Origin of the sequence: Cellulophaga sp. Hel_I_12, from assembly GCF_000799565.1 — a bacterium.
Taxonomy (GTDB): domain Bacteria; phylum Bacteroidota; class Bacteroidia; order Flavobacteriales; family Flavobacteriaceae; genus Cellulophaga.
On the sequence record NZ_JUHB01000001.1, the window covers coordinates 864,184 to 921,854 of the forward strand.

General features: G+C 34.5%; 44 protein-coding genes, 2 tRNA genes and 1 other RNA gene (1 of these 47 running past the window's edge). 16 read left to right on the forward strand and 31 right to left on the reverse strand.

Going from position 1 to position 57,671, the window contains the following annotated elements:
• The 15 genes from GQ45_RS04035 to GQ45_RS04105 form a co-directional block, all read right to left on the reverse strand.
• Window positions 1-555: the 5' portion of a glycosyltransferase family 2 protein gene (locus GQ45_RS04035; RefSeq protein WP_047415329.1), read on the reverse strand. 450 nt of this gene lie to the left of the window's left edge; the window shows 555 of its 1,005 coding nt (coding positions 1-555); its start codon is at window positions 553-555; its stop codon lies off the left edge, out of view.
• Between the two features lie 67 nt (window positions 556-622).
• Entirely contained in the window at window positions 623-1,435 is an 813-nt protein-coding gene (locus GQ45_RS04040; protein ID WP_047415331.1) for an enoyl-ACP reductase, read from the reverse strand.
• A gap of 96 nt (window positions 1,436-1,531) precedes the next feature.
• Window positions 1,532-3,184, reverse strand: coding sequence for a DNA repair protein RecN (recN, locus tag GQ45_RS04045; RefSeq protein ID WP_047415332.1), 1,653 nt, complete (start codon window positions 3,182-3,184; stop codon window positions 1,532-1,534).
• Between the two features lie 742 nt (window positions 3,185-3,926).
• Window positions 3,927-4,262, reverse strand: a complete 336-nt coding sequence (locus tag GQ45_RS04050; RefSeq protein ID WP_047415334.1) for a hypothetical protein — start codon at window positions 4,260-4,262, stop codon at window positions 3,927-3,929.
• Window positions 4,263-4,358: 96 nt separating this feature from the next.
• The gene (locus GQ45_RS04055) at window positions 4,359-5,459 is read right to left on the reverse strand and encodes an acyltransferase family protein (RefSeq protein ID WP_047415336.1); all 1,101 of its coding nucleotides are present in this window, start codon (window positions 5,457-5,459) and stop codon (window positions 4,359-4,361) included.
• 265 nt (window positions 5,460-5,724) lie between these two features.
• On the reverse strand, window positions 5,725-6,570 hold the full coding sequence (locus tag GQ45_RS17485) for a PKD domain-containing protein (RefSeq protein ID WP_052188114.1): 846 nt from the start codon (window positions 6,568-6,570) through the stop codon (window positions 5,725-5,727).
• 34 nt (window positions 6,571-6,604) lie between these two features.
• The gene (locus GQ45_RS04065) at window positions 6,605-7,963 is read right to left on the reverse strand and encodes a DUF4832 domain-containing protein (protein WP_047420012.1); all 1,359 of its coding nucleotides are present in this window, start codon (window positions 7,961-7,963) and stop codon (window positions 6,605-6,607) included.
• Window positions 7,964-7,977: 14 nt separating this feature from the next.
• Entirely contained in the window at window positions 7,978-9,351 is a 1,374-nt protein-coding gene (locus GQ45_RS04070) for a Gfo/Idh/MocA family protein (RefSeq protein WP_369798268.1), read from the reverse strand.
• A gap of 61 nt (window positions 9,352-9,412) precedes the next feature.
• Window positions 9,413-10,882 (reverse strand): RagB/SusD family nutrient uptake outer membrane protein, encoded by a 1,470-nt coding sequence (locus tag GQ45_RS04075; RefSeq protein ID WP_047415338.1) that lies wholly within the window; start codon window positions 10,880-10,882, stop codon window positions 9,413-9,415.
• A 15-nt stretch (window positions 10,883-10,897) separates the two neighbouring features.
• On the reverse strand, window positions 10,898-14,179 hold the full coding sequence (locus tag GQ45_RS04080; RefSeq protein WP_197056919.1) for a TonB-dependent receptor: 3,282 nt from the start codon (window positions 14,177-14,179) through the stop codon (window positions 10,898-10,900).
• A 524-nt stretch (window positions 14,180-14,703) separates the two neighbouring features.
• Window positions 14,704-16,632 carry a glucosamine-6-phosphate deaminase gene (nagB, locus tag GQ45_RS04085; RefSeq protein ID WP_047415340.1) on the reverse strand — a complete coding sequence of 643 codons (1,929 nt, stop codon included), beginning with the start codon at window positions 16,630-16,632 and terminating at the stop codon, window positions 14,704-14,706.
• Window positions 16,633-16,667: 35 nt separating this feature from the next.
• Window positions 16,668-17,984 (reverse strand): sugar MFS transporter, encoded by a 1,317-nt coding sequence (locus tag GQ45_RS04090; RefSeq protein WP_052188115.1) that lies wholly within the window; start codon window positions 17,982-17,984, stop codon window positions 16,668-16,670.
• Window positions 17,985-17,994: 10 nt separating this feature from the next.
• Window positions 17,995-18,930, reverse strand: a complete 936-nt coding sequence (locus tag GQ45_RS04095; RefSeq protein WP_047415343.1) for an NAD-dependent epimerase/dehydratase family protein — start codon at window positions 18,928-18,930, stop codon at window positions 17,995-17,997.
• Window positions 18,927-20,018 carry a phosphotransferase enzyme family protein gene (locus GQ45_RS04100; RefSeq protein WP_047415345.1) on the reverse strand — a complete coding sequence of 364 codons (1,092 nt, stop codon included), beginning with the start codon at window positions 20,016-20,018 and terminating at the stop codon, window positions 18,927-18,929. The genes GQ45_RS04095 and GQ45_RS04100 overlap by 4 nt, the downstream gene beginning before the upstream one ends.
• Window position 20,019: 1 nt before the next feature.
• A complete protein-coding gene (locus GQ45_RS04105) occupies window positions 20,020-20,919 on the reverse strand; it encodes a sugar phosphate nucleotidyltransferase (protein WP_047415347.1) in 900 nt (299 codons plus the stop codon).
• 193 nt (window positions 20,920-21,112) lie between these two features.
• Here GQ45_RS04105 and GQ45_RS04110 point away from each other — a divergent pair, with 193 nt between their 5' ends.
• On the forward strand, window positions 21,113-22,150 hold the full coding sequence (locus GQ45_RS04110; protein WP_047415349.1) for a substrate-binding domain-containing protein: 1,038 nt from the start codon (window positions 21,113-21,115) through the stop codon (window positions 22,148-22,150).
• Between the two features lies 1 nt (window position 22,151).
• Here GQ45_RS04110 and GQ45_RS04115 read toward each other — a convergent pair whose 3' ends face one another.
• The 5 genes from GQ45_RS04115 to GQ45_RS04135 form a co-directional block, all read right to left on the reverse strand.
• Window positions 22,152-22,793, reverse strand: coding sequence for a sugar-binding protein (locus tag GQ45_RS04115; RefSeq protein ID WP_047415351.1), 642 nt, complete (start codon window positions 22,791-22,793; stop codon window positions 22,152-22,154).
• A 1,051-nt stretch (window positions 22,794-23,844) separates the two neighbouring features.
• The gene (locus GQ45_RS04120; RefSeq protein ID WP_047415353.1) at window positions 23,845-25,104 is read right to left on the reverse strand and encodes a site-specific integrase; all 1,260 of its coding nucleotides are present in this window, start codon (window positions 25,102-25,104) and stop codon (window positions 23,845-23,847) included.
• 250 nt (window positions 25,105-25,354) lie between these two features.
• Window positions 25,355-25,429 (reverse strand) — tRNA-Pro (locus tag GQ45_RS04125).
• Between the two features lie 32 nt (window positions 25,430-25,461).
• A tRNA-Ser gene (locus GQ45_RS04130) sits at window positions 25,462-25,549 on the reverse strand.
• 100 nt (window positions 25,550-25,649) lie between these two features.
• Entirely contained in the window at window positions 25,650-27,701 is a 2,052-nt protein-coding gene (locus GQ45_RS04135) for an HD family phosphohydrolase (RefSeq protein WP_047415354.1), read from the reverse strand.
• A gap of 179 nt (window positions 27,702-27,880) precedes the next feature.
• On the opposite strand from GQ45_RS04135, the gene GQ45_RS04140 reads away from it, so the two are divergent.
• Together GQ45_RS04140 and GQ45_RS04145 are read left to right on the forward strand one after the other, a co-directional pair.
• Window positions 27,881-29,056, forward strand: coding sequence for an acetyl-CoA C-acyltransferase (locus GQ45_RS04140; protein WP_047415356.1), 1,176 nt, complete (start codon window positions 27,881-27,883; stop codon window positions 29,054-29,056).
• Between the two features lie 20 nt (window positions 29,057-29,076).
• Window positions 29,077-29,829: an NlpC/P60 family protein gene (locus tag GQ45_RS04145; RefSeq protein ID WP_047415358.1), complete on the forward strand. Its 753-nt coding sequence runs from the start codon at window positions 29,077-29,079 to the stop codon at window positions 29,827-29,829.
• A 52-nt stretch (window positions 29,830-29,881) separates the two neighbouring features.
• Here the strand turns inward: GQ45_RS04145 and GQ45_RS04150 are convergent, their stop codons facing one another.
• Entirely contained in the window at window positions 29,882-31,144 is a 1,263-nt protein-coding gene (locus GQ45_RS04150; RefSeq protein WP_047415360.1) for a tetratricopeptide repeat protein, read from the reverse strand.
• Between the two features lie 27 nt (window positions 31,145-31,171).
• A complete protein-coding gene (gene gyrA, locus GQ45_RS04155) occupies window positions 31,172-33,703 on the reverse strand; it encodes a DNA gyrase subunit A (RefSeq protein WP_047415362.1) in 2,532 nt (843 codons plus the stop codon).
• A gap of 256 nt (window positions 33,704-33,959) precedes the next feature.
• Here gyrA and GQ45_RS04160 point away from each other — a divergent pair, with 256 nt between their 5' ends.
• Together GQ45_RS04160 and GQ45_RS04165 are read left to right on the forward strand one after the other, a co-directional pair.
• Window positions 33,960-36,509, forward strand: a complete 2,550-nt coding sequence (locus GQ45_RS04160) for an ATP-dependent Clp protease ATP-binding subunit (RefSeq protein ID WP_047415363.1) — start codon at window positions 33,960-33,962, stop codon at window positions 36,507-36,509.
• A 283-nt stretch (window positions 36,510-36,792) separates the two neighbouring features.
• On the forward strand, window positions 36,793-37,194 hold the full coding sequence (locus GQ45_RS04165; protein WP_047415365.1) for a hypothetical protein: 402 nt from the start codon (window positions 36,793-36,795) through the stop codon (window positions 37,192-37,194).
• Between the two features lie 26 nt (window positions 37,195-37,220).
• Here the strand turns inward: GQ45_RS04165 and GQ45_RS04170 are convergent, their stop codons facing one another.
• Window positions 37,221-38,762 (reverse strand): bifunctional ADP-dependent NAD(P)H-hydrate dehydratase/NAD(P)H-hydrate epimerase, encoded by a 1,542-nt coding sequence (locus GQ45_RS04170; RefSeq protein WP_047420020.1) that lies wholly within the window; start codon window positions 38,760-38,762, stop codon window positions 37,221-37,223.
• 278 nt (window positions 38,763-39,040) lie between these two features.
• Between GQ45_RS04170 and thrA the strand changes: the two genes are divergently transcribed.
• From thrA to thrC, 3 genes are all read left to right on the forward strand, one after another.
• A complete protein-coding gene (gene thrA / locus GQ45_RS04175; RefSeq protein WP_047415367.1) occupies window positions 39,041-41,485 on the forward strand; it encodes a bifunctional aspartate kinase/homoserine dehydrogenase I in 2,445 nt (814 codons plus the stop codon).
• 9 nt (window positions 41,486-41,494) lie between these two features.
• Complete coding sequence (locus GQ45_RS04180; protein ID WP_047415368.1) at window positions 41,495-42,424, forward strand: homoserine kinase; 930 nt, start codon at window positions 41,495-41,497, stop codon at window positions 42,422-42,424.
• Between the two features lie 88 nt (window positions 42,425-42,512).
• A complete protein-coding gene (gene thrC / locus GQ45_RS04185; protein WP_047415370.1) occupies window positions 42,513-43,805 on the forward strand; it encodes a threonine synthase in 1,293 nt (430 codons plus the stop codon).
• A gap of 77 nt (window positions 43,806-43,882) precedes the next feature.
• On the opposite strand, the gene GQ45_RS04190 is transcribed toward thrC, so the two are convergent.
• Window positions 43,883-45,496 carry an aminopeptidase P family protein gene (locus GQ45_RS04190; protein WP_047415372.1) on the reverse strand — a complete coding sequence of 538 codons (1,614 nt, stop codon included), beginning with the start codon at window positions 45,494-45,496 and terminating at the stop codon, window positions 43,883-43,885.
• 281 nt (window positions 45,497-45,777) lie between these two features.
• Between GQ45_RS04190 and gcvT the strand changes: the two genes are divergently transcribed.
• From gcvT to GQ45_RS04210, 4 genes are all read left to right on the forward strand, one after another.
• Window positions 45,778-46,863: a glycine cleavage system aminomethyltransferase GcvT gene (gene gcvT, locus GQ45_RS04195; protein WP_047415374.1), complete on the forward strand. Its 1,086-nt coding sequence runs from the start codon at window positions 45,778-45,780 to the stop codon at window positions 46,861-46,863.
• Window positions 46,864-46,927: 64 nt separating this feature from the next.
• Complete coding sequence (locus tag GQ45_RS04200; RefSeq protein WP_047415376.1) at window positions 46,928-47,749, forward strand: sugar nucleotide-binding protein; 822 nt, start codon at window positions 46,928-46,930, stop codon at window positions 47,747-47,749.
• Window positions 47,750-47,796: 47 nt separating this feature from the next.
• Window positions 47,797-48,087 (forward strand): 4a-hydroxytetrahydrobiopterin dehydratase, encoded by a 291-nt coding sequence (locus GQ45_RS04205; RefSeq protein WP_047415378.1) that lies wholly within the window; start codon window positions 47,797-47,799, stop codon window positions 48,085-48,087.
• A gap of 62 nt (window positions 48,088-48,149) precedes the next feature.
• Entirely contained in the window at window positions 48,150-48,860 is a 711-nt protein-coding gene (locus tag GQ45_RS04210) for a YebC/PmpR family DNA-binding transcriptional regulator (RefSeq protein WP_047415380.1), read from the forward strand.
• A gap of 67 nt (window positions 48,861-48,927) precedes the next feature.
• Here the strand turns inward: GQ45_RS04210 and GQ45_RS04215 are convergent, their stop codons facing one another.
• The 6 genes from GQ45_RS04215 to GQ45_RS04240 form a co-directional block, all read right to left on the reverse strand.
• Window positions 48,928-49,440 (reverse strand): 1-acyl-sn-glycerol-3-phosphate acyltransferase, encoded by a 513-nt coding sequence (locus GQ45_RS04215; RefSeq protein ID WP_369798269.1) that lies wholly within the window; start codon window positions 49,438-49,440, stop codon window positions 48,928-48,930.
• Between the two features lie 177 nt (window positions 49,441-49,617).
• Entirely contained in the window at window positions 49,618-50,694 is a 1,077-nt protein-coding gene (locus GQ45_RS04220; protein WP_047415384.1) for an iron-containing alcohol dehydrogenase family protein, read from the reverse strand.
• 2 nt (window positions 50,695-50,696) lie between these two features.
• Window positions 50,697-51,398 (reverse strand): HAD family hydrolase, encoded by a 702-nt coding sequence (locus tag GQ45_RS04225; RefSeq protein ID WP_047415385.1) that lies wholly within the window; start codon window positions 51,396-51,398, stop codon window positions 50,697-50,699.
• Entirely contained in the window at window positions 51,389-52,117 is a 729-nt protein-coding gene (gene kdsB / locus GQ45_RS04230; RefSeq protein WP_047415387.1) for a 3-deoxy-manno-octulosonate cytidylyltransferase, read from the reverse strand. The genes GQ45_RS04225 and kdsB overlap by 10 nt, the downstream gene beginning before the upstream one ends.
• Window positions 52,118-52,135: 18 nt before the next feature.
• The gene (locus GQ45_RS04235) at window positions 52,136-52,708 is read right to left on the reverse strand and encodes a DUF4126 domain-containing protein (RefSeq protein ID WP_047415389.1); all 573 of its coding nucleotides are present in this window, start codon (window positions 52,706-52,708) and stop codon (window positions 52,136-52,138) included.
• A gap of 35 nt (window positions 52,709-52,743) precedes the next feature.
• A complete protein-coding gene (locus GQ45_RS04240; protein ID WP_047415390.1) occupies window positions 52,744-54,177 on the reverse strand; it encodes an ATP-dependent RecD-like DNA helicase in 1,434 nt (477 codons plus the stop codon).
• Window positions 54,178-54,281: 104 nt separating this feature from the next.
• Here GQ45_RS04240 and GQ45_RS04245 point away from each other — a divergent pair, with 104 nt between their 5' ends.
• From GQ45_RS04245 to GQ45_RS04260, 4 genes are read left to right on the forward strand one after another with little or no spacing between them, the layout of a single operon-like run.
• The gene (locus tag GQ45_RS04245) at window positions 54,282-54,932 is read left to right on the forward strand and encodes a hypothetical protein (protein ID WP_047415392.1); all 651 of its coding nucleotides are present in this window, start codon (window positions 54,282-54,284) and stop codon (window positions 54,930-54,932) included.
• Window positions 54,910-55,743, forward strand: a complete 834-nt coding sequence (locus tag GQ45_RS04250; protein ID WP_047415394.1) for a DUF3822 family protein — start codon at window positions 54,910-54,912, stop codon at window positions 55,741-55,743. The genes GQ45_RS04245 and GQ45_RS04250 overlap by 23 nt, the downstream gene beginning before the upstream one ends.
• Complete coding sequence (locus GQ45_RS04255) at window positions 55,743-56,282, forward strand: RsmD family RNA methyltransferase (protein ID WP_047415396.1); 540 nt, start codon at window positions 55,743-55,745, stop codon at window positions 56,280-56,282. Before GQ45_RS04250 ends, GQ45_RS04255 begins: the two co-directional genes overlap by 1 nt.
• 58 nt (window positions 56,283-56,340) lie before the next feature.
• Window positions 56,341-56,937: a hypothetical protein gene (locus GQ45_RS04260; protein ID WP_047415398.1), complete on the forward strand. Its 597-nt coding sequence runs from the start codon at window positions 56,341-56,343 to the stop codon at window positions 56,935-56,937.
• A 137-nt stretch (window positions 56,938-57,074) separates the two neighbouring features.
• Here the strand turns inward: GQ45_RS04260 and rnpB are convergent.
• Window positions 57,075-57,458, reverse strand: an RNA gene (gene rnpB / locus GQ45_RS17700) — RNase P RNA component class A.
• Between the last annotated feature and the right edge of the window lie 213 nt (window positions 57,459-57,671).

A 57,671-nucleotide genomic window follows, 5' to 3' on the forward strand; every position in this document is an offset into this window, starting at 1 on the left:
ATCTGGGTCTTCACCCGGATGAATACGACCATACCCCCCTGTAGTTTCAAAAGCATGCTTAGAAATCCCCATATTAAAACTTCTAGGTTGAAATTTATCAATAGAAGTTTTTCCACCTCGAATACCACCTGTTGTTAAAAAGGAAGTCATCGCATAATTAATGGCCTTTTGAACTAGGATAAATGATTCGTGCGCCGCATCAGGACCTCCATAACAGTCCACAAAATCTATTTCTAAGGCATTATGAACTTCTGAAAGGTATTGTGGTGGCAAAATACAGTCCGAATCTAGCACTATAAAATAATTACCCTTTGCCCTTTTCATTCCATAATTACGAGAATCTCCAGGACCACTATTGGCCTTTTTAAAGTAGGTGATCGCTAAAGAATCAGTATAGTCTAAGAGTATATTCTCTGAACTTAGGGTAGAACCATCTTCAATAATTACCACTTCGAAAGGCTGCTTATAGGTTTGTAATAACAAACTATCTAAAAGTTCTTTAATTTCGTTAGGCCGGTTGTAAACGGGAATAATAAAGGAAAAAAATAAATTCATTTGCTATAGCTATAAACATAAAAGCCACTCGAAGGTTCGAATGGCTTTTGGTTTGTATGTATACTTTTTAGTTTGTAAAATAATCTATAACCTCTTGACTTACCCCAGTGTTTGAAAAACCACCATCATGAAATAAATTCTGCATGGTTACTTTTTTCGTAAGGTCTGAAAACAAACTTACGGTGTAATCAGCACAATCTTGTGCAGACGCATTACCTAAAGGTGACATTTTTTCAGCATAACTGATAAAACCATCAAAACCTTTAACACCCTGGCCTGCCGTAGTTGGTGTGGGCGATTGAGAAATAGTATTTACGCGTACGTTTTTCTCTTTTCCGAAAAAGTACCCAAAACTACGTGCTACAGACTCTAAATAAGCTTTGTTATCTGCCATGTCATTGTAATCTGGAAAGGTACGTTGCGCCGCCATATAGGTTAAAGCCACAATACTACCCCACTCATTCATAGCATCAGCTTTGTACAAGGTCTGCATTACTTTATGAAATGAAAGTGCAGAAACATCCCAGCCTTTAGCCGTAAAATCATAATTTTCATCGGTATAATGTTTTCCTTTACGAACATTTACCGACATACCTATGGAGTGTAAAACAAAATCTAATTTACCTCCTAAAATTTCAGTGGCTTTTTCGACTAGGTTTTGTAGATCTTCTTGACTTGTAGCATCTGCAGGAATAATTTGAGAGCCTGTTTTTTTCGCAAGTTCATCTATTTGACCCATTCGCATCGCTATTGGTGCATTCGTTAACACAAAAGTGCCTCCCTCTGCGTGAACGCGTTCTGCTGTTTTCCAAGCGATAGAATTTTGATCTAAGGCGCCAAAGATGATCCCTTTTTTTCCTTTTAATAGGTTATATGCCATTTTTTATGTTTTTGTATTCTATTTTAATGCTGTAAAGATATTAAAATTTCAATACTATTTATTCTTCTGTGTATTTCTGATTGTATCTTGTATTTATTAGCCTAATAATTGTTTCGCGTGGGCTACTGCAGAATCTGAGATATTTTTACCTCCTAACATTTCTGCCAATTCTATAATACGCTCATCGCTACTCAGCTTTTTCATTTTGGTATTGGTTATCATCCCTTCCTCCTCTTTAAAAACTTTAAAGTGACTTGCCCCTTTTGCCGCCACCTGCGGTAAATGGGTAATTGAAAAAACTTGCATTGTAGTGCTCATGGCTTGCATAATGTCTCCCATTTTGTTGGAAATTTCTCCAGAAACTCCAGTATCAATTTCATCAAACATCATCGTAGGTAATTGCTCATACCGTGCTAATATGGCTTTAATCGTTAACATTATTCTTGATAATTCGCCACCTGAGGCTACTTTCTTTAAATCGCCATAACTTGAGCCTTTATTGGCCGCAAAAAGAAAAAGCAAGGCGTCTTTACCCTTGTTCGTAAATATTTCAGAAGGATGAATTTCTATTTTAAAGCTAGCGCTTGGCATTCCTAGTTGAGAAAGACTTTCCGTTAACTGTTTTTGTAATACTGGAATTATTTTTATGCGATTTTCTCTTATTTTTAAAGCAATAGCCTCCAAATCCTTTTCTTTAGTGACTAGCTCTTGTGTTGCTTTTTTAATATCTAAAGCTACATTTTCTGTTGCGCTCACTTTTTCTGACAAACTTTCTCGTATGGCAATGAGCTCCGCAATATCCGTGGCTCCATGCTTTTTTTGAAGATTATATAAAAGTTGGAGCTTGCTGTTTATTTCCTCTAAAAGCAAAGGATTAGCTTCTGTTTTTTCTTGTAAAACATCCAACTCCGAAGAAATATCATCCAATTCTAAAAATGCAGATAAAATTCGTTCATTTAAGGTTTCGAATTGGCTTCCAAAAGTGGCCAATTTGTTCGATGCTAGTTTCAATTCGGTCATCGCGGTTAGAACACCCACCTGTTCATCATTTAACAACTGGTGCCCTTTGGAGAGTTGCTCAACAATAGTTTCCACATTACTTAATTGCTCGTATTGTTCCTCTAATTCTTCAATAACCCCTTGCTTTAAAGGTGCCGTTTCTAATTCTTTTAAGAGGTGACTATTGTATTCATATTCTTTTGTGGCATTTTCTTGAAAAGCCAACAGCTTTTTTAAAGATTTTTCGGACTTCTGGTACGATACCAATTGATCGCCATAAACAAGTAACAATGCGCTATTATCTGCTAAAGCATCAATAACTTTTAGTTGAAAATCATTATCGGCTAATTGTAAGGTTTGATGTTGAGAATGTATGTCGATTAAACTGTCCCCTAATTGCGATAAAACATCAAGTGTAACAGGAGAATCATTGATAAAGGCTCTTGATTTACCACTTGGTAATATTTCTCTTCGAATAATAGTTTTAGGCTCGTAATCTAAATCGTTTTCCTCAAAAAAGGTTTTTAAGTCATATTTTTCAACGTCAAAATTTGCTTCAATGATACACTTTGTAGTTGCGTCACGCAAAGCGCCCAAATCAGCCCTATTTCCCAAAACCAAGCCAAGACCGCCCAATAAAATAGATTTTCCTGCGCCAGTTTCACCAGTAATAATAGTAAAACCGTTTGTAAAAGACACCTTGAGGTGGTCTATCAAAGCATAATTCTGTATGGAGAGTGAGTTCAGCAATTCTAAAAAGTATTTTGTAGCGCAAAGATAAATTATATTCGCTTAGTTGAAAATATTTAAAAGGTTTGCCTGAAAAAAATGTTGTTTGTACTACGCTAAATTTTAATTATATGTAATGAATACGTTTCCTAAAATATAAAAGCCTAAAAATCAAATTTGATTTTTAGGCTTTTTTTAGTCGGGGTGGCAGGAAGCCTACCCACCTCTTCAAAATGTTATATATCAATCATTTATAAATTTCAAAAACTAGCTGTTAGCCGATTTGTTGACGTAACTATAAATGAACTTAAAATAAATTACTTTACTAACTGGTCTTATAAAGATAAATATTACTTGGTTTTAAAGCAAAACAAATAACTATCTATTTTATGAAAGCACTTGAATACTTCATGATTTTTAGCTCAGTTCTTCTTAAGTTTCTTGAATGAATATAGAAATCTTATGAAAATTCTATATATAAAAGTATAATTTCTCCATTATTTCTCATATTTAAAATTTAAAACCATTTAAGTTAAGTTTTTCATTAGCTAACTTACAATACAATGTTTGAAAAATATTAGCTACCTATAGTGCGTCTTAGTCTTGGTAATAAATTTAGACTTAAATTTCCAAACCGATGTTTCAAAAGTAATAGTGTCATTAGTGACTACTCGTATAATACATCAATTCCATTTATAATAGCTATTGTCCTAGACAGGATTATAAATTTTAGATATTTACTTCATAAATATTACTATGGAAATTATATAGTTGTTAATTTTAATTTATTTCTATTTAATCTTGAATTAATGTAATGAAGCACAAGCTTTTCAATTTTGTCATGAATATGAATTCCTGTTTTTTTACACCTGCTTTTAATTACAATTCTGTATTCAAAATCCATTTTATAAAAAATTGTTTTTTGAACAGTAAAAAAACCGTTAGGGAAATATACTTTAAAAATTTCCTCATCCAGTTGAAGATTTAATTCAAATTCTCCACTGATCCAATTCAATAAATGCTCAAAACTGGACACCTCCTTAAGCTTTCCGACTTGTTCCCAAGAATAATATTTAAGATGACTGCTATGATTGGGCATTTTTTTATAAAAAATTAGACTGATCCTATTTTTTTAGAATTTGCTTCTTTTGAACACTAATTCTGTGATTTTAATACTTCAGGTAATTACGTAGGATTAAATTTTTATATATGTTTTATTTTTATGCATATACCATAGTATTAGATAAAGGATTGCAAATCCTCCAAGTGTGGTAAAAGCGTCGTAGTATTTTCCCAAAAACTGTTCAAAGCCAAAAAGTAATTGTTTGGCTATTGAAGGAAAGTCAATAATGTGAGAAGCCACATAGGCCGTTATAGCATTAATACCGATAATTTTTAAAGGCAAACTCCATTTAACATAACCTTTAATATCTATAATCCAATAAAATAAGGCTAACAATAGATAACATAATCCGGAGGAGAATAATACGAAAGTACTTGTCCATATTTTTTTTACAATGGGGTGCCAAATATTCAATATTGAGCTGAGACAAATTGCAGTAACTCCAATGAATACTAGATATAATACTATTTTTTCTTTTTTCCAATGTAATCGCAATAATTCCCCAGCAAATAGCCCCGATAATGTAGTTGCGATAAAACCTAGTCCTGTTAAAAGCCATGTATACTGATAACCATCATCGAAACGTCCAAAAACTAAGTGATCAATATATAAAGCAATATTTTTGTCAGGCAGTAATTCGCTCTTTCCAATTCCTGGAATAGCTATAAATTCCAACAAACAACTGTAAACAATAAGGCATACAAAAAATAAAAGATATCTAACTTTTTTACTAAAATTTATATAAAAAAAGCAAGAGAATAGATAACCTACTGCTATGGCTTGCAAGGTATTGCTATAAATTTTAAATTGATTAATGTCAAAAGAAAGAAGATTTCCTTGGACAATCCATCCTAAAATAAAGAGAATTACAAAACGTTTAAGTAGATGCGGATATAAAAGCTTTTTAGAACGAATTTGGGCGTTTCTTTTTTCTAAGGAAAAAGGTATGACAACACCTACTAAAAATAGAAACAAAGGCATTATAATATCATAAAAATGAAAACCAAACCATTCAGGGTGTTCAAATTGTTTAGCAAGTTCTGCTGTAAAAGAATTTTCTGCACCTTTATTTAACGTATAAAAAAATCGATCTGCAAAAATAATCATAAGCATATCAAAACCCCTTAAAGCATCAATAGATTGTATTCTATTTGCGTTTGAAGTACTTTTCATAATTTACTCTATTTGAGATTCCTAGCTCTTAAAAAATACATGATCTTACATTCTAGTATTTTGACCATGGATAAACTACTTGAAAAGAGTGTTTTATCGGATTTTAATTTCTTGCTTGGAAAAGCGACCATTACTTTATGCTAAGATCTTTAACTTGTGAATGCCTATTTAATTTTTTTTGATCACCTTAGCGAATACGCTATCGCGTATGCTTCGCTAAGGAATCAAAAAACAAACTCACTCAACTTTATTTTTTACTTCAATTTTATTGAATTTCTATCACAATTGGGGCACCTGAAGGATCTGGATAAATCTCCGCACCGTAACTAACAAAAACTCCAAAATCAACAGTCTCGCCAACGGTGCCGAAAAAACTTTTCGGTACACTAAATTCTACAGCATTGGTGGATGCATCTATACTTACAACACCCGATCCTCTAAATTCAGGAGAAGGTATAGGGTTCCAAGAAAATCCATTTCCAGGACCTACATGCTCGTAAAATGATCCCCATCCTGGAATAACAGCTGGACCTTCATAAAGAAATTCCGCTCCAATATTCCAATTTTCATTATAACCTGTTGCTGAATTCATGTCTGTATTAAACATCATATCTATCACGGGTAATTCCATAGTAGTTCCACCTTGAAAATAAATGTAAATTTTTGGGCCTTTTGTGTAAAATTTCATCAATTTAATAGAGCGGTTCGTTTCTGGAAACTCAGCTGCCACAGGAACCACATCCCAATCTTCAAAATCTCCATCAATCGTAATGTCAGCATTAATAATAATTGGAGCCTCTATGGTTTTAGCAATATAAGCTTCTTGTCCATCTGCATTAAAAACGGTAAGAGAAACGGTTAATTCGCCTCCTTTAATATTATAGGTGTATACGGGATCTTTATCATAAGAATAGAAGTTAAGATCTCCAAAATCCCAACGATAGGCTTCTGCATTTGTAGAAAGATTTGTAAACGTAAATGTACTACCATCACTTGTGAATGAAAAGTCAGCAACGGGCATATTTTCATTTTCTGTTGTATTATCGTCATTTGAACAGCCTATTCCTAAGGTAAGAAAAAGTAGGTAAAATATTTTTTTTAAATTTTTCATAATGAGTATTTTTTAGAATGTTTAGTTTTCGTATTTAATTTATAATTAGTGTATGACCTAATTTATTAAAACCAGTTTCTGCCTCCCAAACGTTTGTATTTGCTAATCGAATTTTATATTCATTTCTTTCGGCTAATTCTGAAGAAGCGTCATTAATTTCCATTAATAATTCATAAGTGTCCGCAGGAATATTACTTAAGGAAACAGTTTCGCTTAAATTGTAGCTTATTTTAGGTATTACTTTGCGCACGTCAAAAGTTAATTTTTTCTTGTAAATAGCGCCAGTGGTCTTTGAACGAAATACAAGGTTTGTATTCTTTGTATTGTATACTGGTGCAAAACCAATATTATTTATGGTGACATTAATTTGAAAACTGGAACTGGCCATATTGGAAAACTCAGCACTTTGAAAAGCCAATCTATAACCTAGTTTTCGCTGAAAATCGTTAAAGCAATTGGCATCTTTCCAACCTTGTAAAACTGGTCCATAATAGTCTAGGTTTAAATAGGTCCATTTTAGCAGTTCCATCTCACTAGTAGCTGTTAGACATGTGGCTAGAGGAATTCCTGAAGGAGGACAGGTTTCGCCACCAGTTGGAACATACAAAGCTTCTTGACTAATAAATTGTTTTTCAATGATTACATTTTCATAGGTACCATAATCATTTGAACTAGCTAAAAAGCAATCATTATGAAAACCTACTCTTGCTATATCCGAAAGACTATAGCCCACATCGGCATTCATTGCTGAGGAATAATTAAATATTTGTTGCTTATAGAGTGGTGTTCGCAATTGGATTTTAATTTCCGGCGGAAAAGCATCCAATAGTTTCGTCATCACTGCTTTTTTATTTTCAATCGATGTTAATCCGTTTGTAGTGTAATACCATTCTCCCCAAGAACCTATAAATCCAGCTTGTACAAAAGCAATAACATCTGCATTTACTGCGAATATTGGTTTCAACTGATCTAAATGTGTTTCAATAACGTTTAGAGCAGCATCTGTACTCTCCTGATTTTCGTTATAGGCAAAACGAAGTACACATTTAATTCCAGCATTTCGCAAACGTTCGAAATCTGTTTTAATGAGATTTAGTTGAGTTTCACTTAAAGCTGTTTCCTTGAATTTTTCAAGATTATATAATCTTAAAATGAGGGTTACATTTTCACCTTTAAGATTCGCTAAGTATACTTCGTTTAAAGGCGTACCTTCAGAAGCAACTGACAACGAATGCATAAAGCCTCTTTCGGGATTTGAAAAAACATCATTCGAAACAGTGTATGATATTTTATTTATTCCTATTTCTTCTGTTTCCTCATTTGGACTGTCTCCATTGCTTTGACAACTAGAGTTGACCATTAAAAAAAGTAATCCAACGGTTAAAAATTTCATCCTTTATTTTTTTATTAATAATTATTTTTCATCCAGTTGTATGGCGTTCTTTTCACCCAAGTGCCTCTGGTAAAGTCTGGAAAATTTTGAGGTTCTCCATTATTCTCAATAGACATTTCTGAAAGAGGTGTAATAGCGCTCCAGGCGGCAGCATCGTAAGCATCCATTGGAGGGGCAACATTTAATTTAGCAGCTTCCACAAATGCATTAATCACAAAGAAATCCATACCTCCATGTCCAGAATCATTAGCCAATTCTCCATATTTTTGCCATAATGGATGGTCGTATTTCTCCAACCATTTATCTGCAACATCCCATTGATGAGCTTCTGTTGTACCATCAATGTGAATTCTATTTCCATCATCTTCCCATAGTCCATTTGCCCCTTGGACTCTGAATCCCAACGAATAGGGTCTAGGAAGATTGGTGTCATGAGTAATTAGTATAGTTTCTCCATTGGTGGTTTCAACGGTTGATGTAATGACATCGCCAAGCTTAAATTTTAGTTTGGCATTTGGATGATTTTCACCACCAACTTTAACTATATAATTATGTAATCCAATACCTTTTGTCGCATGGGACGTAATTGAAGAAAACCTATTTCCTCTATTAATATTACACATTGCCGCTATTGGCCCAATACCATGAGTTGGATAAACATCGGCGTTTCTTAATAGTGAATGTTGGGTTCTCCATTTTGCTTCGGAAATTCCTTTATCGCCAAATTCAGCACCAACGTGTTCAGGATTAATTCCATCATTAAATTTTATATGACGTAAATCATGTTGATATCCACATCTAAAATGAATTAATTCTCCAAATACATCTTGCTTTACCATATTCAATACAGCCATGATGTCTCTTCTATAATTCACATTCTCAAGGATCATTAAATGGGTTCCTGTTTCTTCATGTGTATTGACTAAGTCCCAGCATTCTTCCATTGTATTTGCAGCAGAAACTTCTAAACCAGTATATTTACCAGCTCTCATAGTATCTTTTGCCATTCGAGTGTGCCATAACCAAGGCGTAGCAATAATAACTGCATCTACATTATCCAATGCTAAAAGATTCCTGTAATCATAATCATCTTTACCAAAGACTATTGGTTTTTTAAATTTTTTACTTGTAATTAACTCCGTTGCGCGGGTGATTCTTGTAGGATCAACATCGCAAATGGCAGTGATGTCTACGTCATTTCTTAAAAGTAAATTATTTAGATGGTTAGTTCCGCGGAGTCCAACACCTATTAATCCTACCTTTAATTTTTCTTTATTTGAATCCATACCAAAAGTAAAACCTGGTAATAAGGTAATACCCGTTCCAACGATTGCAGATTTCTTTATAAAATTTCTTCTAGAGTCCATATTTTTCTCTTTCTTGTCCATAAGATTTTAAAAAGACTGTTTTTTTGCCAAAACAGTTAAACAGTCTTTTGGTCATCTTAAATTAGTTGTATCCAGGATTTTGTAAAAAATTACCTTTTCCTTCACTTATACGGGCTAAAGAAAATGGGAATAATGCTTTGTATGGAGCACTTTGACTAGCAACTCCATTAAGAGCATTAGCATATTCAGTGTATTTCCCATGTCTAATTAAATCAGATCGATACTGCCCATTTTCACACCAATATTCATGAGATCTTTCAAGAAGTATCATTGTATTAAACGAGTCAATATCCGCAAAATCCGCCAAGATAATATCATCTAAACCTGCTCTATTTCTAACCTCATTCACTAAATCTATGGCCTCTTGAGAAGGTGTTCCTGTTTTATTAGCCAAAGCTTCTGCTTTGGATAACAATACATCTGCATACCGGTAAATAATCATATCGATGGTTGTTAAACCTGGCAACTGTGGATCTAAACCAATTTTTAATGGTATAGGACCTAATTGCATTACGTTGGCCGGATTGGATCTATTATAAAGAACTCCATCAGTTCCAGTATATTCCGCAATCAAATTTGTTTTTCTTACATCATTTGTCTCAAAAGAATCATAAAATTGCCAAGAACTTTGTACCGTTCCAAAACCTTGAACTCCAGGAAAGTTATTGGGTGCCGCCATAAGTTGCCATTGATTTTCACTTGTGCCAGCATAATCAGCAGGTACAGCCCATATTACTTCTTTACTTTCAATTGGGGCATTAACTTGCCATAAACCAACATAATCAGGATCTAATTCATAATGATTCATTTGCATGATTAAGTTGGCTTGTGTTTCTACATCGGCCCATCTTTTTTGATGTAAATACAATCTAATTAATAGCATTCTAGCCATACCTTGACTAAAGCGACCATAAACAGCCTCATCTGGAGTTGGTAAATCTTCAGCGGCATCTAAAAGATCATTTTCTATAAAATCTACGGTTTGCTGTTCACTTAATCTCGCTAATGGATTTTCAATTAATGGATTTTGTAATACCTCAAGAGGAGCAATAACCAAACCTCCATACATATCAAAAAGTTCATAGGCAAGAAGGCCTCGAGCACATTTAATCTCTGCAATTCCAGCTTTTTTTACATTTTCATTGATATCTGAATTTTCAATACGATCAATGTTTAAGGTCATTGAACTAATTTGATTATAAAAGACATCATAATACCGCGTAAATGCAGTTAAGGTTGGATTATAACTATGCAATGTGGCTTGCTGTTGTTGTCCGTAAGGTCCTTGTAATATTTCGGTTGTTGCATCTAATGTAAACATAAGACCTGTTTCCGCTGTCGCATGTATCCCATTGGCATAACCACCTCTTAAAGGGAAATAAGCTGCGACAACTAATGCTTGTACATCCGCTTCAGATGAAGGAAAAATACTAGGATTAATTTCGTCAAAATTAACAGATTTTAATTCTGGATCACATCCAGAAAGTATTATTAGTAATGAACTAAGAATATATATTTTGAAATTTTTCATATCTACACTATTTTATTAAAATTTTAAATCAATTCCTAAAGTGAAGGTTCTAACATTTGGATATGCGGCGGTATATGCATCTGTTTCAGGATCAATACCATTGTAAGGAGTAATTACAAAAAGATTTTGTCCATCCAATCTGATATTGCCACCAGAAATATATTTTCCAAACCATTTTTGGGGTAAGGCATAACCTAATGAAACATTTTGAAGCCTAATAAACCAGGCATCCTGTAAAAAGAAATCACCCGAATCGTATTGAGAAAAACCGTAATGCGATGCAGGTCTAGTTGTTGAAGGGTTTTCAGGAGTCCAACGGTCTAAAACACTTCTTAAAGCATTTCGTCCATTCGCTGCAACACCCACTGCTGTTACTCCATAAGCAAAGTCAGTCTGGTCAACAATTTTACGCCCAAACATTCCATTAAAATTGAAATTTAATGAAAAATTCTTATAGCGGATAGTATTGCTAAAACCTGCAATAAAATCGGGATCTGAAGAACCTAAAAGTACAATATCGGCTTGATCAATTATACCATCTGCTTCTCCAGTTCGTAAGAATACTCCGTTTTCATCCACAACTGGATTTCCAAAACTATCTCTTTGAAACCCGTTTATATCTTTCAGTTTAATTTGTCCTGGAAATAAATCAGGTTGGGCAACTACAGTTTCACCGGCCTGCATAATCCCATCTGACAAATAGGTGAACTGCGCTCTAATTGGATCATCTTCACTTTCAAAAACCGAAGGCTTAAAATCAGGAGCGCGCTCTTTCCAACGATCATCATATTTAGAAAATATAAAAGTACTATTCCAAGAAAAGTCTTTAGAAGCTACGTTTACTGTATTCAGTGTAAGTTCTACCCCTTTACTCTGAGTTGTACCAACATTAGCCCAAACCGTATTTATTTCATTATAGGAGTTGATAGGTTTTAGTTGTAACAAATCTGAAATTTGTTTATTATATACTTCAATTGATCCGGAAAATCTTTGATTAAAAAAACCAAAATCTAATCCTAGGTTCAACTCGGTGGTTGTTTCCCACTTTAAATCTGGATTGGCCAAACGAGAAGCAAAAACACCTACTAATAATGATTCGTCAGGATTTAAATAGGCAGGATTTGCGAAATAAGCAGCAAAAGCATTTCCTCCTATATCTGCGTTACCCGTTTCACCATATCCAACTCTTAATTTTAATTGAGATATTTTATTTGTATTATCTTTTATAAAAGATTCTTCGGCTAAATTCCAACCAATAGCAACCGATGGAAATATTCCATATTTATTATTGTCAGCAAAAACGCTTGCTCCATCTTTTCTAACGGTTGAGGTAAAAATATAGCGATCCTTATAAACATAATTAATACGACCAAAATAGGAAACAAAGTTATTTTCTAATTTAGTTGAGCTTAATGTTTTTACCCCCGCACCTGCATTCAGGTTATTCCATAAAAAAGCGTCGGTAATGAAATCTGTGTTTCCCGCTGAAGAAGCTTCTGAATTGAATGATTGTTGTGAATAACCTAGTAGAAAGTTTAAGCTATGATCTTCTAAAATCGTTTTGGTATAATTAAGTGTAATATCTAATAATTTATCATTCTTTCTATTATTACTTATCGACGCTCTACCATTTACTTGTTCCCCTCTCAATGTAGTTCTAGGTAAGTACGTATTTCTACTTCCACCTCCTTGATCTATACCCGCTTGAACACGCGCAGTTAAACCAGTTATAGGCTTAAGTTCTAAGTAAAAGTTTGTTAATGTTCTATCAATAACACCTTTATCCGTTATCGTAAGCAGCGAAAAAGGATTTGGTTCCACTGCATTATCGGGATTTGTCGGATAATTACCAAAGGCATCAATTGCTTCGATGATAGGACTTTGTTGAATTGCAGACCGAATAATTCCTGAATTTTCAAATGGTTGATCACCTAATTGTGTGTTGTCATTATTTATGCGGCTCAAGGTCATATTTACACCCAAATTCACATAATCATTTATTTTTTGGTCAATATTTAAACGCAATGATGATCTTTCGAAAGCAGAATTTTTAGGAACCCCTTTTTGCTCAAATAAGTTTCCCGAGAGATAATATTTTGTAGATTCTGAACCTCCTTGTACGGCAATGTTATGTTGTTGAATACTTCCGTTTCTTGTAACCAAACCTAGCCAATCTGTACCTGTACCAGCATTTCTAATTTGTTCATCAGAATAGAAACGGGTAAAAGCGACACCATTCACTGGACTTGAGATTGCTTCTTCTAAAGTTCTATTGCTATAGGGAGCAATTCTATTTTGAAAAGCCCAATTTTCGAAAGCTGCTTCGTTTCGCAATTGCATCCATTCTTTTAAATCCAAAACATCATAATCATCATTATAGGCTTGGTATGAAAAAGAGGATGAATAATCTACTTGCACTTTCCCTGTTTTACCTTTCTTTGTTGTGATCAGAATAACTCCATTTGCAGCTCTTGCACCATAAATTGCAGTAGAACTTGCATCTTTTAAAACTTCAATAGATGCAATATCATTTGGGTTGAATGAATTTAATATATTCTGTGTTCCACCATCATAAATATTACCACTTCCTGGTTGTTGAAAATCAGTTATAGGAAATCCATCGACAACAATTAATGGTTGATTACTTGCATTAATTGAACCTGCGCCTCTTATTTGAATATCCAAACCGCCTCCAGGTTGGGCACTATTTTGAGTAATCTGCAAACCAGAAACACGCCCCTGCAAGGCTTGTCCAATAGATGGCGTTGATGATAAAACCAACTCTTCACTTTTCACCGAAGAGATTGCTCCTACCAAATCCTTTTTTCTTTGGGTACCGTAACCAACAACAACAACTTCTTCTAAACTGGTGGTATCAGGAGACATTTTAATGTTGATCTCGGTTTGATTGGAAATCAGTATTTCCTGAGCTAAATAACCCACATAAGTCACTACTAAAGTTGTACTTCCTTCTGGTACTGCTATTGCATATTCACCGTCAAAATTAGTAGTCACCCCATTAACAGTGCCTTTTAGAACTACAGAGGCTCCAGGTAATGGCTGATTATTTTCATCAACCACTTTTCCAGTAATCTCTATTTGCTGTAAACTAGCATTATTTAGTCTGAATACGCTTCCTGTTTCATCGTTCTCTAATTTGAAAGAACTATTCGTATTTGGTACGTATGTTGCTGCATTAATTTTTATAAAAAATAGTAATAATAAAATGAGCATAAGCTTCATTTTGGGATCAAATTTTAGAGTTCCTTGACCCCGTAATTTCTTGAGTTGTTCCATATTTTGGTATGATTTAGTTAATTAGTAATTCTTTCAGTTCAATTTTTCTAATGTAGTTGAAACGCGTGTTGTATTTTAATTTAGCCTCTATTTTGTAATCTGAATATTTCATCTATTGTTTTAATTCAATGCTTATTTTGGTTTTATGTGTTCGAGCACATTTTTATAAAAAAAAATAGTTGTTCTTAATTTATGTGCTATCCTAACCTAGCATATTGCTAATATATATGAATTTATTTAATTGACAATGCAAATTAGAATAAATATGTGCTCGAACACATATATTTTTAAAATTTGCTTAATTTTAATCATTCCTTCCTAAAAAAATGGGGTAACCTGCGCATTAAGATCTATTTAATTGCATCATAATCCCTATTATAAACTATGAAACAATTTTTATTCAAAAACCAACAGTCCAATCAAATTCATTTTTCTAGACAGAAGGACGCGATTAGCATATTACAAAATATTTTTTTAAAAAACTTATTTATTAAGATATACCTATTTTACTTGCTTGTTCGCCATCAGAAATGCCATCTTACAAAAGCTTCCATAGCTGCATAATGTGATAAACCTAGTTCATCATACAAATCAGCTGTTTCTTTATTTCTATCTTCAGCGCGTTGCCAAAACTCTCGACTATCGGCTCCTTGAAACACGACACCATCTTTTTGTGATTGGTGCTTAAAAATACCTTTACGTTTTTCCAATACTTGATCCGGTCCTAAGGGTATGGCCATCTCTATCTCATCTATTGCCCACTCCTGCCATGCTCCTCTATACAGCCAAACCCAGCAATCTTTCATATATTTTTTTGACTTTAATTCCTGTACAGCTGCGAAAATAGCATCTAAACAAACTTTATGAGTCCCATGGGGATCTGCCAAATCTCCAGCAGCATAAATCTGATGTGGTTTTATTTTGTCAATTAAGTCTAAAGTTATTTTGACATCTGCAATACCAATTGGATTTTTCTTTATAGCTCCCGTTTCATAAAAAGGAAGATTCATAAAATGAATTTGTTCATCTGGAATACCTACAAAATGACAGGTAGCTCTGGCCTCACCTTTTCTAATTAAACCCTTTATAAATCTTACCTCTTCCGTGTCTATCTCACTAGATTTTTTGTTCTTAAGAAATGCTGCTGCTTTTTTATAGATTTCTTTGGATTCAAGACTTTCTATTCCGAACTTATCATTATAATCACAAACAAAACTTGCAAAACGAAGTGTTTCATCATCTGCAACAGCAATATTACCTGACGTTTGATAGCCAACGTGCACTTCATGCCCTTGCTCATGTAATCGTTTAAAAGTTCCGCCCATACTAATAATATCATCATCTGGATGTGGACTAAAAATAAGCACACGCTTTTTTTCAGGTTCTGCACGTTCAGGACGATTGCTGTCATCTGCATTTGGCTTCCCTCCTGGCCAACCTGTAATCGTATGTTGTAATTTATTGAATATTTTAATGTTAATATTATATGCAGGCCCTGAATCTGCCAATAAATCACTCATGCCATTTTCAATATAATCAGCATCTGTTAGCATCAAAATTGGCTTTTTTAAATGAATTGCTAAACTTAATACTGCTTTTCTAATTAGTTTATCTGTCCAAATAATTTTTTCAACGAGCCAAGGGGTATTAATTCTTGTTAATTTTGAAGACGCCGCTTTATCTAAAACAAAAGTTGCGTTATGATGTTCTTGTAAATAAGAAGCAGGGATATTACTGGTTACTTCACTTTCTACTGAAGCCTTAATAATATTGGATTTTCCTTCTCCCCAAGCCATAAGCATAACTCTTTTCGCTTCCATGATTTTTTTAACACCTAAGGTAATAGCAGTTCTTGGTGTATTTTCTAAACCGCCAAAGTCACCGCTAGCTGCCACTCTAGTAATATGATCTAGAGCTACTAAGCGAGTTTTTGAATTTTGAAGAGAACCAGATTCATTAAACCCAATATGACCATTTCCTCCAATTCCTAAAATCTGTAAGTCTATACCGCCCAAGGCTTCAATTTTTGCTTCATACTGGTCGCAATAATCAGCAATCTCTTCCTTAGATAATAAACCATTTGGGACGTAGCAGTTTTCAGGTAATATGTCAATATGATTAAATAATTGCTCTTTCATAAAACGAACATAACTATTAACAGCATCAGGTTCCATTGGATAATATTCATCTAAATTGAAGGATACGACATTCTTAAAACTTAAACCTTCTTCCTTATGTAGCCGCACCAATTCAGCATACAGGCCTTTTGGAGAAGACCCCGTAGCCAATCCCAATATACAAGGTTGTTTTTGAGATTGTTTAACCTTGATAAGGTTTGCAATTTCTTGTGCTACTGCCTTTGATGCTATAGTAGAATTTTCATAAACTATGGTACCTATATTTTCAAATCTTTTTTCAAAGCCTGTTGCTTTATCAATACTACTTATAGTCATAGCGTATATTTATTTTTTTTGCGTTAAAATTTATATTATTTGGTTCTCCAACTTTTAAGTTTATGCCCCGAAATGGCAAAAAAGAGAATTAGGATGTAACAAGGAATTAAAATCCAATAACTACTCGTAGCTGCTTCAGCAATGGCCGTATTTTCTGCTACTCCATTTGTGATTAAATTAAGTTTATTGGCATCAACTATTCGTCCATATAATGGTGGAATAATAGCTCCTCCAGATATGGCCATGATTAATAAGGCTGACGCCGTTTTTGTAAATTTACCCAGACCCATTAAAGTTAAAGGCCAAATAGCTGGCCATACCAAAGCATTGGCAATACCTAATGCTGCTACAAACAGTACCGAGGTAAATCCTGTGGTATTTAAAATGCAAATACTAAAAACAATCCCTAAAAAAGCACTTGCAATTAAAGCCGTTCGCTGCTTTAAATATTTCGGAATTAAAAACACCCCAATTGCATAAGTAGCTACCATAGCCAAAAGTGTATAAGTCGTAAAGAATTTTGCTTCTTCTCCTGTAAATCCTAAAGATATTCCGTAGGCAATAATAGTATCTCCTGCAATAACTTCTGCTCCTACATATACAAATAAGGCTAATACTCCCAACCATAAATGTGGAAATTGAAAGATGCTCGTTTTTACCTGGGTTCCGTCTTTTACTTCTGTAGTTTCGTTGGCTTCAACATTCGGTAATGGCGCTTTTCGAATTAAAATTCCTAATACAACTAGAACAATAGCCATTACAATGTAAGGTACAAAAACACTATCCGCCATTGTATCCAAAAGCACCCCTTTTTCTTGTATCGTAGCTGAGGATAATTTTGCTTTGACTTCATCTATGCCTGATAATAATATGGCTCCAAAAATTAAAGATCCTAATGCGCCTGCTGTTTTATTGGCTATGCCCATAATGGCTATACGCTTAGCACCACTTTCTATAGGTCCTAAAATTGTAATGTAAGGATTGGCAGCCGTTTGTAACAAAGTCATTCCTAAACCCTGAATAAAAATTCCAGTTAAAAACACCCAATAGGTCCTTGCTTCTGCTGCAGGGATAAAAATTAATGCCCCAATAGCCATAATAAAAAGTCCTAAAGACATCCCTTTTCGATATCCTATTTTTTTTAAAATATAGGAAGCTGGGAGCGCCATAACTACAAATGAAATGTAAGAAGCCGTTGCTACGAGATAAGATTGCGCATCGGTTAATTCATTGATTGTTTTCATAAACGGAATTAAAGCGCCATTTATCCAGGTTACAAAACCAAAAATAAAAAATAAGCCTGCTATTATTGCTATAGGTATTACCGTGCTTTTTTGATTGTTATTCGTCATCATGTTAGTTTTAGTAGTTTATTTTAGCGCTTAATTGTGCATCGTAAAATTTTATAGTTTCTTTTAAAGAGGCTTCTATTGAATAATCAGGTTTAAAACCCAATGCATTAAATTTAGACGGATCGGCTTTTGAGTGTTTTATATCTCCTGAACGTTCTTCTAAAAATTGTATCTCAGATCTTGAATTTGTTAATTCAATAATTTTTTGTGCCAATTCTAAAATTGAAGTGCTGTGACCAAGTGCTACATTAAAAGTTCCTTTTCCTACTTTTGAAGCCAGTATGTTTGCTTTAACCACGTCTTTTACATAAATGAAATCTCTGGTTTGCAATCCATCCCCATAAATTGTGATTGTTTTATTTTGTAAAGCATTATTTATAAAAATTGGAACTGCAGCGGCATAAGCGGATTTTGGATTTTGACGTGGTCCAAATACATTAAAATATCGGAGGGATATCGTCGGTACTTTGTATTGATCCGAGAACATGTTAAGATAATACTCACCATCTAATTTTGTTATTGCATATGGTGTCTTCGGATCTGGAGTCATCGTTTCAACTTTAGGAGAAACTAAATTATCACCATAATTTGCTGCCGAGGTCGAAAGCACTACTTTACAATTTAAATTATTCTTAGCAGCATCTAGAATATTTAAAGTTCCTATAGTATTGATGTCTATACATTCTTTAATTTTCAATAAAGACTCTGGTACACTAACCAATGCTGCTAGATGAAAAACACCATTTGTGTTTGTAATAATTCTCTCGAGTTGTTTCTTGTTTCGAATATCTTCTTCAAAAAACCGAACATTTAATCCTTCTAGGTTTTTTTCAAATCCCGTTCTTAAACTATCAATTACGGTAACTTGATGTCCCATTTGCACCAAATATTCTACAATATGACTTCCTATAAAGCCTGCTCCACCCGTTACAATATAATTTTTCATTTTATTTGAGTGCTAATTATTTCCATTTCTTTAAACTGATCTGCTAAACTTTCAATCAATTTAAATTGATTTTTAGAACGGTCTAAATTATGTTCTGGATAGGCTGTTTTATAGTAAATGTCATGATTTAAATAGTCTGTTAAAAAACGTAAAGCCATGATGAAAATCATTGTTTTAGCTCCTAAAGGAAGGTATTTGATAGCACTGGGTGTAAGCTCTGATTTAAGTTGTTCTAAAAATCCTTTAACATACGCTTTGTAGTATTCTATATTGAATGCTACTTTTTCTAGATCCTTTTCATCTTCCGTGGCAGTATTACAAATAGTTCTTATGGCATCACCAAAATCATAATGAACTATACCTGGCATTATAGTATCCGTATCTATAACACAAAGTCCTTTATTATTCTTATCAAAAAGTATGTTTGATATTTTTGTGTCGTTGTGTGTTACTCTTAATTTTATTTTTCCTGATTCTTTTAATTTTTGAATAATATGCATTTCATCTTTTAAGCACCATACCAATTCAATATACTTTTGAGCTTTTTTCAACCTTACGTCAGAGGCCACCTTTAGCGCTTCTTCAAACTGAGTAAATCGAAAAGACATATCATGAAATTTCGGAATAACTTCAATTAATTGACTAGCATCAAAATCACTAGTTAAATTCAGAAAATCACCAATTAGCTTTCCGCCCTCATATGCAACATTCGCAGAGTTAACTGTTTCAAATGTGACACTATCATTAATATAAATCATCAAATTCCAATAATTACCATCGATGTCAAGACAATAATTATTACCTTCAATTGTTTCAACAAATGAGAGTACGCGACGTTTTAATTCATTAGGATTTAGATATCCTAATTTTTTTCGTAAATGCCTACTAACAAGAACCTTGTTATTTATTAATCCTGGAATATCCTTAAAAACTCCTCGATTAATCTGTTGTAGTATGTAAAAATTATTTGTTGTCGTTTCAATTAAAAATGTGTCATTAATATGACCAGAAGCTAACTGCTTATATGAAATAAGCTGATCTGTATTGCTAAATTCCGCGTAAATAGATTTTAATTTCTCTAATATCATATTACCATAGTTTCGAAGGATAAACAGTATTCTTTATTAATTTTTCAATTTCATCTTGAACAATTTCTTTATCTTCTTTATAGGTAACACCAAACCATTGCGCATCAGATTTTAAAACTTTTACAGTAGCTATTCCTGATTTTAATATCTCGTTGACAACGGAGGGAATGAAAAATTCAGCTTTTAAATTATTTTTGTTCTCTTCAAGAAATTTTTCAAAAAGTACCCAACCAAATTCGAAGCATTTTGGTGTAAATCCCCAAAAATTCATAGAAACAATAGTGTCACCATGAATGGGAATAAAATGACCCTTATCATCCTTTCTTATGAGCTCATTATTGCGCTTTTCGATATGTGTTCGTTCAGTTACATCAGTTAAGTAATCCGTCTCATTAATTTGACACTCCCCTCTTGATACATACCCATTTTCAGAAACAGTATTTTTCAAATAATAGGCCATTGTGCTAAAATGATACGAATTTTCGTCTGTATTTCTTAAATAGTCTGCCATCATTTGAAAGGCTTCTTTGCCGTAAAAATCATCAGCATTTATTATCGCAAAATTTTCTTTAACAACATCTTTAACCATTAAAAGCGCATGACCAGTTCCCCATGGTTTTGTTCGTTCCGGATTTTGATATTTTTTTGGCACACTTTCTATTTCTTGAAAAACGTAAGCGACCTTAGCTTTTCCTGCCAATTTTTTGTCAAATATTTCTTTAAATTCCTTCTCAAAGCTTTTTCTGATTATAAACACAAATTTTCCAAATCCAGCTTGTAATGCATCGTAAATTGAAAAATCCATAATCGTAGCACCGTCTAAAGTGACCGTATCAAGTTGCTTTAATCCACCGTAACGACTCCCCATTCCTGCCGCCAAAATCACTAAAGTTGGTTTCATTGTGCTCATATTTAATTAATTATTATTCTTTAAAACACATACTAATCAGTTTCTAACACGCTCAGCACTGCGCTAAAGTATAAATGAATTATGAAATAAAAAAGGAAAACGAGTAAAAATGTGCTCGAGCACATTAAATAATGTTTTCGAGCACACTATTCTAATTTCTGAAAAAGTTTTTTATCTTTGAACTATGAAGAATTATACAATAAAGGATATTGCCAAATTAGCAGATGTTTCGAAAGGAACTGTTGATAGAGTTTTGCATAACCGGGGTAAAGTATCTCAAAATGCGCTGGACAAGGTAAATGTAGTTCTTAGTGAAATAGATTACAAACCAAATTTAATTGCCAGAAATTTAAAAAATAATAAAATTTATCAAATTTGTATTTTGCTTCCTGATCCTGATTTAGATGCATACTGGCTGCCCTGTATTGAAGGTATTAATGATGCTAAGACCGAATTTAGTTCTTTTAATGTTGTCATAGAATCTTATTTTTTCGATCCCACGAGTACATCTTCTTTTATAACAATCAATCAAAAGCTATTAGAAACGCATCCAGATGCTGTATTGCTTGTGCCGCTATTTTACAAAGAAGCACTCGATGCCATTGATAATTATAATTCATTGGGTATTATTTCTGGTACATTTAATAATCAGCTAAAATCTAGAATAATTAATAGTTTTGTTGGTCAAGATTTATTTCAAAGTGGCAGAGTTGCCGCAAGTCTTTTAGATTTGCTCGTTGATAAAGGGTTAATTGCGATCATACATATTGATGAAGAATATGAAAATGCGCAGCACATGCAAGAAAAAGAAAAAGGATTTAGGAACTACTTTGCAGATAGTTTAAATCAAAAACTTGAAATTATCACCTTAAATATAAAATCTTATGATGCCCAAAATAATTTGACCGATTTCTTAAATAAGCATCTTCATTTAAAAGGTATTTTTGTTACGACTTCAAAATCATTTCAAATAGCAGAAGTTCTGTCAAAAAGAGAAGGTAAAAAGATAGCCTTTGTTGGGTACGATTTACTACAAGCTAATCTGGAATATTTACAAAAGAATGTTATTAATTTTTTAATTCATCAAAACCCAAAAAAACAAGCCTATAAAGGCTTATCATTATTGGTGGAGCATTTAATTTTTGAGAAAAAAATATCCAAAGAAGTGCTTTTACCTTTATATATTATAAATAACGAAAATGCAAAAGAGTATCTAAAATAATTTATAGCTGCACTAAATTTAATATACCAAATGATGTTGGAGTATGAAAATCTGGTAGTTTGGTATTAGGGTTCACCCAAGAAATCCAAGTAGGCTCATAACTTGAATTTTTTGTTTTATTGTACTTAGCCCTAAAGATTCCTGTTTCAATTTTATTATTTGTAATCACTTCTAGTTTTTCCAACGAAGCTATACTTATTGCACCTTCTACAGTAAAAAAATCATTTTGAATATTCGATTTAACAACTAAATCTTCTTTAGGCCAGTTCCAATCAAATTCGAACTGTCTTTTTGGATTAGCTTTAAAGTCTAAAATTCTAGAAGTAGGATCTATCTCGAGACAATAATGCGTGTGTGGTTCATTATTCTTTTTAAAAAAAAGTTCTACCCTATCTGAATTTCCAATACTTTTTTTACTGTTATCTCTTTTATCAATATTAATTTCATTATCAAAAACCTTAAAACAAAAAAATAAATTCTTCGAATCCCAAAGCGACCTAAATTCAATTCTACTAGGTATACGATCATCCCATGCAGATAAAAAATCGGATAGAACTTCAGCATTATTCCATTGCAAGTCATCTCCTTTTCCATTTATAAGCAAGGTGTCTATTTTAATATAATTTACATTATAATTTTTCATTAATCTCAATTTAAAATGCTCCGTGAATAATTGACAAGAGAAGTAAAATTTTTTGCTAACTTATTCATTTTATATATGAAATAAAAGTAAATTTATAAAAATTGTGTTCGAGCACAATATTTTATTTAAATCCTGTTAAAAGCACTATCTAATTTTTGTTATTCAAAAAATAAGCGTTGTTACTTAGTCCGTATCAGTGCGTGATTGATTGCAGCTAATGCCATCATCTTTAACAATTGATTAAAGTATTTTCCAATAAAACGAAAAAGGAATAGCAAGAGGGTAACACGCTGCGCGATGTTACAATTTTTTAATTAACTGATTTACAGTTTTTTATATGTTTTCAACGTCATCTATTCCCCTTCATTTGCGACAAATCCCCTTAAAACCTCAGTAAAATGGTACTTATTTGCGACAAATCACAGAAATACACCCTCACTTTGAATCTTTTCAAATCGGTTAAACTATAGTGTCCTCACCCTATTTCCTTTCATTCTATTTCAGGAAAAAAGGTTCGTCTAAAAGTCTTGAACACAAGACAAAAAGTAATTTGAGTTTGTATGTTTTTTTTTGAAAATTTCTTTTTGACTCACGTTCGCTTGGTCAACTTTTTAGTAACCTTTATCCATTCTGCATTTCAATAACTTGTCGCTTAGTCTTCTTTGAGTACCTTCCCTTTTTGATAGTAAAAGAACAGCATTCAAAATTAGCGGGCGCATAAAACAGATGGCGCTGCCCTCCTATTTATAGCCCTTTCCTAATTTTAAATCCTTTATAGATAATTTATATCAAAAAGGGAATGCGATTGGCTCTGAAAGAAGTAAATGAAATACAGCTCAAATCCTATTTCATTTGATCTTATTTTGAGTTCTTTTGAGGCTTTAAAAAAGGAAAATGCTCTTGGTTAAAAAAAGTAAAACCCAAATCTTACCATTAAGTACATCATCATGAATCCAGTTAGGTTTCTTTAATGTCTGGGTTGTCAAACATTAAGAAGATACTCAACTGGACTTGATGGCTTTTTTATTTTAAGCGCTTTATATTTTCAGACTTATAATTTTTGACACGTTTTCGCTGTATTATTTTTTGCATTTAAAAACTGCTCTCTCAATTTTTTCATATCATTACTAACCTTGCGTTCTATGACCTTAGCGTAAATTTGTGTGGTTGATATTCTGGAATGTCCTAACAATTTTGAAACGGTTTCTATGGGAATACCATTACTTAAAGTTACTGTAGTGGCAAAAGTGTGTCTTGCAATGTGGAAAGTGAGATTCTTTTTTATAGCACACACGTCAGCTACTTCTTTTAAATAGGCATTTAGTTTTTGATTGGATATGTTTGGAAATAGATTTTCATCCGTTTTTGATTTAATCCGATTTTTATACTTGTTGATGATTTCTAATGCCTTTGGCAATAATGGAATTCTAATAATCTTGGTTGTTTTCTCTCGTTTGTAATGAATCCACAATTCTCCATCTATGCCAATACATATATTGTCCTGCGTTAATTTAATCACATCAATGTAACTTAAGCTTGTATAACAACTGAACACAAATAAGTCTTTAACGAGTTCCAAACGTACTATAGTGAAGTGCTTCTCCTCTACTCTTTTTAATTCCGCTGAGCTTAAAAACCCTCTTTCCGTTTTAATGAATTGTGCTTTGAAGTTCATAAAAGGGTCCCGATCTATCCATCCTAATTTAAAGGCTAGGTTAATCAATTTTCGTAAGCGTTCTATATGTTTCATTACGGTATTATTCCCCATAGATTTCTGATGATCTTCAGGGATATATGCTCTTAAGTATTTTTCAAACTTAATAATGAAATTATAATCCAGTTCTCGTAAATAGATATCGGTAGTCTTATAGGATATCAAAAGAAATTTGGAGATATACTTTTGAGTAGTGTAGTAGTTCTTTTGTGTACCCCACTTTAATTTACCTTCCATATCTTCTGTATGGTAGCGAATTATATCATTTATGGAATAATTCTGCTGATCTTCTCCCAAATATCTTGACTTGATAGCTTGAGAGGTTATAAGTTTACGCTCGTTCTTTAAATCCTGATAGCTCTTAAAGAGGCTGCTATTGACCTCTTCTAAATAATTATTAAGGATTCTTGAATGTTGGTTTGTGCCTCGGACTCTACCCTTGTGGGCATCCCAATCAAATATAAGCACTTTACGTTTTAAACTTAGTGTTGCCCGTTTTCCATTGACCGTAATTCTTGCATAAATGGCGGCTTGTTTGTTTTTTGCTCTTGCACTATCTGCCCAGAACAAAATACTGAATGTTGCTGTTGTTTTCATGATTTCGTCTTTTTGTTACTAATTATATATTACCAGACGAAAGTCAAATCACTTTAAAGATACATTTATTCTGTCTACTATGACCTCAATTTTAACAATTCGGTCAACACTTTTTAAAAACTTATGTTGTTATCCGATTTGTTGCCTTTTTTAATAGGATTATATGTTTTAATTTAATACCCTTAAAAACACAAAAACCTGTTAATCATACGATTAACAGGTTTCTGATATTGATTGATACTATAATTTGTCGGGGTGGCAGGATTCGAACCTGCGACCTCCGCGTCCCAAACGCGGCGCGATAACCGGGCTACGCTACACCCCGAGCGTATGGTATTATTTTTGTGAAAACTTTAGCGGAGAGACAGGGATTCGAACCCTGGGTACCCTTTTGGGGTACGACGATTTAGCAAACCGTTCCTTTCGGCCACTCAGGCACCTCTCCAATGATGTTATAAGAACAAGTATAAAATTTCGGTTGCAAATGTACTTTTTAGAATAGGATATCACAACTATTTTTGATGTTTTTTTTTATAAAAAAACTACTACTCTGGATACTCGACTCTTAGATGATAAATATTAATTAATTTTTGTTTCAAAACCTTCTTAATTTGCTCTATTTCTTTAAAGGTGATGTTCGCATTTAAAAATTGATTGGCTCGCATTTGCCCCCCAATAATTTTGTTTACAAATTCATCAATAACCAAAAAGTTAGGATTTTTTAAGCTTTTAGATGCTGCCTCAATAGCATCTGACATCATTAAAATAGCCGTTTCTTTTGAAAAAGGAATCGGTCCTGGATACCTAAAATCTTGTTCATCGACAGCAGGACTTAATTCCTGCTGCTTTTTGTAAAAATAATACACTAATGTGGTGCCATGGTGTACGCGAATAAAATCAATAACCCTATCCGGTAGGTTGTTTTTACGAGCAATTTCAATTCCATCGATAACATGATTAATAATAATTTTAGCGCTATCTAAGGGGCTTAATTCATCATGTGGATTTACATTGGTAATTTGGTTTTCAGTAAAATAGGTAGGATTGTTCATTTTACCAATATCATGATATAAGGCCCCTACCCTGACTAGCATAGCATTTGCACCGATTTCATTGGCTGCTGCTTCGGCAAGATTTGCTACTTGCAAAGAATGATGAAAAGTACCAGGAGCTTTATTAGATAACTCTTTTAAAAGCCTTGAGTTCGTATCGGAAAGCTCTAGCAGCGAAACATCGGATACGAGACCAAATACCTTTTCATAAATATAAATTAAAGGTTGAACAAATAGGGTAATCATACCGTTTAACAAAAACAAACCAAAAACCAACCATTCTAAATTGTCCAGATTGCCTTCATGTATCATATGAAATGCAAAATACCCAACGAAATAGATCAAGGTGATTTGGCCTACTGAAATAAAAAGATTAGCTCTCTTATATAATTCGGATACCGTTAAAATAGTAACAATTCCAGTAATAATTTGAAGAAAAATATACTCAAAACTATTGGGAACCACAAAACCTAAAATAAGCACTGCCAAAACATGAACAAACAAGCCTAACCTAGCATCAAAAAAAGTTTTTAATATCAATGGCAAAATGCACAAGGGAACAACAAATACAAAAGCTTCATTATATTTTACCACAAGAGTGGTAATAAATACCATGAACAGAATATTAAAAAAAATAAAAGTTACTTTGGTGTTATTCTCATAAATTTCCTGCCTGTATTTTTTCAGGAAGAATAATAACATGAGTAATACTAAAGCAACCAATACCGCATAGCCGATGATAATAAAATAATAATTGTTGTTATTGTATACTTCAGATTCGTATTCCCCTTTAATAGAATTCAGTATTTTAAAATCATTTGCCTCAACAATTTCACCTTTGGCTATAATTAATTTACCTTGATCAATAGTACCTCGAGTATAAGAAATTTTTGAAATTTCATCCTCAATTATTTTATTCGTTAATTCTGAATCTAAAAAAACATTGGGTCTTAGAACTTCAAAAAATAATTGCTCATATTGCTTTACCAGAGGAGATAAATTTCTGTTCTCTAGCACCTGTTTGGTCACTAGGCCAATATCATTTTTACTAAATAACTTGGTCGTGTTTATTTTCTTTACCTCATTATTCTGAATCAAATTAATAGTTTTTTCTGTGGTAACCACAGACAAATCCTCAACAATGCCATTTACATAAAACGCTTGCAATACGTCTTGTCCTGTTTTTATTAAATAATTTTTTCGGGCATCGGTGATATCTTTCTCACCATCAATTAAGCTATTAATCTGTTGTTCATAAGAAGTATAAACCTCATCTACAACTTGACTATCGTAATTAAAATAAGGAGTTTGATTATCTTTAATTGCCTGCTTCTCCTTATCAATCTCCTGAGCTGTTTTTTTTATGGAAAAATCAAAAGGAGCATAATAATTTTCGTATTGCCAAGGTTTCTCCTTTTGAAACTCATATTTAAATTTACCGCCCTTTGGAAAAAAGAAAACAATGAGTACAATTGACAAAAGGTAAATAAAGTATTTATAAATTACCGATTGGTTTTTAAAAATTTTATCTAAAAAAGTGCTCATATCATCCTGTGTATTACTTCAAAAGTAGCTAATAATATTAAATAATGTACTGCAAGTATTATTTGCCATTAAAAAAATAAAATAAAAAAAGAAATGCTAAACTTTTAAGAATAAATTAAAGCCACCAAGTTCATTCTGCATAAATTTATTAATTTCGCAAAACTAAATTATTAGACAACATGAAAAAAGTAGTCATTGTTTCTGCGGTAAGAACACCGATAGGCAGTTTTATGGGAAGTTTATCAAGCATATCGGCACCTATACTCGGTTCTATTGCTATTAAAGGGGCCCTAAATAAAATTAATCTAGACCCCAAACTTGTAGATGAAGTACTTATGGGTAACGTAGTACAAGCAGGAACTGGGCAAGCCCCCGCAAGACAAGCAGCTATCCATGCTGGGATTCCAAATACGGTTCCTTGTACCACCATCAATAAAGTTTGTGCCTCAGGAATGAAAGCTGTGATGCAAGGAGCACAGGCAATAGCACTTGGTGATGCGGATATTGTGGTTGCTGGCGGTATGGAAAACATGAGTTTAATTCCTCATTATGTTTACATGAGAAATGGACAAAAATTTGGTCCATCAACATTAACGGACGGCATGCAAAAAGACGGACTTGTAGATGCCTACGATAATAATGCCATGGGAGTTTGTGCTGATGCATGTGCTGATAAATACGAGTTTAGTAGAGAAGATCAAGATAATTTTGCCATCCAATCCTATAAAAGATCTGAGGCAGCTTGGCAGAAAGGATATTTTAATGATGAAGTTGTACCCGTAGAAGTTCCTCAAAGACGTGGAGAGCCTATTCTGGTCACCAAAGACGAAGAATATACCAATGTTAAGATAGATAAAATTCCTTCATTAAGACCCGCTTTTACAAAAGATGGTACCGTAACAGCAGCCAATGCTTCAACCATTAATGATGGTGCAGCTGCTCTTATTTTAATGAGCGAAGAAAAAGCAAAAGAACTAAATTTAAAACCTTTAGCAACTATTGTTAGTTTTGCAGATGCTGCACAAGAACCAGAATGGTTTACAACAGCTCCAGCAAAAGCACTTCCTAAAGCTTTAAGTAAAGCCAATATTTCCATAGATAAAGTAGATTTTTTTGAATTTAACGAGGCTTTTTCTGTTGTAGGTTTAGCCAACATGAAATTATTAGGACTTACAGATAAAAATGTAAATATTAATGGAGGAGCCGTTTCTTTGGGTCATCCATTAGGCTGTTCTGGAGCTAGAATATTGGTCTCTTTAATTCATATATTAGAACAACAAAAAGCTAAAATAGGAGCTGCCGCTATATGTAATGGTGGTGGTGGTGCCTCTGCCATGGTGATTGAAAGAAATTAAGACAGACATACTATACATTTATGCAATTTGGTCTTTGTCCTCTTAGTATTGTTCCGGTTAGGTCCTTACCTGAAGAATCCAGTGAATTAATTTCACAGTTGCTTTATGGAGACCATTTCAAAATCATAGAAACACGTAAATTTTATAGCAAAATAAGGGTGGCAAATGATGCCTGCGAAGGATGGATTAGTAATTTACAATGGCAATCGATTTCTGAGGAAACCTATCGTAGTATAGCGAATGAAACTAGCTATAGTATTTCATCAGATCTGGTGTCTTTTGTGAGTAGCCAGTTTAATGAATTAATACCCGTTTTGTTAGGTTCAACAGTATCTCATGCCGATCTGGTTCAACACCAATTCGAAGGTAATTGCTTAACTGAAAAAATACCAAAAAGTAAGCTTATGACTATGGCTTCTTTATATTTAAATTCCCCTTTTTTGTCAGGAGGCAAAACACCTTTTGGTATTGATAGTGCTGGCTTTACGCAAATGGTTTATAAAGCCTCTGGGCATCATCTATTAAGAACGGCGTCCAAACAAGCCACTCAGGGAGAACCGCTAAGTTTTATAGAAGAGTGCGAGCCTGGAGATTTAGCTTTTTTCGATAATGCAGATGGTACCATTGATCATGTTGGGATTGTTATGGAAAATAATTACGTGATACATGCGCACGGCAAAGTGAAAATAGACCGTATCGATCACACCGGCATCTTTAATACCGAAACAAAACTATACACCCATAAATTAAGAGTTCTTAAAAAGATATTTTAAAAAAAAAGCCTTTACAAAATTGTAAAGGCTTTTTTTTTAAAATGATAGATGATTACTCTCCTATCAACTTCTTTAATCTCATGAAGTTTTCATTATCACCTAAGGCACCATAAATATTTTTTAATTGCTCAAGAATGCCCTGATTGTCTGGGTTTAACTTTAAAGCATCTTCTAAAACTTGAGCACCTCTTCTAAACAAATCGTCTTTTTGCTCTTTTAAAACGTCGTATTTAGCAATATCAGCTTTTGAATTGCCTAGAGCGTTCATCGAATCAATTAATCCATTTCCTTCATTTACATAGGTTGTAGAAAGGTTTAATTGAGCATTTACATAACCAGGATTGATTTCAAGGGCTCTGTAGTATGCTTTTCTAGCGTCTTCAATATTACCTTGTTCCATATTGACAACCCCTATATTATAAAATAAATCTGCATTATCAGGTTGTAGTGCTGTAGCTTCAGCCATTAAAGATTTAAACTTGTCTTTATCGCCTAACTTAAAATATAAATTAGCTTCATTCAATATTAAATTTACATCACTAGGATCATCGGCTCTAGCGTCTTTATACGCCTCTAAAGCTTTATCATCTTGACCTAACTGCGTATAAATTAAAGCGATATTCTTTACGATTTCAGAACTTTTTGAAGCAGACTTCTCTTCTTTAGGATCTTTATAGGTTTTAGATTTAACCATTAAATCTCTTTGTTGTTTACTCATTTCCTCTGTTTCTCCAGTTTCAATGTTAACAGCAGTGTATTTAATTTCAGTACCATCGTACCCTAAGGATTTAAGTTCGTTATAGTACCCCAGTGCTTGCTCGTATTCCGTACCATTTACAGCACTACTTGCTGCGTAATACAAATACACAGTATCCTGAGGACTCAAAGTATAACCTAAATATAGTTTTTCAGCGGCTTCCTTAAATTTTTTGTTATTATTGTCTTCAACCGCAGCATTTACCAAATCAACTGTCATCCCTGAAAGCTTTTGTCTTGCTTCAACGGTATAGCTCATTTTACCTGATTTTTCCTCAATAGCAATCGCTTCATTAAAGGCAGTTATTGCCGTATCAAAAGCTCTTGCATCCCCTTTTTTGGCCAAAATGGCATAGGTTTCTCCCTTTAAAAAATAAAATTGTGCTTTCATTTTTTCATCAGCACTACCAATTAAGGAAGCTGCACTTTCCAAAGAAGTTTTGGCCTCAGCAAGATTTCCTGACTTTAAGGCTTTCTCAACTGCTTTTATCTCACTCTTTTGTGAAAAACCAACCATGGTGTATGACATTGCTGCCAATATTAAAATTTTAGTTTTCATCTTTACGTTTTTATTTAAATTTAATGTTTATTCTTCTGTTTCGGTTTCAGTATTATCAAGAGCCGTGCCATTTTCTGGATTCACGTCTAATTCATTTATATCGGTATCATCTACAGCATCTTCGTCTTTCATCACTTTAGCCACAGCCGCGATAGAATCGTTTCCTTTGATGTTGATTAAACGAACACCTTGTGTTGCTCTACCCATCACCCTTAAGTCTTCGACACTCATCCGAATAGCAATTCCTGATTTATTGATAATCATTAAATCATCCGCATCCGAAACATTTTTGATGGCCACTAATCCTCCCGTTTTATCGGTAATGGAAATGGTTTTTACTCCTTTTCCACCTCTATTAGTTACGCGATAATCATCTATGCTAGATCTTTTTCCGTACCCATTTTCAGAAACCACTAGAATTTCTTCTTCAAAATTATGAACAGAAACCATACCGATAACTTCATCATTCTCGCTTTGCAGCGTTATGCCACGAACTCCAGATGCATTTCTTCCCATAGGTCGCGTTTTACTTTCTTCAAAACGGATGGCTTTACCAGATTTTAATCCTAAGAATATTTCACTAGTACCTGTGGTTAATTTAGCTTCTAATAATTCATCATCTTCTCTAATGCTTATGGCATTTATGCCATTTTGGCGTGGTCTTGAATATTGCTCTAATAAAGTTTTCTTGACAATACCTTTTTTAGTGGCCATAATCACGTAATGGCTGTTTACATACTCTTCGTCTTTAAGGTCTTGTGTACAGATAAAAGCCTTTACGCTATCTCCATTTTCAATACTAATCAAGTTTTGAATAGCCCTACCTTTTGATGATTTACTACCTTCTGGAATTTCATAAACACGCATCCAGAAACACTTTCCTTTCTGTGTGAAAAATAACATATATTGGTGGTTGGTACCTACAAATAAATGCTCTAAGAAGTCTTCATTTCTAGTAGAAGATGCCTTTTGACCCACACCACCTCTATTTTGGGTTTTGTATTCTGATAAAGGCGTACGTTTAATATATCCTGCATGCGAAATAGTAATAACCACTTGCTCATCAGGAATCATATCTTCCATGCTTAAATCACCGCCAGCAAAGTTAATTTCTGACCTGCGTTCATCACCATACTTCTCCTTTACTTCTTGTAGCTCGTCTTTAATAATTTGCATTCTTCGCTCTTTACGGGCAAGAATATCTTTTAAATCTTCTATCGTCTTTAAAATTTCTTCATATTCAGAACGTAATTTGTCTTGTTCTAAACCAGTTAACTGACGGAGACGCATTTCAACAATTGCCTTTGCCTGAATTTCAGACAGTTTAAAGCGTTCCATTAAATTGTCTCTTGCTTCATCACCGTTTGAAGAAGCCCTAATTATTTTTATAACCTCGTCTATATTGTCAGAGGCAATAATTAACCCTTCTAAAATATGCGCTCTATCTTCCGCTTTTTTAAGTTCAAACGTGGTTCTACGCACCACTACTTCATGTCTATGCTCCACGAAATAGTGAATCATTTCTTTCACATTTAGCATTTGAGGTCTACCATTTACAAGTGCAATATTGTTTACACTAAAAGAAGACTGCAAGGAAGTGTACTTGTATAAAGTATTTAATACAATATTAGGAATAGCATCTCTCTTTAGAATATACACGATACGCATACCATTCCGATCCGATTCATCTCTGATCGTGGAAATTCCTTCTATTTTTTTATCGTTAACAAGATCGGCTGTTTTTTTAATCATATCAGCCTTATTGATCTGATATGGAATTTCAGTAACAATAATGCATTCTCTACCTTGAACCTCCTCAAAACTAGCTTTTGCACGCATAACCACTCTTCCACGACCTGTATGAAAGGCTTCTTTCACACCATCATATCCGTAAATAATACCCCCAGTCGGAAAGTCTGGTGCTTTTATATGCGTGATGAGTTCGTCAATAGTAATTTCATTATTTTCAATATAGGCGATAGTACCATCTACAACCTCGGTCAGGTTATGAGGTGGCATATTCGTTGCCATACCTACGGCAATACCCGAAGCACCATTCACCAATAAGTTAGGAATTCTTGTAGGTAATACTTTGGGCTCCTTTAAAGTATCATCAAAATTTAACTGATGGTCTACCGTGTCCTTGTCTATATCTGCCAACATATCATCAGCAATTTTACGCATACGAGCTTCTGTATAACGCATAGCTGCAGGGCTATCACCATCAATAGATCCAAAGTTACCCTGCCCATCAACGAGCATGTAGCGCAAACTCCATTCCTGCGCCATACGCACCATAGAATCATATACTGAAGTATCCCCATGAGGGTGATACTTACCCAAAACTTCACCCACAATACGAGCAGACTTTTTATGAGCACTCGTTGATCTTACGCCCAACTCGTACATTCCAAATAAAACTCTTCTATGTACTGGTTTTAAACCATCCCTAACATCTGGTAATGCACGTGACACAATGACCGACATTGAATAATCAATGTAAGCGGATTTCATTTCATCATCGATGTTGATAGGAATTAATTTTTCTCCTTCTGCCATTTTAAAATCTTATATTATTTACTAGGTTAAAAAACATGCCAATATACAGAAAATCGGGGCTACCAATACAATTATCGCGTAGTTTATTTAATAATTTATCAACATTAAAAACATAAAGTGTTAGTAATAAAATTTCCTATTCCTTGTCGTTAATGCTTAGTTTTTCCGTTATTTAAGGCATCTTTAACGAATATAGGTACAGTATTTGTTATAATGTAAGATAGATTTACTATTTTTAATGTCGAAAGTAAGATATATGGATGATAATTTTTCACCAAGAGTAAAAGATGTAATTGCTTATAGTAAGGAAGAAGCATTAAGACTTGGTCATGATTTTATAGGTACGGAACATTTAATGCTAGGCCTTTTACGTGATGGAAACGGAAAAGCAATAAGCATTTTAGATGCCTTGGATGTAGACTTAAACCACCTTCGAAGAAAGGTTGAGATTTTGAGCCCTGCCAATCCAAATGCAACGCCTATGCAAAAAGATAAAAAAAACTTGCACCTAACAAGACAAGCAGAGCGTGCACTTAAAACAACTTTTCTAGAAGCTAAACTTTTTCAAAGCTCTTCAATTAATACGGCTCACTTATTACTGTGCATTCTTAGAAACGAAAATGATCCTACAACTAAGTTGTTACATAAACTTAAAGTAGATTACGATGGTGTAAAAGAGCAGTTCAAATCAATGATCACCAGTGATGATGATTATATTGATACGCCTACTTCAGAGTCCTTTTCAAATGATGCAGATGATGCCCCAGAAGGAAAAGATGCCTCTTTTGGTGGCACTGGGAGTCAAAAGGGAAATAAAAAATCTAAAACACCTGTATTAGATAATTTTGGTCGTGACTTAACGCAGATGGCTGAAGAAAATAAGTTAGACCCTGTAGTTGGTAGAGAAAAAGAAATTGAAAGGGTTTCTCAAATTTTAAGCAGACGAAAAAAGAACAATCCATTACTTATAGGAGAACCAGGTGTTGGTAAAAGTGCCATTGCTGAAGGTTTAGCCTTGCGCATTATCAATAAAAAAGTATCCCGTATACTTTACGGTAAAAGAGTGGTTACACTAGATTTAGCCTCTTTAGTTGCTGGAACAAAATACAGAGGTCAGTTTGAAGAGCGCATGAAAGCGGTTATGAACGAGCTTGAAAAAAATGATGATATTATTCTTTTTATAGATGAAATTCATACCATCGTTGGTGCGGGTGGAGCTACAGGAAGTTTAGATGCATCAAACATGTTTAAGCCTGCTCTAGCAAGAGGGGAAATTCAATGTATAGGCGCCACTACTTTAGACGAATACCGACAGTATATTGAAAAAGACGGAGCTTTAGAACGTCGTTTTCAAAAAGTAATTGTAGAACCTACAACCGTTGATGAAACGATCGAAATTTTACAAAATATTAAAGGTAAATATGAAGATCACCATAATGTTACGTATACGGATGAGTCGATCATTGCTTGCGTAAAATTAACCAATAGGTATATGACAGACCGTTTTCTTCCTGACAAAGCGATTGATGCTTTAGATGAAGCCGGTTCTAGAGTACATATTGTTAATATGGATGTTCCAAAACAAATTTTAGAATTAGAAAAACAATTAGATGAAGTTCGTGAGCTTAAAAATACCGTTGTTAAAAAACAACGGTATGAGGAAGCTGCAAAACTTCGTGATGATGAGAAGAAAATAGAAAAAGATCTTGCTATCGCTCAAGAAAAATGGGAAGAAGATAGTAAACTACATAGGGAAACAGTAACTGAAGATAATGTAGCTGATGTAGTTTCCATGATGAGTGGTATTCCTGTCAACAGAATAGCACAGACTGAAATTACCAAACTATCTGAATTGCCCAACCTCATTAAAGGTAGTGTAATTGGTCAAGATGAAGCTGTTGGTAAGGTGGCGAAAGCTATTCAACGTAATAGAGCTGGACTAAAAGATCCCAATAAACCCATTGGTTCTTTTATATTTTTAGGACAAACTGGGGTTGGTAAAACGCAATTAGCAAAAGTATTAGCGAAAGAATTATTCGACTCTGAAGATGCGCTTATTCGTATTGATATGAGTGAGTATATGGAGAAATTTGCGATCTCGCGTTTAGTAGGAGCACCTCCGGGATACGTAGGTTATGAAGAAGGTGGCCAATTAACAGAAAAAGTGCGTCGTAAACCGTATGCTGTTGTTCTGTTGGACGAAGTAGAAAAAGCACACCCTGATGTGTTTAACATGATGCTTCAAGTGCTAGATGACGGGTTTTTAACCGATAGTTTAGGTCGTAAAATCGATTTCAGAAACACCATTATCATTATGACCTCTAATATTGGCGCACGCCAGTTAAAAGACTTTGGTCAAGGTGTAGGTTTTGGCACCTCTGCTATGAAATCTCAGACAGATTCGCACCAAAAAAGTGTTATTGAGAATGCCTTAAAAAAGGCTTTTGCACCAGAGTTTTTAAATAGAATTGATGATGTCGTAGTGTTTAATCCTTTAGAAAAAGAAGATATTAATAAAATTATTGATATCGAGTTACGTAAATTATTACTTCGCATTAGAGATATTGGCTATGTTTTAGAACTATCTGATAAAGCGAAAGATTACATTGCAGATAAAGGATTCGATAAGCAATATGGCGCTAGACCTTTAAAAAGGGCAATTCAAAAGTATATTGAAGATGCACTGGCTGAAGAAATTGTCAGCTCTAAATTAGAAGAGGGAGATACCATTTTTATGGACTTAGACGAAGAAAAACAAGAGTTAATTATAAAAATTGAAAAGGCTGAAAAGAAATCTAAAGCTTAGTCAATTTTATTTTAAAACAATAGTAAAAGACCGCCTAGATGGCGGTCTTTTTTTTGCAAGCAAATCAAACCAAAAAAAATAGTATAAGTTTTACAGCGGCTACAGTTTAAACAAAGCAAATAAGATATCATTTAGAGAATAGTAATCATTTACTTTCAATATATTTTAATCCTTTTACTTTGAAGGCCACTTGAACGATATTTAAGCCTTTTATCTAGTATTTTTTTAGGCAAACAAGCTTAAGACTACTTTCGTATCGAGACACATTATATATTGTAAGGGAATGAGAATTGAACAATCGAAAAACAAAATTGTAGTTCGGGAATACCATCTTGAAACTGGAATAGTTCAGGTATTTGATGACTATATGGTTGCAATTTTTGAAGAAGGGGCTACACTCACTTTAGAAAGGGCGTATCAAATTATAGGAATCGCTGAAATTCACTTTAGAGAGAAGAATTTTGGATACATTAGCCTTAGAAAAAATTCGTATGCCATAGACCCTACCGTGTATACCTATATTAGAGAGATCGAAAATCTAAAAGCTTTCGCTGTAGTTTCTATCAAAGAAATAGATATGCATAACTTTAAGATTGAAAAACTTTTCTACAAAAATCAAATGAAATTCTTTATTGAATATGACAATGCTTTGGCTTGGGTAAAAAAACGTATCAAGGCAAAATAGGTACACTATTGTTCAATCTCAAAATTTTAACTTTCTTTACTTTCCTCTTGTTGTGTTTCTGGTCTTTTGAACAATTCCAGAAAAGCACTTCCTAGGGTATCAATTAACACAGAAGCGGTCAATGCTTGATATCCATGGTTTTCAACCGCTAAATCTCCTGCACTACCGTGTAAATAAACACCAAAAACAGCCGCATTTAACGGGTCATAGCCTTGAGCTATAAGTCCTGTGATTATACCTGTTAAAACATCCCCACTGCCAGCCGTGGCCATCCCTGGATTTCCCGTGGTATTGACAAAGCCCTTGTTTTGATAAATAGTAATTGTATTTGCGCCTTTAAGCACTAAAATACAATCATATTTTTTGGAGAATTTTTTAGCTTTTATAAGTTTATCAAAATCATCTTTCCAACTCCCTATCAAACGCTCTAATTCTTTTGGATGTGGCGTTAATACCGTTTTAGCAGGCATTTTATGGAGCAGATTTTTATCTAAAGAAAGTATATTCAGCCCATCTGCGTCGATGACTAAAGGAATTTTATTCGTATTTAAAAAGCTTGAAAACGCAGCCTGCACTTCTTTTGAAGTACCTAAGCCTATTCCGATTCCGATAACCGTTGGTGTAAAATCAAATTCAATTTCAGAAAGGAATCTATCATTTTCCGTCGTCAACACCATTATTTCGGGCAAAGCTGTTTGCATGGGGATGTAACCACACTTTGGTATTAAAGCTGTAACTAAACCACTACCTGCGGTTAAGCAGGCCTTAGCACTTAATTGCACTGCTCCTATTTTTCCGTAACTCCCTCCTATAAGTAGGGAATGTCCGTAAGTACCTTTATGGGAAAACTTTGCTCTAGGAATATACAGGGGTAAAATTTCATGCACACCAATTAATTCAAAGTCTGTATCCGTTTCCTTTAAATATTCAGTATCAATCCCTATGTCTAACACCTCCCATTGATGAACAAATATTCCTGTTTCAGGCAGGAAAAACACTAATTTAGGCGTTTGAAAGCTTAAGACATAACTAGCATTCACAACGGCCTCTTTGTTATTAATTCCTTGATCCGTAAAAAGCCCTGAAGGTAGGTCAACCGATAAAATAAAGGCTTTTGAAGTATTTAAATGCTTTATTAATGATACCACCCAAGGGTCAGGATCTCTATTTAATCCAATGCCAAAAATTGCGTCAATAACTATATCTTGATCGCTTATTACAGGAAAATCTTTGCTGTCATTGATATAATTAGGCCAAATTTTCCGCTCTTTTAAGCGAGCTAAGTTTTTTAGAAAGTCATCAGATCTTTTATTGCTGTAATTCACTACATGAACTTCAATAGCGTATCCGTGATCTTTTAAATGGCGTGCAACAGCTATACCATCCCCCCCATTGTTCCCAATACCACAGCATATATGAATTTTAACAGGCGCACCTTGTAAGCGTACATGCAACCAATTAAAAATTTGGACTGCAGCTCGTTCCATAAGTTCATCACTGGAGATGTGCTGTTTTTTAATCGTATGGGTATCAGCATCATAAATTTGTTGGGCGCTAAAAATCTTCATTCCATAAAATAATTTGACAAAAATTGATGATTTCGTAAAAATTTGAGAAATCATTTGATAAGGAAATCAAAAATACTACATTTGAGGCTATCTTTGATAGAAAGCAAGATTCAAAATGAACCATACCAACAAGTTTTCTTTCTCTTTTATGACTTGTGATATTACCATCACGAGCATCATTGTAACCCCATTGGGGTAATCTGCTATAGTAACACGTCCCATTTTTTTTGCATGTTTAGAATGCATTTATTCTCTAGTCAATTTAATATTTTTTCATCATGAAAATTCTAAAATTTGGTGGTACATCTGTTGCCAACGCTCAAAATATACGCTTAGTTAAACATATTGTTTCAAAATCTAAAGCCGACAAAACCATTGTGGTTGTTTCGGCTTTGGGTGGCATGACAGATTTATTGTTAAAAACAGCAAATTTAGCTTCGAATCAAGAGGTTAGCTATAAAACTGTGCTGAAAGAAATTGAAGATAGGCACTTTTCTACTATAAAAGAATTGATCCCAATTGCCACTCAAAGTAAAGTACTGAGTAAGGTTAAAAGTGAATTAAACACTTTAGAAACCTTATTAGAAGGCGCTTATTTAATTGGTGAAATAACCCCAAAACTATCAGATAAAATTGTTAGTTATGGGGAATTGTTATCATCGTATATTATTAGTGAGTTTTTTAGTGTAGAAAAATTAAGCTGCGCCTATAAAGACAGTCGAGAATTGATTAAAACAAACGATGCGTTTGGAAAAGCAGTTGTGAATTTTGCTGTCACCAATGAAAACTGCAGTACTTTTTTTGAGACTATTTCAGATAAAATAATCGTCATGGCTGGGTTTATTGCATCTTCTATGCAAGGAAATGCCACAACCTTGGGTCGAGGCGGATCGGATTATACCGCAGCCATTGTTGCCAGTGCAATTAATGCCGAAGTTCTTGAAATTTGGACCGATGTGAGCGGCATGTACACGGCTAATCCAAAATTGGTAAAGCAGGCCATGGCCATTCCACATATTTCTTACGAAGAAGCGATGGAGCTATCGCATTTTGGAGCAAAAGTTTTGTACCCTCCAACCATTCAACCCGTTCTATCGAAAGGAATTTCAATTGTGATTAAAAATACCTTTGACGATGAAAATGAAGGCACACTCATTACCAAAACTAAAAATGCAAAAGGGAGAACCGTAAGAGGTATCAGTCATGTTGAAAGTATTGCTTTACTTTCTTTGGAAGGCTCCGGAATGGTCGGTATTCCTGGGATATCCAAACGCTTTTTTGAAGTTCTATCACAAGCAGAGATAAGTGTGGTCTTAATTACACAGGCATCCTCTGAACATTCTATATGTATCGGAATTGCTGAGTTTGATGCCGATAAAGCCGTTGAAGTCATCAACGAAGCTTTTGAATATGAAATAAGCCTGGGTAGAATAAAACCAACACTTGCAGAAAAAAACTTGGCTATTATCGCCCTTGTAGGTGATAATATGAAAAGCCACCAAGGGCTAAGTGGTAAAATGTTTAGTACGCTAGGTAAAAATAATGTAAACATCAGGGCCATTGCTCAAGGGGCTTCCGAACGAAACATTTCTGCAGTAATTGTTAAGGATGATGTAAAAAAGGCTTTAAACACCCTGCATGAAGAATTTTTTGAAGACAACACCAAGCAATTGAATTTATTTGTCATGGGTGTCGGAAATGTGGGTGCTAAGTTTTTAAATCAATTACAACAACAAAAAAAATATTTAAAAGAAAACCTAAAACTAAACATTCGCGTTATTGGTATTTCTAATTCAAGAACTATGGTTTTTGATGAAGACGGAATTTCCCTTAAAAAATGGGAAGCTGTTTTACAAGAAGGTGAACAAGCCCATAAAGAAACCTTTTTTGAGCGGGTTAAAAAACTAAATTATAGGAATAGTATTTTTGTCGATAATACCGCGAGTGATATCGTCTCACAAACCTACGCTTCGTATTTAAAAAATAGTATTTCGGTAGTTACCTGTAATAAAATAGCCTGTTCCTCAGACTACGATAATTATAAAAATTTAAAAGATTTAGCACGACAATACAACGCTCCGTTTTTATTTGAAACCAATGTGGGTGCAGGTTTACCCATCATTGATACCCTAAAGAATTTAATAGCTTCAGGGGATAAAATTATTAAAATTCAAGCGGTATTATCTGGAAGTTTAAACTTTGTTTTTAATAATTTTAAAAACACAACAAACTTTCACGCTATCGTAAAAGAAGCAAAAGCAGAGGGCTATACCGAACCAGACCCGAAAATAGATCTAAGTGGCATAGACGTCATGCGAAAAATATTAATATTAGCTCGTGAAAGTGGCCATAAAATTGATATTAACGAAATTGAAAACAACTCATTTTTACCTGAAGAAAGCCTAAAAACAACAAATAATGATTCGTTCTTTGAATCCTTAATCAAGCATGAAAATCATTTTCAACAATTATATTCAGACGCCGCAAAAAAGGATTGCAAACTTAAATATGTAGCGCAGTTTGCACATGGAAAAGCGAGCGTTGGTTTACAGCAAATCCCGAAAGGACACGATTTTTATACCTTAGAAGGGAGTGATAATATTGTATTATTTTTTACAGAAAGATACCCCAACCAACCCATGATAATAAAAGGGGCTGGTGCAGGAGCTGAAGTAACAGCATCTGGTATTTTTGCCGATATCATCAGAATCGGAAACTTTTAAAATTACCCTATGAAAGCAAATGAAATACGTGTTTTTTGCCCTGCAACTATAGCCAATGTATCTTGTGGCTTTGATGTACTTGGCTTGGCTTTAGATGCCGTTGGTGATGAAATGGTAGTTCGAAAAACAAGCGAAAAAGGAATTAAAATAACCAAACTCACGGGACAGGATTTACCAACCGATACCTTACAAAATGTGGCCGGCGTTGCCGGATTGGCATTACTAGCGGAAAGCGGGTACCAGGGTGGTTTCGAAATAGAAATCTATAAAAAAATTAAAGCTGGTAGCGGTATTGGCAGTAGTGCAGCAAGTGCGGCAGGTGCAGTTTGGGCCATGAATGAATTAATTGGAAAACCCTTTTCTCCCTTACAACTTGTGAAGTTTGCTATGGAAGGGGAACGTTTAGCTAGTGGTGTTGCCCATGCCGATAATGTGGCTCCTGCCCTATTTGGTGGTTTTACTTTGGTTCGCAGTTATCATCCCTTAGATATTGTAAAAATTAACACTCCTAGCGAATTGTTTGCCACTGTTATTCACCCCCAAATTGAAATAAAAACATCGGACTCAAGGCGTATTTTAAAAACAACGATTTCTTTAGAAGATGGTATTAAGCAGTGGGGCAATGTCGGCGGCTTAATCGCAGGACTTTTTACGGAAGATTTTGACTTAATTGGTCGCTCCTTAGAGGATCACATTATAGAACCCATACGATCTATCTTGATTCCTGGCTTTGATGCCGTTAAGCAAAAGGCGCTAGAGACAGGTGCTTTAGGTAGTGGTATTTCGGGCTCAGGTCCTTCCATTTTTGCGCTGAGTAAAGGAGAAGCAATGGCTCAAAAAGTAGGGCAAGCTATGACAGAGGTATATGAAAAGATAGGTATTGATTATGATGTTCATGTTTCTAAAATAAATACGGATGGCATAAAGCAAATATCATGAGGTATAAAAAATAGCTCCTATAGCGACTCTTAGTACTGAGAAAAGTAGCTAAGCACTTGAATAAATAGATTTTAAACTTTTTAATAGCATGAATTTTTACAGTTTAAACCAAAAAGCTCCAAAAGTATCTTTTAAAGAAGCCGTAATTAACGGAATTGCTCCTGATCGCGGGTTGTACTTTCCGGAACAAATAAGGCCTTTACCAGCTGTTTTTTTTGATACTATTGAAAATTTATCAAAATTTGATATTGCATTTACGGCCATTCGCCAATTTGTTCATGAAGATATTGATGATAAAACCTTAAAAGAAATCGTAAAGGACGTTCTAGATTTTGATTTCCCTTTGGTTTCGATCACCGAAAATAGTGCCAGTTTAGAACTTTTTCATGGTCCAACACTCGCATTTAAAGATGTTGGCGCCCGATTTATGGCACAGTGTTTAGGTCATTTTTCACAAGAGAATACCCAAGAAATTACGGTACTTGTAGCCACTTCTGGCGATACGGGCGGCGCTGTTGCCAATGGTTTTTTAGGGGTCGATGGGGTTAAAGTGGTGATTCTATATCCAAGTGGCAAAGTAAGTGATATCCAAGAAAAACAGTTAACCACCTTAGGAAAAAATATTACCGCTCTAGAAGTCGATGGTACTTTTGACGATTGCCAAACCATGGTGAAAACGGCATTTTTAGATGCAGAAATTACAAGTACAAAACAATTAACCTCTGCAAATTCTATTAACGTGGCACGCTGGTTACCACAGTTGTTTTACTTTTTATTTGCCTATAAAGACACTAAATCAAAGAAAAAGGACTTGGTTTTTTCTATTCCAAGTGGAAATTTTGGTAATATTTGTGCTGGAATGATAGCGCAACAGTTAGGAATGCCTGTAAAACATTTTATAGCAGCCACGAATGTAAATGATGTGGTACCCAGATTTATGCAAACCGGTAGGTACGAACCAAAGCCGTCGAAGGCAACAATTTCTAATGCCATGGATGTTGGTGATCCAAGCAATTTTGTTCGTATTCGTCATATCTATGATAACGACACTACAAAACTTTCAGCAAACCTATCATCCTACACCTTTTCCGATGCACAAACAAGAGAGGCCATGCTAGAGTTGTACACCCAATATGGCTATGTTGCGGACCCACATGGAGCCGTTGGATATTTAGGTTTAAAAAAATACCAAGAACAGCATCCGGATACCTTCGGAATTTTTTTGGAAACAGCACATCCGGTTAAATTTTTAGAAACCGTTGAAGCTACCATTAATGAAAAAATAGCCATTCCTGAAAAAATCTTAAAACAAATGAACAGGAAGAAAAAATCTATTAAAATAGCAACCTACAATGAGATGAAACAATTTCTACTACAATAAGCTTGTTCTATACTATTCACAAAGAATTACACCTAAGATTTTAGAAACACCAGCTCCTAGAAGTTTAAAATTAAATGCTAATCTAATTTAGGCAATTTAAAAGCATCTAACGGACTAGATTTCAGCATCATGGCCTCTATAGAGGCTATCGTTCTAGGGGCCATAGCCGACAAATTAACTGGACCTTCATCAGTAATGAGAATATCGTCCTCTATTCTCACGGCAATTCCCCACCATTTTTTATCACAATCACTACCTTCAGGGATATAAATACCTGGCTCGACAGTGATGATCGTATTGGGTTTGAAAGGACCGAAAGTTCCCTTGTCATGTACATCTAAACCCAAATAATGCGAAGTACCATGCGGAAAATACGTTCTTGCCTGTGAAATTTCAGAAATAATTCCTAGTTTGATAAGGCCTGCCGCCACCACTTCTGAAGCGGCTCTACCCGGCGCTTGAAACGGAGCTCCAACCCTACTCGCCTCTATCCCTGCTTCTTGTGCCTCATAAACAATGTTGTAAATGGCTTTTTGCTCTGGTGTAAAAGTGCCATTGGCAGGAATAGTTCTTGTGACATCAGCCGTATACCCATGATACTCAGCACCTAAATCCATTAAAACCAAATCATTCCCTACCGTCGTTTTAGTATTCTCAATATAATGAAGAATACATCCATTATTTCCGCCACCAACGATAGAAGGATACCCCTCATATTCAGCACCATACTTTTTATACACATATTCATGAACGCCTTGAATCTCTGATTCTGACATGTTTGGATGCATAGCTTTCATCATTTCTATTTGCCCAACCGCTGAAATTTCGATGGCTTTTTTTAATAATCTTAATTCATCTTTAGTTTTGGTTTCTCTCAAAGAGCTCATAATTTCACCCAACATAAAAGAATTTAGATTGCTAGTTTGTAATTCAAGAGAAATTTTATCTTTAAACTCTTTTCTTAAGTTATCATCCTTAGCGTTCATATATCCAGACAAAAGTGGGTCCTTTTGTAAATCTTCATATCGGTTTAAATAACGCCCTAAGGTTTGCGCAACATTAGCGCTATTTTCTACTTCAGTAGCTTTAATGGTCGTGTACAGCTGTTGTTTTCGTTCATCATAATTTTCAGGATAATAGGCTTTTTTCTTAAATGCCTTTATTAAGTCATATAAATCAGCATTTTCTGAACCATCTCGGTAATCATTTTCAAAATTGTAAAAAAGCAGAGTATCAAACGATTTGAAGTCTATTGGAGCGCTTACAAATTCCTCAGCATTAAAAGCCATTTTAAACCCAAGTTTATCTTTTACGCCTTCAACACCTAGTCTTTTACCATTCCATTGCTCTGATCTAGCATCTCTTTTTTGAACGAAAATTTGTTCATTGTAGGTATTTCCATTTTCGTCGATCTGATCATCACTATACAGAACCAAAACAGAATTTGGCTCTTTATAGCCTGTAAGATAGTAAAAGTCGGGATCTTGATGATAGATATAATCTACATCATTGGCACGATTTCGTTCTGCATTTGCAAAGAGAACAGTGACACTATTTTCTGGCATTAAAGCTCGGACTTTTTCGCGCCTATCTTTGTGAAAATCTGAAGGCAAATAATCTGTTGGAAGATCTTGAGCATAACCCATTAAGCCGATTAAAATAGCTAAAAAGATAACAATGTTTAGTTTCATAACTAATTGATTAAATGTTGATTAAAGACCTTTTGCGAAAAATTAACCATAAAATTGGTTTCAAGATATTGCTTTTTCCTCAAATTTACGGCAATAATTTTATGGAAGAAAAAAGAAAAACAATAAAAATCAAGGATGCAGCATCGGTTTATTTTCAATAAATTTGCATTCTAAATAAAAACACTATAGCATAGAATAAGCCAAAGCATTGAAGTTGATTCTAGCTAAAATGTGTCAAGGCGAATTACATAGGACTTAAAAAAACCAATAAATAACAACAGATGAAAAATACGGCATTAACAAAAGTACATGAAAAATTAGGGGCCAAATTAGTGCCATTTGCTGGGTTTAATATGCCAGTTTCATACGAAGGAGTGAACATTGAGCATGAAACAGTACGCAATGCTGTTGGTGTTTTTGATGTTTCACACATGGGTGAATTTTTAATTAGTGGGCCCAAAGCTTTAGATTTAATTCAAAAAGTAAGTTCTAACGATGCCTCAAAGTTAGAAATTGGCAAAGCACAGTACAGTTGTTTACCTAATGAAATTGGCGGTATTGTTGATGATTTAATTATTTATAAGATTAAAGAAGAACAGTATTTATTGGTCGTTAATGCCTCGAATATTGAAAAAGATTGGAATCATATTTCACACTATAATGACAGTATCAAGGCAGAGATGCGCAATCTTTCCGAAGACTATGCGCTTTTAGCCATACAAGGGCCAAAAGCTATTGAAGCCATGCAATCTTTAACTTCAGTGGATTTGTCAGCGATTAAATTTTATACGTTTAAAATTGCTGATTTTGCAGGAATTGATCACGTGATAATTTCTGCAACTGGCTACACTGGTTCTGGCGGATTTGAAATTTATTGTAAAAATGATCAAGTAGCACACATCTGGGCTAAGGTTTTTGAAGCTGGTGCAGCATTCGGAATCAAACCTATTGGCCTGGCAGCTAGAGATACTTTACGTTTAGAAATGGGCTATTGCTTGTATGGCAATGATATTAACGACAGCACCTCACCGCTTGAAGCTGGATTGGGATGGGTTACAAAATTTAATAAAGATTTCGTGAATAGCGAAAATCTTGAAAAAGAAAAAGAAGCAGGTTCTAAAAGAAAATTAATTGCTTTTGAATTAGATGAAAGAGGAATTCCACGACATGATTATGAAATTGTAGATGAACATGGAAGCTCCATTGGTATCGTTACTTCAGGAACGATGTCGCCATCATTAGGGAAAGGTATTGGTTTGGGCTACGTAACTACCGATAAATCTTCATTGGGGAGTAAAATTTACATTCAAATTAGAAAAAATGCGATTCCAGCAACCATAGTTAAACCTCCTTTTTATAAAAAATAAGTCCACTAAATAAACCAACCTAAGACCGAGAAAAAAGTAATTTTAATAAGGTACACCTTTAGTAGTGGAGAAAAAAAAGATACTTATTTTAGGGGCTAGTGGTTTTATTGGTAATGCCATCTATAAAGAGTTGTGCAACTACTTTAATACCTATGGCACCTATTGTAATGCGCGCAGAACCTTTGAAAGTAATCAGCAATTTTATTACTATAATTTAGAGGAAGATGATATTTTTGAATTATTAAATAAAGTAAAACCAGACGTAATAATTTCAGCCCTTAGAGGCAATTTTGCAGCACAAATCATCGCCCATGAACATCTTGTGGCCTATGTTTTGCAAAACGTCTGTAAGCTCTATTTTATTTCTTCTGCCAATGTCTTTGATGCTTATAGCAAATACCCATCGTATGAAACGGACAAAACCTTGTCTGAAAGTATTTATGGTCGCTTAAAAATAAAGATTGAGAATATGCTTTTGCGAATGCCCAAAGAAAAAATGGCGATTTTGAGAGTTCCCATGGTTTTTGGAAACGGTTCGCCACGCGTAAAAGAAATGAAAGCTACCATTGCCAACAATGAACCTGTTGAAGTGTTTCCTAATTTAGTAATGAACGTAACACACGATAGTAAACTTACCCAACAGATTCATTTTTTAGTAAGTAAAAATAAAACGGGTATTTTTCATTTAGGTAGTAATGACCTTGTGCATCACGAAGAATTTATTCAAGAAATTCTAAAGCGTGTAGGTAATTTTAATGCCTTATTTAAAAGGGTGTACACGACCAATGAGGAACGTTATTTAGCCGTTTTACCTAAAGAAAATTTACTGCCCAAAAACTATCAGACCACCTATGAAGAAATTATTAATGATCATGTAATTGGGTAAGTAAGGATAAATGTTTATATTAAAAAAAAGATATAAAAATTAAAAGAATGCAAAAATTAAATCTAGTAGAAATTGAGAAAAAATTAGAACAACTTGAGGGTTGGGAATTTATTGATGGTGCCTTAGAAACCTCTTTTGAATTTGAAAATTTCAAGGAGGCCTTTTCTGTGATGACGCGCATTGCTTTTGAATGTGAAGCACAAGGACATCATCCAGATTGGTCTAACGTGTACAATTCTTTACACATTCGCCTAAACACGCACGATGCTGAAGGGGTTACCGAAAAAGATTTTAAGCTGGCCAAGACTATAGAAAGTATTATTGATAGTGAACAATAACACTTGCCTAAAAACTAAAAAATAGTAAATTTGTTGCACGAATAACATAATCGAATTTTAAAATGGGAAGAGCTTTTGAGTTTAGAAAGGCGCGTAAAATGAAACGTTGGTCAGCCATGTCAAAGGCCTTTACACGTATCGGGAAAGATATTGTAATGGCCGTAAAAGATGGCGGTCCAGACCCAGATACTAATTCTAGACTACGAGCAGTCATCCAAAATGCTAAGGCAGTAAACATGCCTAAAGACAATGTGGAGCGTGCTATTAAACGTGCTAGCGATAAAAGCTTAGGTGATTTTAAAGAAGTACTTTTTGAGGGCTATGCCCCACACGGAATTGCCGTGCTGGTAGAAACGGCTACTGATAATAACACAAGAACGGTGGCAAATGTGCGTAGTTATTTTAACAAATGTAACGGTAGTTTAGGCACTTCGGGTTCGGTAGAATTTATGTTCGACCATACCTGTAATTTTAGAGTTCCGGCCGAAGGTTTAGATCCTGAGGAGTTAGAATTAGAAATGATTGATTTTGGAGCCGAGGAGGTTTTTGCAGATGATGATGGAATTTTAATATACGGAGCGTTCGAAAGTTTTGGTGCTATTCAGAAAGAGTTAGAGTCAAGAGATTTAGAAATTTTATCATCTGGATTTGAGCGTATCCCGCAAGTTACCAAAGCGCTTACCGAAGAAGAAGCTGCTGATGTTGAGAAATTATTAGAAAAATTAGAAGAAGATGATGATGTACAAAACGTATATCATTCGATGCAGGAGTAACTAAAAAAGCCCCCTAACCCCCAAAGGGGGAATAAAAATTTTTTTTATTTACAGCGCTACTACTATTTCAATCCATCACAAAACTCTTTGCCGGAATTCGGCCTATTACTCCCTTAAAGAAAGTTTTGTAAATTTTAAAATCTGCTTCTTTATCGTTAGTAGTTACATAAGGTTTTGATATTTTCACTTGCTTATGTCCAAAATCAAACGCCACCATAACCACGGGAACTTGAGCAGTTTTTGCTATATAATAGAACCCCGTTTTCCATTCCGTTACTTTTTTTCGGGTTCCTTCGGGAGATAAGGCCAATCTGAACACTTTTTTTGTTTTGAAAATATCTGCTATTGCGGCGACAGTATCGCTTTTCTTATCCCGAATGATGGGGGCACCTCCTACCCATTTTAAATACCAACCTATTGGTGGTTTAAATAAGCTAGCTTTTCCAATAAAATTAATTTCCTTATTCCATACTTTTCGCACCAATAAACCCAGAAAAAAGTCGGCGTAACTCGTATGGGGTACAACAATAATAACGCATTTAGCAATATCTGGAAAATCGCCAACGAGCTTCCATTTCATGATTCTAAAATATATGAATTTAGCAATAGCTTGGATCATAGGATAAAAGGTTTCAGGTTTGAATTGTTTAAGGTTTAAAGTTTAAAATCGTTGTTCTTTAATGACGGTTAGGTTTTTAAAATTGAATAGATAAGCGAACTACGTTCAGCACTAAATTAAAATTGAACTTGAATTTTTTTAAATCTTCTTAAACAAGGCCAACAATCGTTCTCTTGTCATGATTGTTTTCCAATCTTTGCCCAAAGCATTTTCCCATAAGGGCACAAGACCAAAAGAAACGTTGAGCATACTATTAAATTGCTCTTCGCTAAGGTGGGCACAAACTCCTTTTGGTAAAGTAATTTGGTGTTTTTCTTGCATCTTTTTGAATAGTTTAACACCTTCTGGATAAAATTCCTCTAAATGTTGAAATACCAAACAGTTGCCAATGCCGTGTTTTATGCCTAAAACATAAGACAAACCGTAACTCATGGCGTGGGCAACTCCTACTTGTGAATAGGCAATACTCATACCCCCATGCCAAGAGGCCATCATTAATTTATCTCTTGAATCCTCCGCCTTTATGTCTTCTAGATACACCTCTTTACATAAGTCTAAAGCTTTTTCCCCGTAACTCTGACTAAAGGCATTTAAATACGTACCGGTAAGCGATTCTATACAGTGAATATAGCAGTCCATTCCCGTATAAAACCATTGGTCTTTTGGAACGCCCTGCGTTAAATTAGGGTCTAAAACCACTTGATCAAAAGGGGTATAGTCCGAATTGATGCCTAATTTTTTCTCAGGCCCCATCAACACGGTAGTCCTTGAAACCTCTGCCCCAGTGCCACTAATAGTCGGGATACCCACATGGTAAATAGCAGGTTTTTTTACTAAATCCCAACCCTGGTATGCTTCAGCACTGCCTTCGTTGGTGAGCATAATAGCCACTGCCTTTGCCACATCTAACAAAGTACCGCCACCAATACCAATAATTCCTGAAGGTAATTCAGAGTAACTATCCTTTATTTTTTTTACTAATACATCAATCTGATTCGTTTTAGGCTCTTCCTCAGATGAAATAAAAATAATTTGATCATTAAATAACAAGGGAATTTGCTGACTCAAAGTTTGCCCTTCGAATACGGCATCCACAAAAAATATAAAAGGAGCATCAGAGTTTTTGCGTTTCGGCATGAGTATTTCACCCAATTGGTGAAAACTACCATTACCAAAAACCACTCTGGGCACCATTGGAAAATTCCTATACTGCATGCTTACAAAAATTTTAAAAGTTCTTTTAATCCATTTATAGTTTGATACGTTTTTCCATTGGTATCATTTTCATGTACCTCTTCGTGCTGCCATGTAGTATGAAAAGGCACATGAATGGCTTTTGCCCCGATATTTACTAAGGGCAAAACGTCTGATTTTAGGGAGTTCCCAACCATTAAAAATTCATCGAAAGGCACTTCTAAATGTGCCAATAAATTTTGATAATTAAGTTCTTTTTTATCACTCAACACTTCTACGTGATGAAAATAGTGCAACAAATTAGAACGTTCTAATTTGCGTTCTTGATCTAATAAATCTCCTTTGGTAAGGACTATTAATCGGTACTTTTTAGAGAGGGCTTCTAATACCTGTTGCACATCAGGTAGTAATTCTACGGGATGTGAAATCATCTCTTTACCGATTTCTAGAATTTTTGCTATTGTTTTTTGAGGTACTTTATTGTTCGACAAATCTAAAGCCGATTCGATCATCGAAAGCATAAAGCCTTTAATGCCGTATCCGTAAAGTTTTAAGTTTTCAATTTCTACTTTAAAAAGTTCTTGATCTATCTTATTTTTGGTTTCATAGCCCTCTAGTAAGCTTGCAAATTTTTCTTCGGCTTCTCTAAAATAGGTTTCATTCACCCAAAGGGTATCATCAGCATCAAAACCAATAACTTTTATACGCTTGTAATCTATTTCCATGCCTTTATCGCTCTTTCTAAGTCCTCAGGGGTGTCTATTTCAATTCCCGAAACTGTAGTTTCGACCATTTTTAATTTTTTACCATACTCTAAATAACGAATGGCTTCAATTTTTTCTGTTGCTTCTAATGGCAACATGGGCCAACGCTTAAAATCCATCAAAGCTCTTTTTCTGAAGGCGTAAATACCCTTATGCTTGTAGTAAGTGCTATGTACATCTTTAGCTCTTGGGTAAGGAATAAGTGATCTTGAAAAATAGAGGGCTACATTATTTTTGTCTACAATGACTTTTACCGTATTCGGATTATTGATCTCATCCCAATCGGTTATTTTCACCATTAAGGAGGCCAAATCTATTTCTTGATTTGGGTCTTCATCAAACACTTGCAAAACACTGGCTAAACTTTCCTTTTCGGTAAAGGGTTCATCTCCTTGAACATTCACAATAATATCAACATCCATGTGCTCCACTGCCTCTGCAATTCGGTCGCTACCACATTCGTGCGTTTCTTTACTCATGATAGCCTTACCACCAGCTTCAACAATTAAATCATAAATTTGAGCACTATCGGTGACAACGAATACCTCGTCAAATAAATTGGTTTGTACTGTCGCCTCGTAGGTTCTTAGAATTACGGGTTTTCCTGCCAAGTCTTGCATAAGTTTGGCGGGGAAACGCGAAGCCGCTAATCGCGCGGGGATCATTGCTATTTTCTTCATTTGAATACATGATATTTTTTATAGTTTCGTTTTTCTTGGGCGCAATTTTCTATAGATCCAGAAAATTACAGTTAAAATTATAATCACCAAAATGATGGCGAAAACGGGTGCAAATAAAGACGCTGTAGTGACCACAATGGCCGTACCTGTTTCTACTGTTGCCACTATTGGGTTGGCTAGACCTCCTGTTGTAGCCGTCGAAGCTAATCTACTTGTCGCAGATGCCCCTTTAATAGCAGTAGCTGTACCGCCACCAGCAATAATGGCCAAAGACCAGGTTACCAAAGGATCTAAATTTGCCACGGTTGATACCATAACTGCTGTTCCTGCAATTGCCGCTAATGGCACCGAAACGCCATCGAGTAGGTTATCAAACCAAGGAATAAAGTAGGCGAAAATTTCTAGTAGGGTCGCTACCCCAAAAGTGATTACTGCTGCCAAACTACCGATCCATTGCCAACTATGGTTTAGCTCCCATAGGTTAAAATACGACGCCAAACTAAGGGCAAATAAGGGTAAAAAAACGCGAAAACCCACTGAAGCTGCTAATCCAATACCTAAAAAAATGCTTAAAATAGTCTCCGTGGTCATGCTCAACTTTAATTTTGATAGTACTTAATGCTTACTTACTCCAGAAAAAAATCTTTCTTAAAACCAATCAAATATAACTTATTTTTAGCTCTTGTTACCGCTGTATACAACCAGCGCATATTTTCTTTATCCAATCCGTTAGGCATGTAGGGTTGTTCTACAAAAACGGTATCCCACTGACCCCCTTGTGATTTATGACAGGTAATGGCATAAGAGAACTTCACTTGTAGGGCATTGAAAAAAGGATTGTTTTTTACAGCCATAAATTTTTTATATTTTGAGGTTTCATTCTCGTAATCTTTCATGACCTCTTGATATAATCTGTTGCCGTCTTCATAAGGTAACGAAGGCGCTTCTGCAGTAATGGTATCTAAAAGCAGCACTGTTTCGAAAGCCTCTTGCTTTGGATAGTCGACCATTTTTACTTTGACTTCGGCGAATTTAAACGTATATATTTCTTTGATACTAAAAATTTCAAGCACTTCAATAATATCGCCATTGGCAATAAAACCAGCTTCGGAGTTTGGTTTCAGCCAGAAATAATTATTTTTAACCACCATCATATAATCCCCTACCGAAATATCATTTTCTAAGTTTAGGATCCGTTTTCGAATATTTTCATTGTACAGGTTCGCTCTTTTATTGGAGCGCACAATAAAAGCGGTTTCTTCTTTCCCGTTAACGGAATACGATTCTTCTATAGCTTCTAAAATTTCATTCCCTTCGATCAAGCGAACGATGTCTTTAAAAGGTGCCACGTCGAATTTAAAATCATCATAAAATTCTCCTTGCAGTTGCTCCCTTAAATTAGTGGCATTGTATAAAATTCCTGAGTCTTGGGCTTGCCGCACTACTTCATCTAATTCTAACAATTTTACCTCTTTATTATAATTCAAACTCAATCTTCCTTCATCTAAAGCGGGGCTCAACTCTAACTTAACGGGTGGTAACTGCGCTGTATCGCCTATTAATATGAGTTTACACCCATGACCCGCGTATACAAACTGAATTAAATCATCAAGAAGGGATCCGTTTTCAAATAGTTTAGAATCAGCTGGTGTATCTGGAATCATAGAGGCTTCATCTACAATAAATAAGGTGTTTCTATGTTTGTTTGGCGCCAAAACAAAGTGTACGCCGCCTCCACTCTGCTTTTTAGGAAAATAAATTTTCCTGTGTATGGTAAAAGCTTGTGTATTTGCGTAATTCGACATCACTTTTGCTGCCCTACCTGTGGGTGCCATCAATACAGTTTTCATCGTGGTATGCCATAAATTGGCAACGATAGTACCAATTATGGTTGTTTTCCCTGTACCTGCAAAGCCCTTCAATAAAAAAATAGTATCCTTTTCTTTGGTTAAAATATAGTTCGATAATTCCTCCAAAGCCCTGTTTTGTCGGTGGGTGGGTTCATGAGGAAATTTCTCTTTTAATAGGACATTAAATGTTTCTGGAGTTAAAGCTTTCATATACCCTCAAAGATAATGATGATTTTTAAGCACAAATACTTTTGTGATTAAAAAAAAATTGTAGATTTGTGTCAACCACATTAATTAAATAACACGAAAAAAAAATGAAGATCGTTTTACAAATTATACTTTGGATAGCATGTTTTGGTTTCGCATACCTAATTTACAATTCCGTAAATGCACCCCTTGAATTTGCCAATGTGAAACAAGAACGTTTCCAGAAAGTTATCAATAGCTTAAAGGACATTAGAAATTCGCAAGAGGCGTATAAATTATCGAAAGGAAGTTATGCCAAAGATTTTAATTCTTTGATTAATTTTGTAGAAACTGGTAAATATGTAATTACACAGCAAAGAGATACTTCGTATACTGAGTTTGATAAAAACTTTGGTATCGATATGCTTGTTGAGAAAAAAATAATTGACACCTTAGACTTCGTATCTGTAAAAGACTCTTTATTTAAAAACGACGATCGTTACAAAAACATGATGAATGTTCCTTTTGCTCAAAACAATGAAACATTTACTATGGATGCAGGTTTTATTGAAAAAAGTGGGTTTAAAGCTGCTGTTTTCGTAGCTAAGGTACCAAAAGAAGTAGTCTTATACGACCAACCCAAAGACTTAGTGTCTCGTGAAAAAACCTATGTAAATGTTGAAGAGGTAAATGGTGCTGATATACGAGTTGGTTCTATGGAAGAAGTGAGCACCAACGGAAATTGGCCAATGATATATGACAAAAAGAAACGAAACTAATATTCAAAACAACTCTGATTTGAGTTATACAAAATTGTCCATTCAGATTAGTTTGAATGGACTTTCTTTTTGTGTCCTAGACGCAATTAGCAATACCATTATAAAGCAAGAGAGTTATAGCTTTTCAGAGGAATTAATTCCTTTTCAGGTTTTAAAAAACTTAAAAGAACTCCTAGAAAAAAACGAAGTAACGAAAATGTCATTTTCTGACATTACCATCATACATCGCAATACCTTGTTTAGTTTAGTTCCCAAAGCCTTATTTAACGAAAAAGAATTAGCCAACTATCTTAAATTCAATACTAAAATATTGGCGAACGACCATATTTCTTTTGACGAGATTGCTAATTACGATATTGTCAATGTGTATGTACCCTTTGTAAATATTAACAACTACATCTATGAACTTTTTGGTGAGTTTGAATACCAACACAATGGCACGGTCCTAATTCAAAGTTTACTGACTAATTTTGATGGTGGAAAGGAGCCAGTTTGTTATGTTCATATCCTTGAAAACCAAATAGATATCACAGTTATAGAAAACAAAAAATTAGTGCTGTACAATAGCTTTACATACACTACCAAAGAAGATTTTATTTATTATATCCTTTTCGTTATTGAACAATTAAAATTAGATTCAGAGAGCCTAAGTTTAAAACTTTTTGGAGCCATTGAAGAGGGCGATAGCCTTTATAATTTATGCCATACCTATGTTCGCAATGTGGCTGTTTTTATCCCATCAAATCTTTCTTCTATGACTGGAATACATGACCACAAGAGCATAGATTTTACAACATTAAGTGCACTCTAATGAGAATTATATCTGGAATACATAAAGGAAGAAGAATTACAGCTCCAAAAAAATTACCTGTACGGCCCACTACCGATATGGCGAAAGAAGGCCTATTCAATATCTTAAACAATAGCTATTATTTTGCAGATATAAAAGTTTTAGACTTGTTTTCAGGCACCGGTAACGTGGCTTATGAATTTGGTTCTAGAGGTTGTACTAGCATAACTTGTGTAGACGAGGATCAAGGCTGTATTAACTTTATTATGAAAACCACGGAAACTTTAGCATTACCTATCACAGCCATAAAGAGTGATGTTTTTAGCTTTCTTCAAAAAACAAAGCAAGCGTCTGATATTGTATTCGCAGACCCACCCTATGATTTGACCGTAGAGGATTTTAGTCAAATACCTGTACTCGTATTTGAACATAGTTTGCTCTTAGAGAACGGTCTTTTGATTATAGAGCATTCGAAACATACCGATTTATCTATGTTACCCCATTTTACAAAGCAAAGAAAATACGGTGGGAGTGTTTTTAGTTTTTTTGAAGCTACCTAAGGCCAAAAAACTATAGTAACTTTTGGCGATATGCTTATCAAGCAAAACAAACCTAATTATGAATAATCTGAGCTTTCCTATTAAATTTGTATTCCATATTTCAACATTTTCAAATGATTTTACCGCGACTGATGCTACTGGAAAAACAATAGCATTTGTAAAACAAAAGTTGTTTAAGCTGAAAGAAGATGTTTCTGTTTTTCAAGATGAAAGTAAAAGCAAGTTGCTTTTTAAAATTAATGCAGATAAATGGATTGACTTCTCAACGGCTTACGAGTTTACCAACTCAGATGGTATAGTTCTTGGAAAAATAGCACGAAAAGGTTGGGCGTCGATTTGGAAAGCGAAGTATGAGTTAATAGATCAACATCAAAAACTGCAGTACCATATTCGAGAAGAAAATGCCTGGGTAAAGGTAATGGATGGTGTTTTAGGTCAGATTCCCGTTTTAAATTTTTTCACAGGCTATGTCTTCAATCCCTCGTACCTAATTACCAATTTGGATCATAAAAAGGTAGCCCGCTTAAAGAAGGAAGCCTCTTTTTTTGGTCGAAAATTTGAAGTCACAAAATTAAACGACATGGACCAGGATGATGAACAGCGCATTATCTTAGGCTTTATGATGATGATTTTGTTAGAAAGAAGAAGAGGGTAAAAAAACAGTCAACAGTGAACCATTGAAAAAAATGAAGGAAGCCTCATTCTGGAATACCTCAATGAATTATTTGCTTCATCATAAATTCAATCCCCTATTTTAAGCACGTACTGCGTACTTTTTAAAATCTTGTTGTATAAAAAAGCAGGTCATAAGCCGGATTCTGTTCGTTTTGAATAAACTCCAAAACTACCTTATCATTTATCTCGACTTTTAATTACTTAAAAGCTCTAACCGCCTACCCTTCAACACGAGCGTGCAGCCCTTAAAGCTGATTTACATGACGTTTCACCGTATAGAGTTTACCTGGTTTCACTACAGCATTACCTGTACTTTCTTTCTGTTGCACTTGTCCTACTCTAAAACTAGCTTAGAGCGACGGGCATTACCCGCTATACTGCACTATGGTGTCCGGACTTTCCTCCTTGTCCCGAACTTAATTCGGGGGCTGTTCCTGTATTCGAAAATACCAAATAGCTGCTGAAACGAGTCCAGCACACGGCGATAAGGTGACCTGCTTTTGCAAAGGTAAATAAAAAAATTTGTGAATGAACAAGAACGAAAAAACTAGTTTACACGGATACAAAGGAGAGCCATCCTTCAAAACGTTCTTATCGCCAATTGTTGATAAATAAATACCTTATCTACATTATCTACACCATATAATACTTAGCTATTTTTATCTTTGTAACAAGTTTTACTCAGTCTCAATTTAATTAAGTAAAAAGCAGCAA

Excerpts from the sequence above, each read along its gene's own strand:
- GQ45_RS04040 (WP_047415331.1), bottom strand. The coding sequence starts at position 1,435 with ATGGCATATAACCTATTAAAAGGAAAAAAAGGGATCATCTTTGGCGCC.
- GQ45_RS04050 (WP_047415334.1), bottom strand. The coding sequence starts at position 4,262 with ATGCCCAATCATAGCAGTCATCTTAAATATTATTCTTGGGAACAAGTC.
- GQ45_RS04055 (WP_047415336.1), bottom strand. The coding sequence starts at position 5,459 with ATGAAAAGTACTTCAAACGCAAATAGAATACAATCTATTGATGCTTTA.
- GQ45_RS17485 (WP_052188114.1), bottom strand. The coding sequence starts at position 6,570 with ATGAAAAATTTAAAAAAAATATTTTACCTACTTTTTCTTACCTTAGGA.
- GQ45_RS04065 (WP_047420012.1), bottom strand. The coding sequence starts at position 7,963 with ATGAAATTTTTAACCGTTGGATTACTTTTTTTAATGGTCAACTCTAGT.
- GQ45_RS04070 (WP_369798268.1), bottom strand. The coding sequence starts at position 9,351 with ATGGACAAGAAAGAGAAAAATATGGACTCTAGAAGAAATTTTATAAAG.
- GQ45_RS04075 (WP_047415338.1), bottom strand. The coding sequence starts at position 10,882 with ATGAAAAATTTCAAAATATATATTCTTAGTTCATTACTAATAATACTT.
- GQ45_RS04080 (WP_197056919.1), bottom strand. The coding sequence starts at position 14,179 with ATGGAACAACTCAAGAAATTACGGGGTCAAGGAACTCTAAAATTTGAT.
- nagB (WP_047415340.1), bottom strand. The coding sequence starts at position 16,632 with ATGACTATAAGTAGTATTGATAAAGCAACAGGCTTTGAAAAAAGATTT.
- GQ45_RS04090 (WP_052188115.1), bottom strand. The coding sequence starts at position 17,984 with ATGACGAATAACAATCAAAAAAGCACGGTAATACCTATAGCAATAATA.
- GQ45_RS04095 (WP_047415343.1), bottom strand. The coding sequence starts at position 18,930 with ATGAAAAATTATATTGTAACGGGTGGAGCAGGCTTTATAGGAAGTCAT.
- GQ45_RS04100 (WP_047415345.1), bottom strand. The coding sequence starts at position 20,018 with ATGATATTAGAGAAATTAAAATCTATTTACGCGGAATTTAGCAATACA.
- GQ45_RS04105 (WP_047415347.1), bottom strand. The coding sequence starts at position 20,919 with ATGAAACCAACTTTAGTGATTTTGGCGGCAGGAATGGGGAGTCGTTAC.
- GQ45_RS04110 (WP_047415349.1), top strand. The coding sequence starts at position 21,113 with ATGAAGAATTATACAATAAAGGATATTGCCAAATTAGCAGATGTTTCG.
- GQ45_RS04115 (WP_047415351.1), bottom strand. The coding sequence starts at position 22,793 with ATGAAAAATTATAATGTAAATTATATTAAAATAGACACCTTGCTTATA.
- GQ45_RS04120 (WP_047415353.1), bottom strand. The coding sequence starts at position 25,104 with ATGAAAACAACAGCAACATTCAGTATTTTGTTCTGGGCAGATAGTGCA.
- GQ45_RS04135 (WP_047415354.1), bottom strand. The coding sequence starts at position 27,701 with ATGAGCACTTTTTTAGATAAAATTTTTAAAAACCAATCGGTAATTTAT.
- GQ45_RS04140 (WP_047415356.1), top strand. The coding sequence starts at position 27,881 with ATGAAAAAAGTAGTCATTGTTTCTGCGGTAAGAACACCGATAGGCAGT.
- GQ45_RS04145 (WP_047415358.1), top strand. The coding sequence starts at position 29,077 with ATGCAATTTGGTCTTTGTCCTCTTAGTATTGTTCCGGTTAGGTCCTTA.
- GQ45_RS04150 (WP_047415360.1), bottom strand. The coding sequence starts at position 31,144 with ATGAAAACTAAAATTTTAATATTGGCAGCAATGTCATACACCATGGTT.
- gyrA (WP_047415362.1), bottom strand. The coding sequence starts at position 33,703 with ATGGCAGAAGGAGAAAAATTAATTCCTATCAACATCGATGATGAAATG.
- GQ45_RS04160 (WP_047415363.1), top strand. The coding sequence starts at position 33,960 with ATGGATGATAATTTTTCACCAAGAGTAAAAGATGTAATTGCTTATAGT.
- GQ45_RS04165 (WP_047415365.1), top strand. The coding sequence starts at position 36,793 with ATGAGAATTGAACAATCGAAAAACAAAATTGTAGTTCGGGAATACCAT.
- GQ45_RS04170 (WP_047420020.1), bottom strand. The coding sequence starts at position 38,762 with ATGAAGATTTTTAGCGCCCAACAAATTTATGATGCTGATACCCATACG.
- thrA (WP_047415367.1), top strand. The coding sequence starts at position 39,041 with ATGAAAATTCTAAAATTTGGTGGTACATCTGTTGCCAACGCTCAAAAT.
- GQ45_RS04180 (WP_047415368.1), top strand. The coding sequence starts at position 41,495 with ATGAAAGCAAATGAAATACGTGTTTTTTGCCCTGCAACTATAGCCAAT.
- thrC (WP_047415370.1), top strand. The coding sequence starts at position 42,513 with ATGAATTTTTACAGTTTAAACCAAAAAGCTCCAAAAGTATCTTTTAAA.
- GQ45_RS04190 (WP_047415372.1), bottom strand. The coding sequence starts at position 45,496 with ATGAAACTAAACATTGTTATCTTTTTAGCTATTTTAATCGGCTTAATG.
- gcvT (WP_047415374.1), top strand. The coding sequence starts at position 45,778 with ATGAAAAATACGGCATTAACAAAAGTACATGAAAAATTAGGGGCCAAA.
- GQ45_RS04205 (WP_047415378.1), top strand. The coding sequence starts at position 47,797 with ATGCAAAAATTAAATCTAGTAGAAATTGAGAAAAAATTAGAACAACTT.
- GQ45_RS04210 (WP_047415380.1), top strand. The coding sequence starts at position 48,150 with ATGGGAAGAGCTTTTGAGTTTAGAAAGGCGCGTAAAATGAAACGTTGG.
- GQ45_RS04215 (WP_369798269.1), bottom strand. The coding sequence starts at position 49,440 with ATGAAATGGAAGCTCGTTGGCGATTTTCCAGATATTGCTAAATGCGTT.
- GQ45_RS04220 (WP_047415384.1), bottom strand. The coding sequence starts at position 50,694 with ATGCAGTATAGGAATTTTCCAATGGTGCCCAGAGTGGTTTTTGGTAAT.
- GQ45_RS04225 (WP_047415385.1), bottom strand. The coding sequence starts at position 51,398 with ATGGAAATAGATTACAAGCGTATAAAAGTTATTGGTTTTGATGCTGAT.
- kdsB (WP_047415387.1), bottom strand. The coding sequence starts at position 52,117 with ATGAAGAAAATAGCAATGATCCCCGCGCGATTAGCGGCTTCGCGTTTC.
- GQ45_RS04235 (WP_047415389.1), bottom strand. The coding sequence starts at position 52,708 with ATGACCACGGAGACTATTTTAAGCATTTTTTTAGGTATTGGATTAGCA.
- GQ45_RS04240 (WP_047415390.1), bottom strand. The coding sequence starts at position 54,177 with ATGAAAGCTTTAACTCCAGAAACATTTAATGTCCTATTAAAAGAGAAA.
- GQ45_RS04245 (WP_047415392.1), top strand. The coding sequence starts at position 54,282 with ATGAAGATCGTTTTACAAATTATACTTTGGATAGCATGTTTTGGTTTC.
- GQ45_RS04250 (WP_047415394.1), top strand. The coding sequence starts at position 54,910 with ATGACAAAAAGAAACGAAACTAATATTCAAAACAACTCTGATTTGAGT.
- GQ45_RS04255 (WP_047415396.1), top strand. The coding sequence starts at position 55,743 with ATGAGAATTATATCTGGAATACATAAAGGAAGAAGAATTACAGCTCCA.
- GQ45_RS04260 (WP_047415398.1), top strand. The coding sequence starts at position 56,341 with ATGAATAATCTGAGCTTTCCTATTAAATTTGTATTCCATATTTCAACA.